51 protein-coding genes (1 of these 51 running past the window's edge) are annotated in these 57,554 nt (G+C 60.7%); 30 read left to right on the top strand and 21 right to left on the bottom strand.

Annotation, left to right across the window (positions count from 1 at the left end; genetic code table 11):
• The 3 genes from mgtA to HB680_RS13170 all read left to right on the top strand — a co-directional run.
• On the top strand, positions 1–1,043 hold the end of the coding sequence (mgtA, locus tag HB680_RS13180) for a magnesium-translocating P-type ATPase (protein ID WP_213939067.1). The gene continues 1,678 nt to the left of window position 1, outside the view; 1,043 of the gene's 2,721 nt are visible here — the last part of the coding sequence; the start codon falls outside the window, past its left edge; the stop codon is at positions 1,041–1,043.
• A gap of 145 nt (positions 1,044–1,188) precedes the next feature.
• Positions 1,189–2,838, top strand: coding sequence for a Na/Pi cotransporter family protein (locus HB680_RS13175; protein WP_213939066.1), 1,650 nt, complete (start codon positions 1,189–1,191; stop codon positions 2,836–2,838).
• Positions 2,826–3,179 (top strand): DUF2493 domain-containing protein, encoded by a 354-nt coding sequence (locus tag HB680_RS13170; protein WP_213939065.1) that lies wholly within the window; start codon positions 2,826–2,828, stop codon positions 3,177–3,179. The genes HB680_RS13175 and HB680_RS13170 overlap by 13 nt, the downstream gene beginning before the upstream one ends.
• A 297-nt stretch (positions 3,180–3,476) precedes the next feature.
• On the opposite strand, the gene HB680_RS13165 is transcribed toward HB680_RS13170, so the two are convergent.
• Complete coding sequence (locus HB680_RS13165) at positions 3,477–4,400, bottom strand: LysR family transcriptional regulator (RefSeq protein ID WP_213939064.1); 924 nt, start codon at positions 4,398–4,400, stop codon at positions 3,477–3,479.
• Between the two features lie 175 nt (positions 4,401–4,575).
• Between HB680_RS13165 and HB680_RS13160 the strand changes: the two genes are divergently transcribed.
• From HB680_RS13160 to HB680_RS13110, 11 genes are all read left to right on the top strand, one after another.
• Entirely contained in the window at positions 4,576–5,715 is a 1,140-nt protein-coding gene (locus tag HB680_RS13160) for an iron-containing alcohol dehydrogenase (protein ID WP_213939063.1), read from the top strand.
• 81 nt (positions 5,716–5,796) lie between these two features.
• Positions 5,797–6,576, top strand: a complete 780-nt coding sequence (locus HB680_RS13155; RefSeq protein ID WP_213939062.1) for an enoyl-CoA hydratase-related protein — start codon at positions 5,797–5,799, stop codon at positions 6,574–6,576.
• 1 nt (position 6,577) lies between these two features.
• Positions 6,578–7,783: a CoA transferase gene (locus HB680_RS13150; protein WP_213939061.1), complete on the top strand. Its 1,206-nt coding sequence runs from the start codon at positions 6,578–6,580 to the stop codon at positions 7,781–7,783.
• A 166-nt stretch (positions 7,784–7,949) separates the two neighbouring features.
• Positions 7,950–8,993: a TRAP transporter substrate-binding protein gene (locus HB680_RS13145; protein WP_054615211.1), complete on the top strand. Its 1,044-nt coding sequence runs from the start codon at positions 7,950–7,952 to the stop codon at positions 8,991–8,993.
• Positions 8,994–9,008: 15 nt separating this feature from the next.
• On the top strand, positions 9,009–10,907 hold the full coding sequence (locus HB680_RS13140) for a TRAP transporter large permease subunit (RefSeq protein ID WP_213939060.1): 1,899 nt from the start codon (positions 9,009–9,011) through the stop codon (positions 10,905–10,907).
• A 28-nt stretch (positions 10,908–10,935) separates the two neighbouring features.
• Positions 10,936–11,394, top strand: coding sequence for a thioesterase family protein (locus tag HB680_RS13135; RefSeq protein WP_213939059.1), 459 nt, complete (start codon positions 10,936–10,938; stop codon positions 11,392–11,394).
• A gap of 16 nt (positions 11,395–11,410) precedes the next feature.
• Complete coding sequence (locus HB680_RS13130) at positions 11,411–12,370, top strand: amidohydrolase family protein (RefSeq protein ID WP_213939058.1); 960 nt, start codon at positions 11,411–11,413, stop codon at positions 12,368–12,370.
• A complete protein-coding gene (locus HB680_RS13125; protein WP_213939057.1) occupies positions 12,363–13,307 on the top strand; it encodes an amidohydrolase family protein in 945 nt (314 codons plus the stop codon). Before HB680_RS13130 ends, HB680_RS13125 begins: the two co-directional genes overlap by 8 nt.
• Positions 13,308–13,340: 33 nt before the next feature.
• Positions 13,341–14,918 carry an aldehyde dehydrogenase (NADP(+)) gene (locus HB680_RS13120; protein WP_213939056.1) on the top strand — a complete coding sequence of 526 codons (1,578 nt, stop codon included), beginning with the start codon at positions 13,341–13,343 and terminating at the stop codon, positions 14,916–14,918.
• Between the two features lie 123 nt (positions 14,919–15,041).
• On the top strand, positions 15,042–15,614 hold the full coding sequence (locus tag HB680_RS13115) for a PPC domain-containing DNA-binding protein (RefSeq protein ID WP_213939055.1): 573 nt from the start codon (positions 15,042–15,044) through the stop codon (positions 15,612–15,614).
• A gap of 75 nt (positions 15,615–15,689) precedes the next feature.
• Complete coding sequence (locus HB680_RS13110) at positions 15,690–16,997, top strand: OprD family porin (protein ID WP_213939054.1); 1,308 nt, start codon at positions 15,690–15,692, stop codon at positions 16,995–16,997.
• Between the two features lie 432 nt (positions 16,998–17,429).
• Here the strand turns inward: HB680_RS13110 and HB680_RS13105 are convergent, their stop codons facing one another.
• Positions 17,430–18,221: an SDR family oxidoreductase gene (locus tag HB680_RS13105; RefSeq protein WP_213939053.1), complete on the bottom strand. Its 792-nt coding sequence runs from the start codon at positions 18,219–18,221 to the stop codon at positions 17,430–17,432.
• A gap of 126 nt (positions 18,222–18,347) precedes the next feature.
• Between HB680_RS13105 and HB680_RS13100 the strand changes: the two genes are divergently transcribed.
• Both HB680_RS13100 and HB680_RS13095 read left to right on the top strand, forming a co-directional pair.
• Positions 18,348–19,286: a GlxA family transcriptional regulator gene (locus HB680_RS13100; protein ID WP_213939052.1), complete on the top strand. Its 939-nt coding sequence runs from the start codon at positions 18,348–18,350 to the stop codon at positions 19,284–19,286.
• A 204-nt stretch (positions 19,287–19,490) separates the two neighbouring features.
• A complete protein-coding gene (locus HB680_RS13095; protein ID WP_213939051.1) occupies positions 19,491–20,150 on the top strand; it encodes an isoprenylcysteine carboxylmethyltransferase family protein in 660 nt (219 codons plus the stop codon).
• A 122-nt stretch (positions 20,151–20,272) separates the two neighbouring features.
• Here the strand turns inward: HB680_RS13095 and HB680_RS13090 are convergent, their stop codons facing one another.
• The 7 genes from HB680_RS13090 to HB680_RS13060 all read right to left on the bottom strand — a co-directional run bounded on the left by HB680_RS13090 (position 20,273) and on the right by HB680_RS13060 (position 28,706).
• Complete coding sequence (locus HB680_RS13090; protein ID WP_213939050.1) at positions 20,273–20,941, bottom strand: HAD-IA family hydrolase; 669 nt, start codon at positions 20,939–20,941, stop codon at positions 20,273–20,275.
• Positions 20,942–21,019: 78 nt separating this feature from the next.
• The gene (locus HB680_RS13085) at positions 21,020–21,427 is read right to left on the bottom strand and encodes a response regulator (protein WP_213939049.1); all 408 of its coding nucleotides are present in this window, start codon (positions 21,425–21,427) and stop codon (positions 21,020–21,022) included.
• 112 nt (positions 21,428–21,539) lie between these two features.
• Positions 21,540–23,147 carry a GMC family oxidoreductase N-terminal domain-containing protein gene (locus HB680_RS13080; RefSeq protein WP_213939048.1) on the bottom strand — a complete coding sequence of 536 codons (1,608 nt, stop codon included), beginning with the start codon at positions 23,145–23,147 and terminating at the stop codon, positions 21,540–21,542.
• A 166-nt stretch (positions 23,148–23,313) separates the two neighbouring features.
• Positions 23,314–24,531: a mandelate racemase/muconate lactonizing enzyme family protein gene (locus HB680_RS13075; protein WP_213939047.1), complete on the bottom strand. Its 1,218-nt coding sequence runs from the start codon at positions 24,529–24,531 to the stop codon at positions 23,314–23,316.
• A gap of 1 nt (position 24,532) precedes the next feature.
• The gene (locus tag HB680_RS13070) at positions 24,533–25,852 is read right to left on the bottom strand and encodes an MFS transporter (RefSeq protein WP_213939046.1); all 1,320 of its coding nucleotides are present in this window, start codon (positions 25,850–25,852) and stop codon (positions 24,533–24,535) included.
• A 193-nt stretch (positions 25,853–26,045) separates the two neighbouring features.
• Complete coding sequence (aldA, locus tag HB680_RS13065) at positions 26,046–27,470, bottom strand: aldehyde dehydrogenase (RefSeq protein WP_213939265.1); 1,425 nt, start codon at positions 27,468–27,470, stop codon at positions 26,046–26,048.
• Positions 27,471–27,764: 294 nt separating this feature from the next.
• Complete coding sequence (locus tag HB680_RS13060; protein ID WP_213939045.1) at positions 27,765–28,706, bottom strand: LysR substrate-binding domain-containing protein; 942 nt, start codon at positions 28,704–28,706, stop codon at positions 27,765–27,767.
• 431 nt (positions 28,707–29,137) lie between these two features.
• On the opposite strand from HB680_RS13060, the gene HB680_RS13055 reads away from it, so the two are divergent.
• Positions 29,138–30,373: an MFS transporter gene (locus HB680_RS13055; RefSeq protein ID WP_213939044.1), complete on the top strand. Its 1,236-nt coding sequence runs from the start codon at positions 29,138–29,140 to the stop codon at positions 30,371–30,373.
• Here HB680_RS13055 and HB680_RS13050 read toward each other — a convergent pair.
• Positions 30,311–31,225: a LysR substrate-binding domain-containing protein gene (locus HB680_RS13050; RefSeq protein ID WP_213939043.1), complete on the bottom strand. Its 915-nt coding sequence runs from the start codon at positions 31,223–31,225 to the stop codon at positions 30,311–30,313. The genes HB680_RS13055 and HB680_RS13050 overlap by 63 nt on opposite strands.
• A gap of 116 nt (positions 31,226–31,341) precedes the next feature.
• Here HB680_RS13050 and HB680_RS13045 point away from each other — a divergent pair, with 116 nt between their 5' ends.
• The 8 genes from HB680_RS13045 (at position 31,342) to HB680_RS13010 (ending at position 41,617) form a co-directional block, all read left to right on the top strand.
• A complete protein-coding gene (locus HB680_RS13045) occupies positions 31,342–32,223 on the top strand; it encodes a hypothetical protein (protein ID WP_213939042.1) in 882 nt (293 codons plus the stop codon).
• A 60-nt stretch (positions 32,224–32,283) separates the two neighbouring features.
• Positions 32,284–33,513 carry a Xaa-Pro peptidase family protein gene (locus tag HB680_RS13040; protein WP_213939041.1) on the top strand — a complete coding sequence of 410 codons (1,230 nt, stop codon included), beginning with the start codon at positions 32,284–32,286 and terminating at the stop codon, positions 33,511–33,513.
• 601 nt (positions 33,514–34,114) lie between these two features.
• A complete protein-coding gene (locus HB680_RS13035; RefSeq protein ID WP_213939040.1) occupies positions 34,115–35,749 on the top strand; it encodes an ABC transporter substrate-binding protein in 1,635 nt (544 codons plus the stop codon).
• 76 nt (positions 35,750–35,825) lie between these two features.
• Positions 35,826–36,779 (top strand): ABC transporter permease, encoded by a 954-nt coding sequence (locus tag HB680_RS13030; protein ID WP_213939039.1) that lies wholly within the window; start codon positions 35,826–35,828, stop codon positions 36,777–36,779.
• Positions 36,776–37,612 (top strand): ABC transporter permease, encoded by an 837-nt coding sequence (locus HB680_RS13025; protein ID WP_213939038.1) that lies wholly within the window; start codon positions 36,776–36,778, stop codon positions 37,610–37,612. The genes HB680_RS13030 and HB680_RS13025 overlap by 4 nt, the downstream gene beginning before the upstream one ends.
• A gap of 2 nt (positions 37,613–37,614) precedes the next feature.
• Positions 37,615–39,261, top strand: coding sequence for an ABC transporter ATP-binding protein (locus HB680_RS13020; protein ID WP_213939037.1), 1,647 nt, complete (start codon positions 37,615–37,617; stop codon positions 39,259–39,261).
• Positions 39,262–39,341: 80 nt separating this feature from the next.
• On the top strand, positions 39,342–40,529 hold the full coding sequence (locus HB680_RS13015) for a hypothetical protein (protein WP_213939036.1): 1,188 nt from the start codon (positions 39,342–39,344) through the stop codon (positions 40,527–40,529).
• A 212-nt stretch (positions 40,530–40,741) separates the two neighbouring features.
• A complete protein-coding gene (locus HB680_RS13010; RefSeq protein WP_213939035.1) occupies positions 40,742–41,617 on the top strand; it encodes a LysR substrate-binding domain-containing protein in 876 nt (291 codons plus the stop codon).
• A gap of 102 nt (positions 41,618–41,719) precedes the next feature.
• Here the strand turns inward: HB680_RS13010 and HB680_RS13005 are convergent, their stop codons facing one another.
• The 8 genes from HB680_RS13005 to HB680_RS12970 form a co-directional block, all read right to left on the bottom strand.
• Positions 41,720–43,261: a hypothetical protein gene (locus HB680_RS13005; protein ID WP_213939034.1), complete on the bottom strand. Its 1,542-nt coding sequence runs from the start codon at positions 43,259–43,261 to the stop codon at positions 41,720–41,722.
• A 165-nt stretch (positions 43,262–43,426) separates the two neighbouring features.
• Positions 43,427–44,791: an MFS transporter gene (locus tag HB680_RS13000; protein ID WP_213939033.1), complete on the bottom strand. Its 1,365-nt coding sequence runs from the start codon at positions 44,789–44,791 to the stop codon at positions 43,427–43,429.
• 179 nt (positions 44,792–44,970) lie between these two features.
• Positions 44,971–46,404 (bottom strand): NAD-dependent succinate-semialdehyde dehydrogenase, encoded by a 1,434-nt coding sequence (locus HB680_RS12995; RefSeq protein ID WP_213939032.1) that lies wholly within the window; start codon positions 46,402–46,404, stop codon positions 44,971–44,973.
• The gene (locus HB680_RS12990; RefSeq protein ID WP_213939031.1) at positions 46,401–47,435 is read right to left on the bottom strand and encodes an aldo/keto reductase; all 1,035 of its coding nucleotides are present in this window, start codon (positions 47,433–47,435) and stop codon (positions 46,401–46,403) included. The genes HB680_RS12995 and HB680_RS12990 overlap by 4 nt, the downstream gene beginning before the upstream one ends.
• Before the next feature lie 10 nt (positions 47,436–47,445).
• Positions 47,446–47,958, bottom strand: coding sequence for a formaldehyde-activating enzyme (gene fae, locus HB680_RS12985; protein ID WP_054615233.1), 513 nt, complete (start codon positions 47,956–47,958; stop codon positions 47,446–47,448).
• A 377-nt stretch (positions 47,959–48,335) separates the two neighbouring features.
• Entirely contained in the window at positions 48,336–48,632 is a 297-nt protein-coding gene (locus HB680_RS12980; RefSeq protein ID WP_213939030.1) for a pentapeptide MXKDX repeat protein, read from the bottom strand.
• A gap of 54 nt (positions 48,633–48,686) precedes the next feature.
• Complete coding sequence (locus tag HB680_RS12975; RefSeq protein ID WP_213939029.1) at positions 48,687–49,466, bottom strand: molybdopterin-dependent oxidoreductase; 780 nt, start codon at positions 49,464–49,466, stop codon at positions 48,687–48,689.
• Positions 49,463–50,080, bottom strand: coding sequence for a cytochrome b/b6 domain-containing protein (locus tag HB680_RS12970; protein ID WP_213939028.1), 618 nt, complete (start codon positions 50,078–50,080; stop codon positions 49,463–49,465). The genes HB680_RS12975 and HB680_RS12970 overlap by 4 nt, the downstream gene beginning before the upstream one ends.
• A gap of 158 nt (positions 50,081–50,238) precedes the next feature.
• Here HB680_RS12970 and HB680_RS12965 point away from each other — a divergent pair, with 158 nt between their 5' ends.
• The gene (locus HB680_RS12965) at positions 50,239–51,180 is read left to right on the top strand and encodes a class I SAM-dependent methyltransferase (protein ID WP_213939027.1); all 942 of its coding nucleotides are present in this window, start codon (positions 50,239–50,241) and stop codon (positions 51,178–51,180) included.
• A gap of 188 nt (positions 51,181–51,368) precedes the next feature.
• On the opposite strand, the gene HB680_RS12960 is transcribed toward HB680_RS12965, so the two are convergent.
• Complete coding sequence (locus tag HB680_RS12960) at positions 51,369–52,136, bottom strand: LuxR C-terminal-related transcriptional regulator (protein ID WP_213939026.1); 768 nt, start codon at positions 52,134–52,136, stop codon at positions 51,369–51,371.
• A gap of 111 nt (positions 52,137–52,247) precedes the next feature.
• On the opposite strand from HB680_RS12960, the gene HB680_RS12955 reads away from it, so the two are divergent.
• Complete coding sequence (locus HB680_RS12955; RefSeq protein WP_213939025.1) at positions 52,248–53,351, top strand: polyamine ABC transporter substrate-binding protein; 1,104 nt, start codon at positions 52,248–52,250, stop codon at positions 53,349–53,351.
• A 45-nt stretch (positions 53,352–53,396) separates the two neighbouring features.
• Complete coding sequence (locus HB680_RS12950; RefSeq protein ID WP_213939024.1) at positions 53,397–54,512, top strand: P1 family peptidase; 1,116 nt, start codon at positions 53,397–53,399, stop codon at positions 54,510–54,512.
• 120 nt (positions 54,513–54,632) lie between these two features.
• On the opposite strand, the gene HB680_RS12945 is transcribed toward HB680_RS12950, so the two are convergent.
• Positions 54,633–55,244 carry an NAD(P)H-dependent oxidoreductase gene (locus HB680_RS12945; protein WP_213939023.1) on the bottom strand — a complete coding sequence of 204 codons (612 nt, stop codon included), beginning with the start codon at positions 55,242–55,244 and terminating at the stop codon, positions 54,633–54,635.
• A gap of 85 nt (positions 55,245–55,329) precedes the next feature.
• Between HB680_RS12945 and HB680_RS12940 the strand changes: the two genes are divergently transcribed.
• Positions 55,330–55,956, top strand: coding sequence for a TetR/AcrR family transcriptional regulator (locus tag HB680_RS12940; RefSeq protein ID WP_213939022.1), 627 nt, complete (start codon positions 55,330–55,332; stop codon positions 55,954–55,956).
• A gap of 132 nt (positions 55,957–56,088) precedes the next feature.
• Here the strand turns inward: HB680_RS12940 and HB680_RS12935 are convergent, their stop codons facing one another.
• Positions 56,089–56,721, bottom strand: a complete 633-nt coding sequence (locus HB680_RS12935; protein ID WP_213939021.1) for a TetR/AcrR family transcriptional regulator — start codon at positions 56,719–56,721, stop codon at positions 56,089–56,091.
• 163 nt (positions 56,722–56,884) lie between these two features.
• On the opposite strand from HB680_RS12935, the gene HB680_RS12930 reads away from it, so the two are divergent.
• Entirely contained in the window at positions 56,885–57,325 is a 441-nt protein-coding gene (locus HB680_RS12930) for a hotdog fold domain-containing protein (protein WP_213939020.1), read from the top strand.
• The last annotated feature ends 229 nt before the right edge of the window (positions 57,326–57,554 follow it).

Below are 57,554 nucleotides of genomic sequence, written 5' to 3'. Positions count from 1 at the left end.
CGGCCATCGCCGCACTGCGGGACATGGGCGTGACGGTCAAGGTGCTGACCGGCGACAACGCCGTGGTCACCTGCAAGATCTGCCGCGAAGTCGGGCTCGACCCAGGCACGCCGCTGCTCGGCCAGGACATCGAGCACCTGGACGACACCACCCTCAAGCTGCGGGTCGAAGAACGCACGGTGTTTGCCAAGTTGACGCCGCTGCAGAAATCCCGAGTGCTCAAGGCCCTGCAAGCCAACGGTCACACCGTGGGTTTCCTTGGCGACGGCATCAACGATGCGCCGGCGCTGCGCGACGCTGACGTCGGGATTTCAGTGGACAGCGGCACGGACATCGCCAAGGAATCGGCGGACATCATCCTCCTGGAAAAGAGCCTGATGGTGCTCGAAGAAGGCGTGCTCAAGGGCCGGGAAACCTTCGGCAATATCATGAAGTACCTGAACATGACCGCCAGTTCCAACTTCGGCAACGTGTTCTCGGTGCTGGTGGCCAGTGCGTTCATTCCGTTCCTGCCGATGCTGTCGATCCACCTGCTGCTGCAAAACCTGATGTACGACGTCTCTCAGTTGGCGTTGCCGTGGGACAAGATGGACAAGGAGTTCCTGCGCAAACCGCGCAAGTGGGATGCGAAGAACATCGGCCGTTTCATGCTGTGGATCGGGCCGACCTCGTCGATCTTCGACATCACCACGTTTGCCCTGATGTGGTACGTGTTCGCCGCCAACAGCGTAGACATGCAGAGCCTGTTCCAGTCCGGCTGGTTTATCGAAGGGCTGCTGTCCCAGACGCTGGTGGTGCACATGTTGCGCACCCAGAAGATCCCGTTTTTCCAGAGCACCGCGGCGTTGCCGGTGATTCTGGCGACCGGGGTGGTGATCGGCCTGGGCATCTACATCCCGTTTTCGCCGCTGGGAACAATGGTCGGGCTGGTGCCGTTGCCATGGGAATACTTCCCTTGGCTGGTGGGCACCTTGCTCAGCTACTGCGTGGTGGCGCAGACCATGAAAACGATCTACATCCGCCGGTTCAAGCAGTGGTTCTGATCGCCTGAACACCATCGTCCCCTGTGGGAGCGGGCTTGCTCGCGAAGGCGTCGTGTCAGTCAACATCTGCGTGAACTGACACACCGCATTCGCGAGCAAGCCCGCTCCCACAGTTAAATGTCACGCTTAAAAAAGGAGAGTTCTCATGTCGGGAACGACTCTACTGATCAACCTCGCCGGCGCCATTGCACTGTTGCTGTGGGGCACGCACATGATTTCTTCGGCGCTGTTGCGCGGCTTCGGCACGCAATTGCGCCGCTGGATGGGCCAGCACCTGAATAACCGCTGGCTGGCCCTGCTCGCTGGCATCGGCATCACCGGCATCCTGCAAAGCAGCACCGCCGTCAGCCTGATGGCCACCTCGTTCACCGCCGCTGGCACTTTGGGCCTGGCCCCGGCGCTGGCGGTGATGCTCGGCGCCAATATCGGTTCGACGTTGGTGGTGCAACTGCTCAGCGCTGATATTTCGATCCTGACGCCGCTGGTGCTGCTGACCGGGCTGATCGTTTTCCGGTCGAGGGATGACTCGCGTTTCGAAAGCATCGGCTGTGCGCTGATCGGCCTGGGCTTGATGTTGATGGCCCTGCACCTGCTCGGTTCGACCCTGGCGGAGGTGGAAGGCACGCCGGTGTTCCAACTGATCATGCAAAGCCTCGACGGCGAACTGCTGATTGCGCTGCTGGTGGCGCTGGTCCTCACCTGGCTGTGCCATTCCAGCGTGGCGGTGGTGCTGCTGATCGTATCCCTGGCCGCCACCGGCCTGCTCTCGGCGACCATTATTGTCGCGCTGGTGCTTGGAGTGAACATTGGCGGTGCGTTGCCGTCGGTGATCAATGCCGGCTCCAACGTTGGCCGGCGCCTGCCTCTTGGCAATCTGCTCGTACGCACGCTAGGCGCGGCTGTGGTATTGCCGTTGGCCGGGTGGTTTGCTGCGTTGAAGCTTGATCCAGCAACGTTGGTGGTTTATCTGCACACCGGTTTCAACCTGCTACTGGCGCTAGTGTTTATCGGTGTCACTCAGCCGCTGGCCAGCTTGCTGACTCGCCTGTTGCCGGAGCCGCCACGGGATGTCGATCCGGGCATGCCGCGCTACCTCGACGAGGCGGGTCTGGAGGTGGCCAACATCGGCCTGTCCAATGCCGCCCGGGAAACGCTGCGCATCGCCGATATGCTCTCGGCCATGCTGGAGCGCACGCTGCAACTGTTCCATACCTCGGCGCCGATGTGTGCCGAAGAGGTGCGGCGCATCGATCAATCCCTGGACGTCCTCAGTGCGGCGATTCGTGCGTATCTGGCGGACATCGGCCAGGAAGGCATCAGCGACAGCGATGCCGATCGCGCCCAGGAAATTCTCACGTTCGTGATCAACCTGGAACACGCGGCGGACATTCTGTCCAGCAGCCTCACGCAACTGGCCATGCGTCGTTTACGACGCGGCGAACACTTCTCGGTGTTCGAACTGCGCAACATCGCGCCGCTGCATGAGGCGCTGCGGGAAAGCCTGAGCCTGGCAATCACCGTGTTCCTGCGCGAAGACATCGGCACCGCGCATCAACTGGTCCAGCGCAAGGAAACCGTGAGAAGGCTGGAAGCCGCAGCCAGCCGCGCGCACTTCCGTAAGCTGCAGGAGGACAAAAGTACCTGGGCCGAATCCGGTGACATTTTCCAGCGCGTGCTGCGCGATTACCGGCGGGTGCACCACCACATCGCCGCCCTCGCCTATCCGCTGCTGGAACGGGCCGGTGAGTCGCTGGGCGATGATCAGGTCAAGGAAACCTCGTCATGCGCGTCCTGATCTGTGCCGGCCGCCATTACACTGACTGCCGACAGTGCCGCCGGGTGCTCGACGCGTTCCAGCGCCTGCACCCGGTGCAAGTGCTGATCCATGGCGGCAATCAATACCTGGGCGCCGACATCGAGGAATGGGCCCGGGAGCACGGTGCCGACATCGTGCGCTACCCGCCCAACTGGCAACGCCACGGCAAATTGGCCGAACGCCTGCGCAACCACTTCATGCTGCACGACAGCCGCCCCGACGTGATCATCGCCCTGCCCGGCGGCGAAGACACCGAAGAACTGGTGACCCAGGCCCGGGCGGCGGGGTTGCAAACCCTATCCGTGGCGGATCGCGATTGATGGATGAGGACACAACTCCTGTGGGAGCGAGCCTGCTCGCGAAGGCGGCGGGTCAGTCAACTTCAATGCTGAATGGGCCGGCCTCTTCGCGGGCAAGCCTCGCTCCTACAGGGGATCAAGGTTGATCACAAATTCGCATCCACCAAAGATCCAATGTGGGAGCGGGCTTGCTCGCGAAGCGGCCATCACATTCACCATCATTGCTGCCTGACACTCCCACATTGCGCCTGGCTCAAATCACATTTGCCGCAATTGCACGAATGCGCGATTCCAAAGCCAGTCAGTATTCCGACAGCCTCACCTCGGGTTCAGCAACGCCTCGCGTAATAGCCGGGCGGCTGGCGAGTCGGGCACGTTTTTGCGCGACACCAGTTCATAGGGTTCGCTGCGCGAAGTGATGGGCAGCGGCAGCGTGGTGGTAAAGCCGTAGCCGGAGCAGAACTTGGCCACGTCGGTGGACACCAGCGCGACGAGGGTCGGGTTTTCCTGGAGCAACGACAACGTGGCGAAGGCCGAGGTGGTTTCCAGCAGGTGCACCGGAAAGCGCAGGTCGGCCTCGTGAAACTCGCGCTCCAGCAGCAAACGCATGGGCATGTTGGCGCGATAGACGACCCAGCGGTAATCCACCAGGTCCTTGAGCGAGAGTTGCCGGGCGTAGGCGAACGGATGTTGGGTGCTGGCGATCACCGCCAGGGTTTCTTCGACAAACGTCGAGCTCTCATATAAGTAGGGGGTGGTGCTGATGGTGGTACGGCAGATCGCGAGGTCCAGGCGACCGGCGTCGAGTTGGCTGAGCAACGCGGCGCTGGTGTCTTCGACGATCTCGATGGACAGCTTGGGGTTGTCGGCAATCACCCGGCTGATCGCGGTGGTCAGCAGCGGTACGGCGCCCATGATGGTGCCGACCGACACGCGCCCGCCCTCGCCGCTCATGATGCCGATGATCTCTTCGCGCAGGTGCGCGAGGTCGGTCTGGATCAACCGGGCGTAGCGAATCACCGAGCGCCCGGCGTCGTTCGGCTCAAGCCCACGGTTAGTGCGGGTGAACAGCGAGGTGCCGAAGGTGGTTTCAATTTCCTGCAGGGCTTTGCTGGCGCCGGGTTGGGTCAGCGCGACCTGTTTGGCCGCGCCCAGCAAGGAGCCGTGCTCATCCAGGGCGATCAACAAGCGCAGTTGCTTGATGTGCAGGCGGGACATGATTGAGTTGAGTGAGGGCGTCATCAGGGTTAACTAAAAGTTATAGAGGTATCGAAAGTTGTCAGTATCGAGGCACGCCAGGACGGCCCTATAGTCCACCCCACAACCAGGCAATGCAATGGGTTTGACCAGAGAGCACTAGCCCTCCTGCCCCGGACCGATTGCAACAATAACAATCCTGTATAACTTGTGGTGAATCATGTCCCTCATCAATTACGTCACCAAGATCCAGTTCGGCTACGACAGCCTGGAGCATCTGGCCGCCGAGGCCGAGCGCGCCGGCATCACCCGGCCACTGATCGTCACGGACATTGGCGTGCGCAATGCCGGCATCGTCGACAAAGTCATCGCCGCCCTCGGTGGTAGCCTCACGCCGACGATTTTCGACGCCACCCCACCCAATCCCAACGAACACGCCGTGCGCGAAGCCGTCGCGCAATACCGCTTCGGCGAGTGCAACGGCATCATTGCGGTCGGCGGCGGTTCTTCCATCGATCTGGCCAAAGGCGTCGCGGTCTGCGCGACCCACGACGGCCCGCTGCAAAGCTTTGCGGTGATCGAAGGCGGGCTGGATCGCATCACCTCGGCAACCGCGCCGTTGATCGCGATTCCGACCACCGCCGGCACCGGCAGCGAAGTCGGGCGCGGCGCCATCCTGATTCTCGACGACGGCCGCAAAGTCGGCGTCATCTCACCTTTTGTGGTGCCGCGCGTGGCCATCTGCGACCCGGAACTGACCTTGGGCCTGCCACCGATGCTCACCGCCGCCACCGGCATGGACGCCATCGCGCACTGCATCGAAACCTTCATGGCGCCGGCCTTCAACCCCGCCGCCGATGGCATTGCCCTTGATGGCCTGTGGCGTGCCTGGGAACACATCGAGCGCGCCACCACCGAGCCCGGTGACCGCGAAGCGCGGATGAACATGATGAGCGCGTCGATGCAAGGCGCCCTCGCGTTCCAGAAAGGCCTGGGCTGCGTGCACAGCCTGTCCCACGCCTTGGGCGGGATCAATCCGAAGCTGCACCACGGCACGTTGAACGCGATCTTTCTGCCGGCCGTCGTCGACTTCAATGCCAACGCCCCGACCGTGCGTGACGAGCGCAAACTCGAACGACTGCGCCACGCCATGGGCCTTGAGGCCGGTGCCGATATCGGCGTCGCCATCGAGGACATGACCCGCCGCCTCGGCCTGCCGACCCGCCTGAGCGAGATCGGGGTCGATGAGAGCCTGTTTGCCGGGATCATCGAAGGAGCCCTGCACGATCACAGCCACAAGACCAACCCCCGCGAAGCCTCTTCTGCGGACTACCGGTCGATGCTCGAACAATCGCTGTAAGCAGCCGCTATCCAACAACAATAAATCAGGAGGCAACCGCGGCGTCGAACTCCCCCGAGCATCGACGCCAGCGGAACAATCATGAAGCCCACCGTCCTTATCGAACGGCAAGCGTCCATTGCCATCGTCACCCTCAGCCACCCAGGGAAAATGAATGCCCTGACCCTGTCCATGTGGCAGGACCTGGGTGATGTCATGACCGAACTGTCCGCTGACACCTCCGTGCGCTGCGTAGTATTGCGCGGCGCTGGAGAACAGGCGTTTGCCGCCGGCGCGGATGTCAGCGAATTCCCGAGCGTGCGCGCCAATCAGGCCCAGGCCCGGCACTACGCCGAAATCACCTCGGCGGCGATGCGCGCCGTGGTGGAATGCCCGCACCCGGTGATCGCCATGATCCACGGCGTGTGCGTCGGCGGAGGCCTGGAAATCGCCGCGTTGTGCGACCTGCGCATCTGCGGCACCTCCAGCCGTTTCGGCGCGCCGGTCGGCAAGCTCGGGCTGGTCATGTCCTATGACGAGATGGCCGGTCTGGTGGCGCTGGCCGGACGTTCGACGACCCTGGAGATTCTGCTGGAAGGTCGCATTCTCGACGCCAACGACGCCTACGTGAAAAACCTCGTGACCCGGATTGTGCCGGATGCCGAGGTCGAGTCCGAAACCCTCGCCACCGCCAAACGCATCACCCAAGGCGCGCCGCTGGTCGCCCGCTGGCATCGTCAGGCTGCGCGGCAACTTGAAGCGGGCGTAGCCCCCACCGCCGAGCAGATCGACGCGAGTTATTCCTGCTACGACACCGACGATTTCCAGATCGGCCTGAACGCGTTCATCGCCAAAGCCAAACCACAATTCGAGGGCAAATAACATGGGACCGCTGACAGGCATGCGCGTTGTAGAACTGGCTCACATCATGTCCGGACCGGTGTGCGGAATGATGCTCGCCGACATGGGCGCGGACGTGGTGAAGGTCGAGAAAGTCCCGGACGGTGATGATTCGCGCCGCTTCTCGCCGATCATGGAAAGCGGTGAATCCGCCTCGTTCATGGTGGTCAACCGCAACAAGCGCGGTATTGGCCTGAACCTGAAAACCGACGGCGGCCGCGATGTGCTGCGTCGGCTGTTGCTGGATGCGGATGTGGTCACGGAAAACTACCGGGCCGGCACCATGGAGAAATTCGGCCTGGGCTATGAAGCGCTGAAGGAGATCAACCCAGGGCTGATTTACTGCGCGATCTCCGGCTACGGGCGCAGCGGGCCGTTCGGTGAAAAAGGTGGCTTCGACCTGATCGCCCAAGGCATGAGCGGCATGATGAGCATGACCGGTGAAGCCGGGCGTGAGCCGGTCAAGGCTGGCTCGCCAGTGGCCGACATCAACTCCGGCATTCTCGCCGCCCTCGGCATCTGCGCCGCTTACGCTGCCAAACAGAAAACCGGCCTCGGGCAAATGGTCGACACCTCGCTGTTCGAGGCCGGCCTGCAACAGATGTATTGGCCAGCAGCGGCCTACTTCGCCGACGGCACCATCCTGCCGAAAATGGGTTCGGCCAACTCCACCAGCGCGCCGTACCAGGTGTTCCGCACCGCCGATGGCTGGATCAACATCGGCGCCGCCAACCAGGCCAACTACGAACGCTTGGTCGAAGCCCTGGCCGTGCCGCAACTGAAAGCCGATCCACGTTTCGCCAGCAACGCTTTGCGCATGGAGCATCGCCTGGCGCTGGTGGACATCCTCAACGAAGTGCTGGTCGCGCGCACCACGGATGAATGGATGGTGTTGTTCGACAGCCTCGGCCTGCCTGCCGGGCCAGTCCTGGACATCGCCGCGGCGCTGGCCCATCCGCAAACCATCGCACGCGGCATGGTGGTCGAAACCGAACACCCTACCGAGGGCAAAGTGCGCGGCATGGGTCTGCCGATTCACTTCTCCGACATGGACAACGGCGCAGCGCCGGCCAGCCGCCATGCGCCGCTGCTCGGCGAACACACTCGCGAAGTGCTGAAGGAAAGCGGGTATGCGGACGATGAAATCGACGAGCTGATTAAAAGCAAAGCCGTGGTGGCATTGGCATAACCCACAACCCTGTGGGAGCGAGCTTGCTCGCGATGAGGCCGTGTCAGGCGACATAAGTATTGACTTATACGCCGCCATCGCGAGCAAGCTCGCTCCCACAAGGGGTAGTGGCGCTTAACCGATCCGCAGTTTTTTGAACAACTACAAAAACAATAAGGTGAACATCATGAGCCGTATCTTGACCGAGACTGTCAGCCGCCGATCATTCCTGGTATCGGCCGGCGTCACCGTGGGTGGCGCCTTCGCCGCCAACCTGCTGCCGTCCAGCGTCTTCGCCGCGACCAAACCGATTGTGTTGCGCTACACCAGCAGCCTGCCCGACACCCATCCGCTGAACAAACAGATGAAGGCGGCGTCCGAAGCGATCAAGGCTGAAACCAACGGTGCCGTGGACCTGCAGGTGTACGCCAACGGCGCCATGGGTGGCGACACGGACATGCTGTCCCAGGTGCGCGCCGGGGCCATCGATTTCATTCCCTTGCCGGGCGCGATTCTTTCCACCCTGGTGCCGGCCATGTCGATTGAAAGCATGCCGTTCGCGTTCAAGGACTACGAGAGTGTCTGGGCCGCGCTGGACGGCAAGCTCGGCGAGTACGTGCGCGCCAAGACCGAGAAGGTCGGCCTGATCCCGATGGAAAAAGTCTGGAACAACGGCTTCCGCCAGATCACCAGCTCGACGCGGCCGATCAACACGCCGCAAGACCTCGCCGGCTTCAAACTGCGCGTGCTGGTCAGCCCGTTGTGGACCTCGATGTTCAGCGCCCTCGGCGCCTCTCCGACCGGCATCAGCATCAACGAAACCTATTCGGCGTTGCAGACCAAAGTCGTCGACGGCCAGGAAAACCCGTTGGTGGTGGTCGAATCCGCACGCTTCTATGAAGTGCAGAAATACTGCTCCATGACCGACCACATCTGGGGCGGTTTCTGGATCGTCGCTTCGGGCAAGACCTTTCCCAAACTGCCCGCCGATATTCAGGAAATCGTCTCGCGCCAGATCAACGCCGCGGCACTCGTTCAGCGTCAACAAGTCATCGACCTCAACACCAGCCTGGAGCCGTCCCTGACCGCCCACGGCATTACGTTCAACAAAGTCGACCGCTCACTGTTCCGCGCCGACCTGCAATCGAAAGGCTTCTACACCCAATGGAAAGACAAGTACGGCCCGGAAGCCTGGAGCTTGCTCGAGCAGTACGCGGGTCAATTGTCCTAAGCCGGAGACCAGGTCATGAAAAACCAAATACCAATGACGGACGTTGCTCCCGCTGATGGACTCAGCCCGCGCCAAACCACTTTTCGTCTCGGTCGCGCCCTCGACACCGGGTTGCGCTGGCTGACCGAAGGCAGCGCGGCGTTGCTGGTGGTGGTCGAAGTCAGCCTGCTGTTCTGCAACGTGTTCTCGCGCTACGTGCTCAACCAGCCGATTGTCTGGGGTGACGAACTGGCCTCGCTGCTGTTTCTGTGGCTGGCGATGCTCGGCTCGGTGGTGGCGATGCGGCGCGGCGAGCACATGCGCCTCACCTCGTTTATTGGGCGCTTGCCGCTTGAGAAACGCGCCTTTATCGACACCTTGGGCGCGGTGATCGTCATCGCGTTTATCGGGCTGTTGTTCACCCCGGCCTGGGAGTACGTCAGCGACGAGTGGATCATCACCACCGCCGCGCTCGAAATCCCCAACGCGTTTCGCGTGTCCGCCATCGCCGTCGGCCTGAGCCTGATGTTGATGACCTGTGTCGCCCGCCTGCTGGTCAGCGCGCGGCTGATCGACTTCTCGGTGTCGGTGGCGATGCTGGGCTCCCTGGCGGCGCTGTTGTGGGTGGCGGAAGGCCCGCTGTTACTGATCGGCAACTGGAACCTGATCGTATTCTTCATGATTGGCGTGATGGCGATGATCGTCATCGGCGTACCGATAATGGTCGCGTTCGGCCTGGCCACCGTGGCGTATCTGTCGACCATGACCGCCACGCCGCTGACCCTGGTGGTCGGGCGCATGGACGAAGGCATGGCGAGCCTGATCCTGCTGGCCATTCCGCTGTTTGTGTTCCTCGGTGCCTTGATCGAAGCCATGGGCATGGCCCGGGCGATGATCCGTTTCCTGTGCTCGTTGATCGGTCATGTGCGCGGCGGTCTGTCGTATGTGCTGATCGGCGCTATTTATCTGATCTCGGGGATTTCCGGTTCGAAAGCGGCCGACATGGCCGCCATCGCCCCGGCGTTGTTTCCGGAAATGAAGAAACGCGGCGAGGATGAAAACGAACTGGTGGCGATGCTCAATGCGTCCGGTGCGATGTCGGAAACCATTCCGCCGAGCCTGGTGCTGATCACCATCGGTTCGGTGACCGGCGTGTCGATTTCGGCGCTGTTCACCGGAGGGTTCATGCCGGCGGTGGTGGGTGCAATCGCCATGGCGGTGGTGATCTGGTGGAAAAACCGCAAAGGCGAAGCCTCCACCGGCAAACGCGCCACGGGCAAGGAAATCGGCCACTCGTTGCTGGTGGCATTGCCGGCGCTGGCCCTGCCCTTCGTGATCCGCACCGCCGTGGTCGAAGGGGTCGCCACCGCCACCGAAGTCGCCGCCATTGGCGTGGCCTACACCTTTATCGTCGGGTTGCTGTGCTATCGCTGCTTTGACTGGCGCCGGCTCTATCCGATCCTGGTCAGCACCGCGTCGTTGTCCGGCGCGATTCTGATCATCATTGGCAGCGCAACGGCCATGGCCTGGGCGCTGACCCAGTCGGGCTTCTCCCATCAACTGGCGCTGGTAATGTCGACGGTGCCGGGCGGCGCCATGGGTTTCCTGATCATCTCGGCGGTGGCGTTCATTCTTCTCGGCAGTTTCCTCGAAGGTATTCCCGCCATTGTGCTGTTCGGGCCGCTGCTGTTTCCGATTGCCAAGACGATGGGCATCAACGACGTGCATTACGCCATGGTCGCGATCTTCGCCATGGGCCTGGGCTTGTTCGCGCCACCGTTTGGCGTGGGTTTCTACGCCGCGTGCGCCATCGCCAAGGTCGATCCCAGCGGCGCCATGCGCCGGGTCTGGCCGTACCTCGGCGCGCTCGTGGTGGCCCTGGGCGTGCTGATCGCCGTGCCATGGATTTCCATCGGTTTCCTGCCTAACGCCTGACTCATCCTTTGATATCCCGAGGTCTCTTATGAATTTCTCTACGCTGGAACCAGGCACCGCCACCGAACGCAAACTGCTCGTCGATCGGGAACGCACCATTTCGTTTTTGGGCGAGGACTTGCGCATCTACGCCACGCCGCGCCTGGTCGACGACATCGAACAGACCTGTCTCGACTATCTGCTGACCTTCCTCGATGAAGGCGAAAATACGGTCGGTGCGGCGGTCGATATCCGTCACGTCGGGGCCACGCTGTTGGGCATGTCGGTGAGCGTTGTCGCCACGGTCACGCGGATCGAGGGCCGCAGCGTCACCTTCAACATCGAAGTGCGCGACGACGTCGAGTTGGTGGCCACCGCCGCGCATACCCGGGTGGTGGTGAACGTCGCCAAATTGCGCAGCCGTGTCCTGGCCAAGGCTGAAGCCGCTGCCGCCGGAGAAGTCGAAGACGGCGTGCTCAGCCCTTCCCAATTCGCCGCCTCGCGCTAAGCCAAGGGACGCCCCCATGATCACGCTGCACGAACGCAATGGCTTGCCGAACCTTGCCGCTGAAGATGCGCTGCCGATTGTCGATGCTCACCATCACTTGTGGGACCTCGGCCAGGGTCGTTATCCGTGGTTGCAGGACGAGTATCACGAGGCGTTTTTTCTCGGCGACTATCACAGCCTGTGCCGTGATTTTTTGCCGGAGCACTTCCTCGCGCTGACCGAAAAGCAACGTTTGATCGGCACGGTACACGTCGAGGCCGAGCGGGCTCGCGATGAGCAAGTCGCCGAAACCCGCTGGCTGGAACAGGTGCACGCGCGCTACGGCTTCCCGAATGCCATCGTCGCCCACGCCTGGTTTGATCGCGAAGACAGCACCGAGATTCTCGCGGCCCAGGCTGCGCGTCCGCTGGTCAAAGGGATCCGCTCCAAACCGGTGACCTCGACCTCGCCGCTGGAGTCGGTTGCCGGGGCCAAGGGCACCATGCAGGACCCGAAATGGCTGGAAGGTTTCTCGCGGCTGGCTGAGCACGACCTGTCATGGGATCTGCGCGTGCCGCCGTGGCATCTGGCGGAAGCCGCCGAAGTGGCGGCGATGTTTCCGCAGATCCGCATCGCCCTGAACCACACCGGTTTCGCCTGGGATCGCAGCCCCTTGGGCATGGCGCGCTGGCGCGCAGGCCTGGAAGCGTTGGCGCTGCAGCCCAACGTGCATATCAAGCTGTCGGAGTTTGGCCTGAAGGATTCACCCTGGAACTACGACGACAATCGGGTAGTGGTGGTGACCGCGCTGGAGATCTTCGGCCCAGAGCGTTGCATGTTCGCCAGCAATTTCCCGGTCGCAGGGCTGCGCGCGTCCTACGACACGATTGCCAATGGCATGGCGGCGATGCTCGCGCCATTGGGCCGTAACGTGCAGGAAGCGGTGTTCGCCGGCAATGCCCAACGTTTTTATCGTCTGGAGCCACAGCATGGATGACTGGCGCGCACGCTTTCTGGCCAGCGGCGATGACGCGGACCTGCCCATCGTCGACGCCCATCAGCACTATTTCGATATCGAGGCCCATTACTACCCGTGGCTCAACGACCGGCCATTGCGCCCGTTTCGCTATGGCGATTACTCATCGATCTGTCGCACCTTTTTGCCCGAGGATTATCGTCGGCTGACCGGCCACCATCGCGTCGTGCAAACCGTGGTGATCGAGGGTGAATGGGACCCGGCAACCCCGGCCGACGAAGTGACGTTTGTCGAAGCGCTGGGGCAAAACGAACCCACTTTGGCAGCCATGGTCGGCCAGGTCTGGCTGGATCGCGAAGACGCACCCGAGCTTTTGCGCCTGTATGGCAATCACCCGCTGGTACGCGGCGTGCGCCACAAACCCACGGTCACTAGCCGTGAAGCCTGGCGCGAAGATTTCGTGGCGCCGGGCTCCATGCGCGATCCCCGTTGGCGCGAAGGCTATGCCCGATTGGCCGAAAACGGCCTGCACTTCGAGTTGCAGGCGCCGTGGTGGCATCTGCCGGAAGCCGCCGAACTGGCCAGGGACTTTCCCGACGTCACCCTCGTGGTCAATCACACCGCGCTGCCGGCGGATCGCTCGCCGGAAGGCTTGGCCGGTTGGCGCGACAACCTGGCGCTGCTGGCCCGCGAGCCGAACATCGCCCTGAAGATTTCCGGCATTTGCATCCCCGGCCAGGTGTGGCCCGTCGAAGCCAACCGCGTGGTGGTGAACGACGCGATTTCGATTGTCGGGGTCAGTCGCTGCGCCTTTGCCAGCAACTATCCGGTCGATGGCGTGGTGAACAGCCTGAGCGAAGTGTTCGACGGTTTCAAAACCATCGTCCGGGATCGCTCACGTGCGGATCGGCTCGCCCTGTTTCACGATAACGCCCGACGCATTTATCGGCTCATTTGATCCCCTGTTTTGAACAGCCCTTAAGGAGTTCCCATGTTTGAAGTTTCAGGCCACAACTACATCGCCGGCACTCGCTCGGCACAAGGTTCGAACACCGTGCAAAGCCACGACGCCAGCACCGGCGAAGCGCTGCCGTATCGGTTCCATCAGGCGACCGTGGAGGAAGTGAATGCGGCCGCCGAAGCGGCCGCCACGGCGTACCCGAACTTCCGTAACCTTTCAGCTGCCCGGCGTGCCGAGTTCCTTGAGGCCATCGCCACCGAACTCGACGCGCTGGATGACGTATTCATCGCCCTCGTGTGCCGGGAAACCGCCCTGCCCGCCGGGCGCATTCAAGGTGAACGGGCGCGCACCAGCGGCCAGATGCGCTTGTTCGCCACGGCGCTGCGTCGTGGTGATTTCTACGGTGCGCGCATCGACCGCGCACTGCCGAACCGGCAACCGTTGCCGCGTCCGGACTTGCGCCAGTACCGCACCGGCCTCGGTCCGGTTGCGGTGTTCGGTGCCAGCAACTTTCCGCTGGCCTTTTCCACCGCTGGCGGTGACACCGCGTCCGCCCTCGCCGCCGGTTGCCCGGTAGTGTTCAAGGCGCATAGCGGGCACATGGCTACCGCCGATTACGTTGCCGACACAATTACCCGCGCCGCACGCAAAACCGGTATGCCCGAGGGCGTGTTCAGCCTGCTTTACGGCAGCGTCGGCGAGGCGTTGGTCAAGCATCCGGCGATTCAGGCCGTAGGCTTTACCGGGTCGTTGCGCGGTGGCCGAGCCTTGTGCGACATGGCGGCGGCACGACCGCAGCCGATTCCGGTGTTCGCCGAGATGAGCAGCATCAACCCGGTGTTGCTGATGCCCGATGCGCTCAAGGCCCGGGGTGAAAAAATCGCCACTGAACTGGCGGCGTCCGTGGTCCTTGGCGCCGGCCAGTTCTGCACCAATCCCGGTTTGGTGCTGGGCATTCGTTCGCCGGAGTTCAGTGCTTTCCTCGAACGTTTTAGCGCGCTGATGGGCGAGCAAAACGCGCAGACGATGCTCAACACCGGCGCGTTGAAAAGCTATTGCCACGGTTTGGACAACCTTCATGCGCACGCCGGTATCACGCACTTGGCCGGTGCCGCGCAACAGGGCAATCAGGCGCGGCCGCAGTTGTTCAAGGCCGATGTCAGCCTGCTGGTTAACGGTGATGAGTTGCTGCAGGAAGAAGTCTTCGGTCCGACTACCATCGTGGTGGAAGTTGCCGATCACGCTGAATTACTTCAGGCGCTGCACGGTCTGCGCGGCCAGTTGACCGCGACCCTGATTGTCGAGGATTCGGAACTCACTACCCTGAGCGAAGTGCTGGCCCTGCTGGAACAGAAAGTCGGGCGTGTGCTGTTCAACGGTTATCCCACTGGCGTGGAAGTGTGCGATGCCATGGTGCACGGCGGGCCGTATCCGGCGACGTCGGATGCGCGCGGCACTTCGGTCGGGACATTGGCGATCGATCGTTTCCTGCGGCCGGTGTGCTACCAGAACTGCCCGGATGCTTTGTTGCCGGACGCACTGAAAAATGCGAACCCGCTGGGCATTGCCCGACTGGTTGACGGTGCCAGCAGTCGCGCTGCGCTGTAAGGCATTCAGATCAAGTAACCACTAACAACCCAGAGCAACTCCAGCGCCTGTTGAAAAACAGGCGTCGGACACGCTCGCCCAAAAAACCGCTGTAGCCATAAAAACAACAACAGAGGAACACCAATGAAAGTTCAACTTCACCCGACACTGCGCTTGTCCAAATTGATGTTGGCGCTCACCGCAGCCGTGCTGATCAACACAAGCATTTCCCAACTTGCGGTTGCCGAAACCGCCCCCACCGCGACGGCCGCGCCCATGCAATGTGCAACTGAAGCCACACCGCGCTACACCAAAACCCCCACCGGTTACCTCATGGTCCTGCGCATGGGCGACAACGCCTTCAAGGAACTGACCAAACTCGCCATCGCGGAAAAGATCCCGAGTGCGTCCATCAGCGGTATCGGCTTTGGCAACGTGAAGTTCGGTTTCTGGAACAAGGATAAAAAGGACTTCGACGCCAAAGTCTTCAGCAACGTCGAGATGGCCAGCATTACCGGTTCCGTGGCCTGGAAGAACGACCAGCCTTCGATCCATATGCACGGCGTCGCCGGTGACGCGACCTTTCAAGCCTATGGCGGCCACATCCTCGATTTCGACGTGACCACCGGTTCGATGGAAATCACTGTGATCGTGCACCCGCGACGTCTCGAACGCGGGATTGATCCGTGCATTGGCGCCAACGTCCTGGGTATCTGACTCCAGTTTCACGCTCCCGCAGGCTGCGGGAGCCACCCTCCTGAATTCGAATTACAAAAAAATAGGGGCGATTAGATGAGCAACAAAAGCACGGCTGTAACCCTCGCGTTGAGCGCCATTGCACTCAGCACCCAGGCACACGCGGATTTCCTGAGTGACAGCAAAGCCACGTTGGGGATGCGCAACTTCTACTTCAATAACGACAACCGCGATGGCACCGCCACACCGTCGAAAACCGAAGAGTGGGCGCAGGGTTTCATGCTCGATTACAAGTCGGGTTACACCGATGGCGTGGTGGGTTTTGGCGTGGATGCGCTGGGCCTGATGGGCGTTACGCTGGACAGCGGCAAGGGCCGGCACGTGGGCAGTTCGATGATTCCATCGGATACGGATAACAGCGCTGTCGATCAGTGGAGCCGGCTGGGCTTGACTGGCAAGGTCAAGGTCTCGAAAACCGAACTGCGCCTGGGCACGCTGATGCCCAAGTTGCCAATCCTGGTGTCCAACGACGGTCGCCTGCTGCCGCAAACCTTTGAAGGCGGGCAGATCACGTCGGGCGAGTTCAAGGAGCTGACCCTCACGGGCGGTCGAATCGAACACGCGACAGGCCGGGGCTCCAGCGACCAGACCGGGCTGGCGGCCACGGGCGGTACGCGGGAAAGCAATGCGTTCGACTTTGCGGGTGGCGACTGGAAAGTCACCAAGGACCTGACCGCGCAGTATTACTACGCCAACCTCGACAACTACTACACCCAACAGTTTTTTGGCCTGATCCACACCCTGGCGATTTCGGACGGTCAATCCCTCAAAACAGACCTGCGTTACTTCAAGACCGATTCGTCCGGGGCCAACGGTTCGGGCACTTCGGGCTACAAAATCAGTGGCTACACCGAGGGCGGTGATGGCGAGATCGACAACAAAACCTGGAGCGCCGCGCTGATCTACAGCCTCGGCGGCCATGGGATTACCGCTGGTTATCAAAGCGTGTCGAGTGGCAGTGGCTTCACCCAGCTCAATCAAGGCACCCTGCCGGACAAAGGTGCTGCCGGGGTCAGTCTGTATTTGTATACCGATCGCCTGATCCAGACGTTCACCCGCGCGGGCGAGCGCACGTCGTTCGGTCAGTACGCGTATGACTTTGCGGCACTGGGTGTGCCGGGGCTTAAAGCGTCGGTGATGTACCTGAGCGGCGACAACATCAAGACAATTTCTGGCGATAACCAGAAGGAATGGGAACGGGATATCAGCCTGGATTACGTCCTGCAGTCCGGCGCGCTGAAAGGGATCGGGTTTGGCTGGCGTAACGGCAAATCGAACAGCGAAGCCTCCCGCAACCAGGACCAGAACCGGCTGATCGTGAGCTACAGCATCCCGCTGCTGTAGGAGCAAGGCTTGCTCGCGAAGGTGTCTGTACATCCAAAATCAATGTGACTGACCCACCGCCTTCGCGAGCAAGCCCGCTCCCACATTGGATCTAGGGTGGACGCAGGATTTGTGATCACCCTCATCCCCTGTAGGAGCAAGGCTTGCCCGCGATAGCGTCCGCACATCCAAAATCAATGTGTCTGACCCACCGCCTTCGCGAGCAAGCTCGCTCCCACATTGGAGCTCGTGTGGATGCAAAACGTGTGATCACCCTCATCCCCTGTAGGAGCAAGGCTTGCCCGCGATAGCATCCGCACATTCAAAATCAATGTGACTGACCCACCGCCTTCGCGAGCAAGCTCGCTCCCACATTTAATTTCGGGTGGACGCAGGACTTGTGATCAGCCCCAGTCTCCTGTGGGAGCGGGCCCCTGCCCTGCACCGACCGTTTCAGCGATAACGTGCGGCTGCCGTGGAATGACCGAACGAACCACTCAACACCTGACGCTGTGCTTCGTATGCATCCCACTTCTCACCTTCATGCAAACCGGGAATGGTCACCACTTCGCCCTGCGCCAACCCGGCCAGCGCGGCATCGACCATGTCTTGGGCCGACATCACGATCTCTTGCGGCAGGTTTTCCACCGGGTTGCCGGCCTCGCTCCAGAAGTCAGTCGCGGTGGCGCCGGGCAATACCGCCTGGATGCGAATGCCCTTGTCGGCCAGTTCGTGGTGCATGGACTGGCTCAAGCCCAGTACAAAGGCCTTGGTCCCGCCGTACACGCCGTTAAGGATTTCCGGGGCGATGGCAACAATTGAGGAAATGTTGATCACGGTCCCGGCGCCACGGGCCACGAAACCCGGTACCACGGCGTAGGCCAGACGCATCAGCGCGGTGACGTTGAGGGTGATCATGTCTTCCATGTCGTCCACCGGGCTGCCCAGCAGCGGCATGACCCCACCGACCCCGGCGTTGTTGACCAGTAAGGTGATGCTGGCGTCGGTGCGCAGGATGTTTTCCACCCGCAGCAGGTCGGTTTTGTCTTTCAGGTCGGCGGCGACCACTTCCACGGCGCGCCCGGTTTCATTGCTCAAATGGTTGGCCAGGGCGTTTAATTTACTTTGGCTGCGGGCGACCAGAATCAGGTCGTAGCCTTGCCGGGCGAGACGGTCGGCGTAGACCGCGCCGATGCCGGAAGAAGCGCCAGTAATCAGGGCGGTGCCTTTGGATGAAAGTGCCATGTCGCGTTTCCTTCACAGTGAGGGCGATAAGCTCGCCGGGTGTGAACAGTTATAAAGGGAATGACACACGTCTCAAATGACGTTTAAAGTACGTTTTCAGGACATGACCTTTTTGAGGACCTTTCGATGACTTCCGTGGCGTTTGTGGTGTTCGAAGGCTTCCAGTCCATGGCGCTGGCGGCCATGCCGGTGTTTGAGTACGCCAATTTCAGTGCCGGTGAAACCTTGTATGAAGTCAGCGTATTGTCCGAAGATGGCCGCACGTTGCGCGCGTCCGGTGGATTGAGCGTCGGCACGGAAGCGTTCGATGAGCGGGTGTTCGACACCGTGATTGTGGTGGGTGGCGATGCCATCCTCGAGCAGGCACCCGATGCGGTGCTGACGTATGTGCGCGACAGCCTGAAAACCGCGCGGCGCACGGCGTCGATTTGCTCCGGGGCGTTCGTGCTGGCCCAGGCCGGATTGCTTGAGGGCCGCCGCGCCACCACCCATTGGGCGTATGCCCGGGAGTTGCAAGCGCGGTTTCCGACGATCAAGGTCGAGGAAGACCGGATCTTTGTCATCGACGGCTCGATCTGGACTTCGGCGGGCATGACCGCCGGTATCGACCTGGCGCTGGCCATGGTCGAAAAGGACCACGGCGCCGAACTGGCCAGGTCCGTGGCGCAGAAACTGGTGATGTACCACCGCCGCGCAGGCGGTCAGTCGCAGCATTCGGCGTTGCTGGAACTGGAGCCGAAATCCGACCGCATCCAGACCGTGCTCGGTTATGCCCGGGAACACCTGGCGTCAGCGCTGTCGGTAGAACAACTGGCGGATGTCGCACGGCTCAGTCCACGGCAATTCAGCCGGGCGTTTCGTGCCGAAACCGGGCAATCGCCGGCCAAAGCCATTGAAAACCTGCGCCTGGAAGCGGCGCGGCAGATGCTGGAACGGGGACGATTGACGCTGGATCAGATTGCCGAGGAAAGCGGTTTCAGTGATCGGCGACGGATGCGGGAAGCGTTTTTGCGCGCGTTTGGGCAACCGCCGCAAGTCATCAGGCGCAATGCCAGATCGGCGTAATCACGGCGCCCCACATTTTGTGGCGAGCGAGAACCCTGTGGGAGCGGGCTTGCTCGCGAAGGCGTCGTGTCAGATAACATCTCCATCAACTGACACACCGCTTTCGCGAGCAAGCCCGCTCCCACAGGGTTCTCGCTCGCCACAAGTGGATCATCGACTCAATACGGTATCTACACTGGATATAAGCACTGTGTGGAGCTAGCCATGAACATCTCACCCAAACTGGCATTTTTCGCCGTCGTGTCCACCCTCGCCTACCTTGGCCTGGCGGTATGGGGGTTGGGCGGGCTTGCGGCGTTCTTTGCCCATGGCTCGCTGGTGGTGGTGGCGTTGGCGACCGTGGTGATGGCAATTGCCTCGCTGTTTACCGAGGTCAACCTGAGTTCCGGTGAACGGGAAGACCGGGCCAATCGCTGGGTGCTGCCAGTGTTCGGGATCATCGGACTGCTCAGCGGGTATTTGCCAGCCTACTCCGACCGCATCGACTTCTGGACCTTTGGCGGCGAAGGCATGCGCTGGCTCGGCGCGTTGCTGTTCATCCTCGGCGGTGCCTTGCGATTGTGGCCGGTGTTCGTGCTGGGCAAGCGCTTCAGTGGGCTGGTGGCGATTCAGCCGGGGCACACGCTGGTGACCGACGGGATTTACCGCACCTTGCGCAATCCCAGTTACCTGGGGCTGATGGTCATTGGCATTGGCTGGGCGCTGGCGTTTCGTTCGGGGGTGGGGCTGATTCTGGCGGCGTTGACGTTAATTCCGTTGATTGCGCGGATTCGTTCGGAAGAGGCGCTGTTGCGGACGCAGTTTGGCCAGGAATATGAGGACTATTGCGGCAAGACCTGGCGGCTTATCCCCGGAATCTACTGACTCACCATCAATCAATGTGGGAGCGGGCTTGCTCGCGAAGGCGTCGTGCCAGTCACCATTGATAGTGGCTGACCCTCCGCCTTCGCGAGCAAGCCCGCTCCCACAGGGGGGATTGGGGTTAATCAGAGGGAATGCAGGCGGATCCGGTTGTCGGGATCTACTCGGACTTCGACCAAATCGTAGTCTGCCAATGTGTCGTGCGGCGTCTCGATCGGATGATCATGGGTCGACGTAATCACAAGCAAATCAGCCTCCGCCGCTTCCGCCGCTTGAATCCCCACGGTGGCGTCTTCAAAAATCAGGCACTCCGTCACTTCAAAGCCCAGCCGACGGGCAGCCAGTCGATAGCCGGCCGGGTCCGGTTTACCGGCCGTGACTTCTTCGGCCGTCACCATCACCGCAGGCTCGGGAATCCCCGCCGCCGCCATGCGCCGCAACGCCAAAGCCCGCGGCGCCGACGTGACAATCGCCCAGCGGTCAGCCGGCAGCGACTTCAAGAATTGCGCCGCGCCGACGACCTCGACAATCCCTTCCACATCCTCGATTTCCGCCTCGGTGATAAACGCCGCTTCCGCCTCGGCATCTATGCCCGGCAAGCCTTGGCGATTGATCGTGTCAATGGCTCGAGCGCCATGGATAGTCGGCAGGAATTTCGCCACATCAATCCCGTGGCGCAGGGCCCAGGCGGTCCAGATGCGCTCGGCGGCGGCGATGGAGTTGAGGACGGTGCCGTCCATGTCGAACAGAAAGGCGCGGTATGGCGCGTTGAAAACGGATTTTTGAGCAGGCAAAAGACAGCTTCCTATCGCAAGGGGCCAGGCGGGTACGTCGGGCAATGTAGCATTTGCGCAGCGTTGAGCGCAGCGGCCTCAATCAGCCGCTTTCGACTTCAGGGCCCCTTCCACGCAATCCAGCAACTGCCCCAACGCCCAGGGTTTCTTGATAAAGGAAACCGCATGCCGCACCCCGGCGCTTTCCGGGGTTTCGAAGCCCGACATGATCATGATCGGCTTGTCAGGCCAGCGATCACCGAACTCGTTGGCCAAGTCCGCGCCGTTGCGTTTGCCGGGCATGGTGATGTCCGTGAGCAACAGCCGGACCTTGCCCGCGTGTTCTTCCAGGTAAAGCGTTGCCGCATCGGCGCTGATTTGCGGCTGCACGACAAAACCTTCTTCCTGAAGAATTTCGCAGAGAAACTCCAGAATCAGCGGGTCGTCCTCCACCACCAGAATCAAGCCGCCAGGTAACGACTTGCCCGCCATTGTTATTGGATTCATGACCCGACCACTCCCTGATTGCATAAATGATTTTGCAGCTCAAATCCGCCACCTATCAGGTATGAGCGACTGACCGGGCCAAAATTCATTTTTGATACAACCAGAGTTGAAATCAGGCGTCCTGCAGGATCAGATCCGCGCCCTTCTCGGCCACCATCAACACAGCGGCGTGGGTATTGCCGCTGGTCACGTTGGGGAAAATCGACGCATCGACAATGCGCAATCCATCAATTCCGTGAACCTTCAACCGCTTGTCGACCACCGAGCGCTGGTCATCCGCGCCCATCGCGCAGGAACCGCACAGGTGATAGATCGAACCGCTGTTTTCGCGAAAGTACTGCAACATCTGTTCGTCGCTTTCGACCACGGGGCCCGGCAACACCTCGGCGACGGTGATGCCCTTGAGCGCCGGGGCCTGCATGATCTTGCGCATCAGCCGACTGCCCTGGATCACCTCGTCGATGTCCTTTTGCGTGCTCAGGTAGTTCGGGTCGATCAACGCCGCGTCCCGGGGGTCTTTCGAGGCAATCTCGATATGCCCGCGACTGGTGGGCCGGCACGGGTTGAAGCACAGCAGGAAGCCTGAATACGGCTCGGGCTTGAGGCTGGCCTTATTGTTCTTCGGGATCTGGTACGACAGCGGGTTGAAGTACAACTGCAAGTTCGGATTGGCCTGGGTGTCATCACCGCGAAAGAAACCGCCGGCCTGGTTGACGCTCATGGCCAGCGCGCCTTTGCGGGTCAGCAGGTATTTGAGGCCGAGCTTGAACTGGCCGAACAGCGAACCGAGCTGATCGTTGAGGGTCGGGATGTTGGCCTTGTAGTAATAACTGGCGCACAGGTGATCCTGCAGATTCTGCCCCACCGCCGGCAGGTGTTTAACCAGCGGGATCTGGTGCCTGGCCAGCAACGCCTGATCGGCGACGCCGGACAATTGCAGAATCTTCGGCGTGTCCACGGCCCCGGCGCAGAGGATCACTTCCTTCTTCGCGGTGAAGGTGCGGACCACGCCGTGCTGGGTGACAGAAATCCCGGTCGCACGGTCGTTATCGAACAAGATGCGGTCTACCAGGGCGTAATGCTCCACCGTCAGGTTCGGCCGACTCAGGGCCGGGTGCAGATGCGCGAAGCTGCTGGAACTGCGCTGGCCGTCCTTGGTGTTGACGTCGTAGATGCCCGAGCCTTCGAATTTCGGGCCGTTGAAGTCGTCGCTGTGGGGATAGCCGAGTTCGTCGCAGCCCTTGAGGAACACGTCGCAGATCGGGTGAGTCTGGCCTTTCATCGGGGTGATGCTGATCGGTCCGCTGCCGCCATGGTATTCGCTGTCGCCCAGCGGATGGTTTTCCAGTTTGCGGAAGTACGGCAGCACGTCCTTGAAGCCCCAGCCGTCGTTACCGCTGGCGGCCCAATCGTCGAAGTCATGGGCCTGGCCACGCACGTAGACCATGGCGTTGATCGACCCCGATCCGCCCTGGACTTTGCCGCGCGGGGCATAGATTTCCCGGTTGTTGAGCTGCTTTTGCGGCTGGCTGTAGTACATCCAGTTGAAGGTCGGGTTGTAATACATTTTGGCGAAGCCGACCGGGATCTTGAACCACAGGGAACTGTCCTTGCCGCCCGCTTCCAGCAGCAACACCGAGTACTTGCCCGAGGCCGTGAGGCGATTGGCGAGGATGCAGCCGGCGGCGCCTGCGCCAGCGATGATGTAGTCGTATGTCATGCACGGTTACCGCGTAAGTCGTTATCCAAAAAACTGCGCGCCTCCCCCCGTAGGAGCTGTCGAGTGCAACGAGGCTGCGATCTTTTGATCTTGCTTTTTAAAAAATCAAAAGATCGCAGCCTCGTTGCACTCGACAGCTCCTACGGGGGGATGGCGCCCTCTCCCGTCAGCCCCTGGCCGGCGATGTGTCTTTGACGTCGGCCGGGGTCGGCGCCATTTGCAGGTGCAGACGCTCACCGGTGTACGGCGAATGCTTGCGCACCACGTCCATGTTCAGCTCCACCCCCAGGCCCGGCTCGGTGGACGGGATGATGTAGCCGTCCTCCCATTGCAGCGGCTTTGTCAGGACTTCGGCGTGAAAACCGCCCCAGGTCATGATGCTTTCCTGGATCAGGAAGTTCGGCGTGCAGGTCGCCAACTGGAAACTCGCCGCCGCGCCAATCGGCCCGTTGTAGAGGTGCGGCGCGATCTGCGCGTAATAGGCCTCGGCCATGCTCGCGATTTTCTTGGCTTCCAGCAGGCCGCCGCAGCGAGCGACGTTCATTTGCAGGATGGACGCACCGCCGGCCTGCAACAGCTTGAAGAATTCGTACTTGGTGGTCAGCCGTTCGCCGGTGGCAATCGGGATCGTGGTCTTGGCCGCGACCTGCGCCATGGCGTCCTCCTGACCCGGCGGCACCGGTTCTTCGAACCACAGCGGATCGTATTTCTCCAGGCGCTTGGCCAGGCGAATTGCCGACGACGGGACCATTTGGCCGTGGGTGCCGAACAGCAGGTCGCACTTGTCGCCCACCGCTTCGCGGATCTTGCGGCAGAAGGTTTCGCAGCGCTCCAGCACTTCCAGGGAAATCTGGTGCCCGGAGTACGCGGTGTACGGCCCGGCCGGGTCGAACTTCACGGCGGTAAAGCCTTTGTTCATGTTTTCGATAGCACACTCGGCAGCTAGGTCCGGGTCGTCGTAGTCGTACTCACCCTGGCTGTTGACCGGGTACAAGTAAGTGTAGGAACGCAGGCGCTCGTTGACCTTGCCGCCCAACAATTCGTAGACCGGTTTGTTCGCCGCTTTGCCGATGATGTCCCAGCAGGCCATCTCCAGGCCGCTGACCACCCCCATCATGGTCAGGTCCGGACGCTGGGTGAAACCGCTGGAATAGGCCTGGCGGAAAAAGCGCTCGATGTGGTGCGGGTCGTGGTTGAGCAGGTAGCGTTCGAACACGTCTTCGATGATCGGCAGCATGGCTTTGGGGCCGAAGGTCGCGGCGTAGATTTCGCCCACGCCTTCGATGCCGCAATCGGTCTTGAGCTTGACGAACAGCCAGTACATGCCGCCGATGTGCGGTGGCGGTACGGCAACGATATGGGTTTCAAGGGCGACGATTTTCATCTCAGGCACCTGCTTTGTTCAAAGATTGACGATTGACACGCGCGCGCAGGGTCAGGGCCGCGAGGGTCCCGAGCAGGCCGACGAAGGCGATGTAGCCGAAATACAGCTTGTAACCAAAGGCACCGGGGAAATGTTCGGTGAGGTAGCCGTTGATCAAGGGAATAAAGGCGTCCGGCAGGTAACCGACCACCGAGACAATGCCGATGGCCAGGCCGGTGATGCGCAGCGGAATGTTGCAGGTGTCGAGGATCGCCCAGTACAGACCGCGAATCGCGTAGGTCATCAGGCCGATGAAAATCACCGTGCCAATCAGCAAGCCCATGCTGTTGAGCGCCGGGAACACGATCAGGCCGACCATCGCCAACGTCGCGCAGAACAACGCCACGATCAGCACCGAGATGTTCGAGAACTTGTCACCGAGCCAGCCACCGCCGATCCCGCCAATCGGGCGCATCCACAACTTGATGGTGGTGATGGTGCCGGCCATGACCGCTGTCATGCCACCGCCCTGCAGGTAATCGGAGAAACTGTAGGTGGCCCAGAAGATGTGGTAACCGCAGAACACGATGGCCGTCACCAGCCACAGCTCAGGGATTTTCACCAGGGTCGTCAGGTCCGTGAGCAGGTTGTACTTGCCCTTCTCCACCGCCGCCGTGTCTTCCATCGACTTCGGGTCCTTGATCAGCACCAGCACGCAGCCGATGGCAATACAGGTGAAGGCGTAGAGGTAAACCACGTGCTTGAAACCTTCAGCGGCGGACTCGCCACGGGTTTCGGTGGCAAAGGCAAACAGCCCCAGCGCCACCGTGGCCAGCAAGGCTTCCACCAGGCCACGACCGCCGTCGAGGATGCCGAAGAACCGGCCTTGTTCCGTGTGATGGGCAATCATCTTCACCCGCTTGAGCACCGAGGCCCAGAACGTCAGGCCGGTGGTCAGGCCCCAGCAACCGAAGATGATCATCAGACCGGTCATCGATGGCGCCGTGGAGTACCAAAGCCCCAGGGCTCCGGTGGCCACCAGCGAAAAGAAAATCAGAAAGCGTGGCGCAATCCGGTCCGCCAGCCAGCCGCTCGGCAAGTAGCTGAGCAGGAAAATCGTCCCGAGCATCGAGTACAGATAACCCAGCTCGCTGTGGTTGATCTGGAACACTTCGAGCATGGTGGTCTGGTAGACCTGACGCAGGTACAGGATCGGGTAGATCGCCCCGGCGGCCAGCACCAGCAGCATCAGTTGGAAATAGCGACTTCCCTTGTCACTGTGGCTTGTTGAACCCGCGTTCGAACCCTGAACAGCGGCAACAGTGGTTGCAGGCTTGGACATCTAAGTGACCTCGGGCAACCCGGTGGTCCGGGTGCCCCAATAATTATTTTTATATAACTCAGGTGTACTCAGGCAAATGTGGGAGCGGGCTTGCTCGCGAAAGCGGTGTGTCAGGCCATTGATGTGTCGACTGACACACCGTCTTCGTGAGCAAGCCCGCTCCCACATAAGCGGGAGGCGTGTTCCGGATGAATCAGTACTTCATCACCACCAATCGCGTCTGGGTGAATTCGAGCATGCCGTGCTTGCCGTCATCGCCGCCCAGACCGGAGCGTTTCCACCCGGCGTGGAAGCCCTGGTACGGGTCGGCCGGGGTGCGATTGACGTACAACTCGCCGGCCTCGATGGCGTTGGCGACTTTCATGGTGGTGCGGTAGTTCTCGGTGTACAGCACCGAGGACAAGCCGAACTGGTGATCGTTGGCCATGGCCAGCGCTTCGTCGATGTCGCGGTACTTGAGCACCGGCAACACCGGGCCGAAGATTTCTTCCTGGATGATTTCCATGTCCTGGCGGCAGCCGCTGAGCAGGGTCGGCGGATAGAAATGACCGTGGCCTTCGGGGATAAAACCGCCTGTTTCCAGTACAGCACCGTCGGCGACGGCGCGCTCGACCATGGCGTGGATGTTCTGCCGGGAACTGGCGTTGACCAACGGGCCCATCACGCTGGCATCGGTGGCGCGGTCGCCAAACTGCACGGCGCTGATTTTCGATTTCAACAATGCGAGGAACTGCTCGTAGACGCTTTCCTGCACGTAGACCCGCTCCACCGCCGTGCACAACTGGCCGCAGTGGGTGGTCTTGGAAGCCACGATGGCGCTGGCGGCGGCTTCAAGGTCGGCGTCGGCTTCGATGATCGCCGGGGTCTTGCCACCCAGTTCCAGGGACGGCTTGGCGATGTTGGCCTTGCAGTAATCGAGCACGATGCGCCCGGCGTTGACGCTGCCGGTCAGGGTGATCAGACCGACTGCTTTATGGGTGCACACCGCCGCCGCGGTCGCGTGGTCCATGGTCAGGATGTTCACCACACCGGCGGGCATTCCCGATTGCTGTACAGCCTTGGCGATTTCGAAGGCCGAGGTCGGGGTGTTGTTGCTCGGGCGCACCACCACGGTGTTGCCGGCAATCAGCGCCGGGGCGATTTTGCGCAGCAAGGTGTAGACCGGGTAGTTGAACGGAATCAGGCAGGCGACCACGCCAATCGGCTCGCGGTGCAGAAAGAGGTTTTCGTTGGGGCTGTCGCTGGGAATGATCTCGCCTTCGATCCGCCGCGCCCACTCGGCGTGGTAACGGGTGATCTGCGCGCCATAACGGGCTTCGTTGCTGGCGTCGGCAACGCTTTTGCCGGATTCGGCGGCCAGGGCTGCACCGATGTTTTCGGCGCAGGCTTCAAGGGCATCGGCGAATGCGCGCAGGTGCTCGGCGCGTTCGATGCTGGTGAGCTTGCCCCAGACCTTCTGCGCAGCGGCGGCAGCATCGACAGCGGCAGTGGCTTCAGCGCCGGTGGCCGCCGAGACATGGCCGACCAAGGCTTCGGTCGCCGGGTTGTAGACTGCAATCAGCGCGTCGCTGGCAGGCTCAATGAAGTGACCGTTTACAAAGTTTCGCTCGAGTCGCATGTGCATCGCCCATCGTTGTTTTTATCCAGTTCATGCAGTCTTGGCATCCGGGACGGGTTGAACAAACGATTTATTGAGCGGGGGAACATTCGAAAAATGCAGGTTAGTGAGATCGCCCCCTCACCCCAGCCCTCTCCTCAGAGGGGAGAGGGGAAAGGGAGCCGATCTTCATGCTGTTCAAACCCGAGTTCGGCGAGACATTTCAGGTCGATGTAACGTGTCCAAACAACTCGGTCGGCCCCCCTCTCCCCTCTGGGGAGAGGGCTGGGGTGCGGGGTGGTTCTAAAGGCAAACTCAACTTCCAGAAGACGCCGCCGTAGAAGGTTCCAGCTGCCTTTGCGCCAACCAGATTTCTTCCTGCAACCATTGGCTGAACACCTGCAATTGCGGCATTTCGGTCTGCTCCGGGCGGGTTACCAGCCAGTAGGATTGATGCCCTTCCACGTGCACGTTCAGCACTTGGGTCAACTGCCCGCTGGCCAGCTCCGGGGCGACCATGTGCCAGTCGGCAATGGTGATGCCCAAGCCGTCGGTGGCGGCGCGAATCGCCAGGTCCAGCAGGTCGAATTCATAGCCGCCCTGGGTGTCGACGCCGCTGATTTTCGCCGCGTCCAGCCAGTGTTTCCAGGTCAAGTAGCGCTGGTCTTCCCGGGCCAGCACATGCAGCAGCGTCAGGCGATTGAGGTCGATGCCGCCCTCGCTCCACTCCCGCGCATACAAGGACGGCGCGCACACCGCGATGTGCCGCTCCTGGATCAAAAGCGAGCTGTCCAAACCATCCCATTCGCCATCGCCAAAACGGATTGCACAGTCTAGAGTGCTGGTTTCCGCGAGGCTGTCCTGCAGGCGGGTGGTGATACTCAACTCCAGTTCCGGGTGCTTCTCCCGCAGGCGTCCCAGGCGTGGCATCAACCAGCGGCTGGTGAAGGTTGGCGGCGCGTTGATGTGCAGGCGATTGGCGTGGGATTTCTGCTGGATGCTGCGCACCGTCAGCTCAATCTTGTCGAAAGACTGGTGCAGTGCCCGCAGCAACACCCGGCCGGCGCTGGTCAGTTCGAGGTGATGATGCCGGCGCTCCAGCAGGTTCTCGCCCAGCTGTTCTTCGAGCTGGCGCACCTGTCGGCTGACCGCACTCTGGGTGACGTTGAGCAACTCCGCCGCCCGGGTAAAGCTGCCGGTGCTGCCGGCCACTTCGAAGGCTTTGAGCGCATTGAGCGCGGGCATTTTGCGTTTCATGAACAGGACTCGCGCAAGGGCTGACGAGCGCCAAGCATCCCACGGCTTGTGGGAAATTTCCTGAGTAACATGCATTTTTGTGTTGTGCGGGGTGATTTGAAGCGGATGCTTTGTGTGGGAGCGGGCTTGCTCGCGAAAGCGGTGTATCAGGCAACCTTGTTTTGGCTGACACACCGCTTTCGCGAGCAAGCCCGCTCCCACATTTGATCTGCGTTGTATCAGCGGGGGTCGTTTTTTGATTGGGAAACTGTCGCTGACGTATAAATAGCATGAGTATTTCGCCGCACACTCATGACTATTAAGCACTGGCCGTTTTATTTATATAAACGCTAGTCTGACTCCCATTAAATCCCGCCATGCACTAATGCACTTACATAGGGCGAACCCTGCAACTTCGCTCCATCCTGTTGCAATTAATCCGAGCCAAATACATGCCATCTGTTATTAAGTCACCCGCTAGAAGTATTGGCCTGTTGGCGCTTATCTTCACGGCCTGTAACGCCACTACCCACGGTTTCAGCATCTTTCTGTATTCGGCGTTATTGCCCGAGATCCGTCAGTCATTTGGACTGAGCTACAGCCAGGCCGCGCTCATCGCGGCGCTGTTGCAGCTGTTCTATATGGGCACGTCGATTGTCAGCGGGATCGCGGCGGCGTGGATCAGCCCGCGCAACATGGTGCGCCTGACGATGGCCTTGAGCCCGTTGCTGTTGGCATTGGCCGTCGCCACGCCGTGGGTGCTGCCATTTGCGCTATGCCTGGCGCTGGTCTCGGCCTGCGCGGTGTCGAACTGGAACGCTATCGCGGCGCTGACCGGCGAGGTGATCTCGGCCTCCCACCGCAGCCGCGTGCTGGGGCTGGCATCGTCGGGGGCGGCGTTTGCGATTTGCCTCAACGGTGTGCTGATCGCTTTATTGCACGGCATCTCCCTGCGGCACTTCTGGCTGATCTGCGCCGGTTTGACGCTGATCGTCACCCTGCTGACCTTCTGGGCCCTGGCCCCGCTCGCAGCGCAACAACACCACACATCCAGCAGCGCGCCGTCGCTGCGCCGAGTCCTCAGGCAATGGCTGCACCTGTGCCTCGAGCACCCGGTGGCGCTGCACATTCTGCTGCTCAGTGCTTTTATCGGCGCCATCAGCGGACCGTTCCTGAACTTCCTCTCGGCGTTTGCCAGCGCACGCCTGGGGGCCAACGCGCAGATCACCGGATCGCTGTGGACGCTGATCGGCATCGGCGGCGTCGTCGGTGGTTTGCTACTCGGTTCATTGGCGGATCGCTGGGGCGCGCTGCGGGTAATGGCGTTGAGTATCAGCGCTTTCGGCCTGGCGATGCTGGCCCTGCTCTGGCAGCCGACCCTGGGCCTGACCTGGCTGGCGGCCGGGCTGTTCGCACTGTTTTACTTCCCGGTCTGGGGCTTGATGGCCGCCTACCTCAGCGCACGATTGAGCCCGGTGCACAGCCTGCAAGTGGTGAGCCTGAGCATGGTCGGCTACGGCCTGGGCAGCGCCACCGCCAACTGGCTCTGCGGCTGGCTGCTGCAAGCCACCGGGCAATTTGCTCTGGTGCATGGCTGGATCATCTGCTGGGTGGCGGCCAGCCTGTTATTGCTGCGGTTGATGGCCCGTCGTCAACGCCGCGAGCCCGCGTTGGGCCAACAGGTCTGAACGGCCCAGCTCACGGCAGAGAATGTCCACCAGCGCCTCGACCGGCAACGCCTGAGACTGAGTCGAACGCCAGACCATCAACCGCGCCGGGTCGATCGGTGGAAAGCCCTGGGCCTCATCGAGCACCTGCCACCCCGGCGGCACCAAGCGGCGCGCGGTGACGCCCACCGACTGCCCCTGTTCAATCGCAATCCCGATGCCGCGCGGACTCTGGCTGGTGTAAACCACATGCCACGGCCGCCCGGCCTCGGCCAGCGCCCGCACCGCGTTAGCGCGGAAGGCGCAGCCCTCGGCATACACCGCCAACGGCACCGATTCGTGCTTGCCGGCGCGCCACCCTTCAGCGGCCACCCACACCAGCGGCTCGTCGCACAGGTATTCCCCCGGCTGCAGATTGGCGTGCTGCACACCCAGCACCAGATCCAGTTCGCCGCGCTGCAAGCGGCTGACCAACGCGGTCGACATCTCGCAACAAATGTCCGGCCGCACCTGGGGAAACTGCGCCTGGAAGTCCCGCAAGACCCCGGCCAGGCAGAACTGCGCATAGTCCTCGGGCATGCCGACGTGAATGCACACCTGCTCGTCGGGCAACTGCACGGCGTTGATCGCATCGGCGTGCAGCTTGAGGATCTGCCGGGCGTAGATCAAAAAGGTTTCGCCGCCGGGGGTCAGGCCCACCGAACGACTGGTGCGTTGTACCAGTGGCGTTCCGACGATCTCTTCCAGCCGCTGCAAACTCTGGCTGACGGTCGATTGGGTTTTATGCAGGCGTTCGGCGGCCGCGGAAAACCCGTGGCACTCGATAATCGCGACAAAGACTTTAAGTAAGGTCCCATCCAGTTCGCCCGACATAACTATCGCCCCTGCCGATGGATTCGATCACAACTTGTAATTTCCACTTCGCACCTCTTTAAGCAACTATCGATTCAACGCCAAACACTGTTAATTGATAGTTCCAGGAGACTTGCATGAGCCTTCAACTTGCCGACGCCGAAGTGGGCGATATCAGCGACATCATTAATACCGAGTTGTACCCCATACATGATTCGGGCCATGTCCAATTACAGGCACTGATCGAACACGCTCGCGCCGAACTGGCCGAGGACGGCTGCTGCCTGCTGAAGAATTTCCTGCGGCCCGAGGCGCTGGAACAGGCCCGCGCCGAAGGCCAGGCGCTGTCGGGCAAGACGTTTTACTCGGTGCGCAAGGTCAACGCCTACTTCACCGAAGACGACCCCACCCTGCCCCAGGATGACCCGCGCCGCACATTCATGGAGCGCACCAGTGGCTTTGTGACCCGGGACATGATCGCCCCGGACGCGATCATTCATCGGCTGTACGTCTCGCCGATGATGAAACGCTTTATCGGCGCCTGCCTCAACGAACCGGAGATTTTCGAATACGCCGACCCGTTCGCCGGCCTGGTGATCAACGTCATGCCCGAGGGCACGGAGCAGCCCTGGCACTTCGACACCAACGAATTCATCGTCAGCATGATGACCCAGAAGCCTGAGGCCGGCGGTCTGTTCGAGTACGCGCCCATGATCCGTACCCGCACCCAGGAAAATCTCGGCGCGGTGGGCAACGTCGTGCGCGGCGACGATCGCAGCCGCGTGCAGGAACTGGAACTCAACCCCGGCGACTTGCAGATCTTCAAGGGCCGCTTTTCGGTACACCGGGTGACCCGCGTCGAAGGCGCCACCGAGCGCAACACCGCGATCTTCGCCTACTCCGAAAAGCCCGGAATCATCGGCCGCGCCCAACGCACCAAACAGCTTTACGGACGCCTGTCCGAAGCCCATCTGCAAGCCGAACGCAACCTGGTGCGCAGCGACCGGTTGCTCGACTGATCCGCCCTCAAAAAAATTCTTGGAAAAAACCAACCGTATTTGCCCTGCGAGGAACACCCCATGAGTCTGTCCGGCCCCAACCGCAACCCCGCCGACTGCGAACCGACCTACGACGAAATCCAGCAAATCCAGCTCGACCGCTTGCAACGGGTGCGCAACGAACTGAAAAAACGCGACTACGCCGCTTGCGTGCTGTTCGACCCAACCCACATGCGCTACGCCACCGGCTCGCGCAACATGCAGGTGTACTCGGCGCGCAACCCCGCGCGCTATGCCTTTATCCCGGCGGAAGGCCCAGTGGTGATCTTCGAATTCGGCGGCTGCCTGCACCTGGCGGAAAAGCTCAACACCGTCGATGAAGTGCGTCCGGCCAAAGCCATTTCCTATTACTTCTGCGACAGCTTCCTGAGCAACGTCACCGCCGAATGGGCGGCCGAAATCGATGAACTGGTGCGCAAATGCAGCGGTGGCAACAAGCGCATCGCCATCGAAAGCGCGACCTCGGCCGCCGCGTTCGAACTGCAAAAACTCGGCTATCAGATTTTCGACGCCCAGGAACCGCTGGAACGGGCGCGCTGCATCAAGGTGCCGAACGAGCTGAAGATGATCCGCGCCAGCCTGCGCGCCACCGAGGCCGGGGTGCGCTTGATGGAAAGCAAACTCGTGCCGGGCATCAGCGAAAACGAACTGTGGTCGCACCTGCACCAGCACGTGATCGCCACCGACGGCGACTACGTGGAAACCCGGCTGTTGTCCTCCGGCCCGCGCACCAACCCGTGGTTCCAGGAATGCAGCACGCGGCCGATCGAGGCCGGTGACCTGGTGGCGCTGGACACCGACGTGGTCGGGCGTTTCGGTTACTACGCCGACTTCTCGCGGACCTTCCTCTGCGGCGAGCAAGCCGCGACCGCCAAGCAACAGGAACTGTACAAACTAGCCTACGAACAAGTGCAAACTAACATGGAAATGCTCAAGGCCGGGCGCAGCTTCAAGGAATACGCCGAGCTGGCATGGAAGATCCCGGACAACTACAAGGCCAACCGTTACTTCGCCCTGGTGCATGGGGTTGGCATGACCGGTGAATACCCGTACGTGGTGCATCGCGAGGACATTGATTCGCTGGGCTACGACGGTGTGTTCGAAGCGGGCATGACCATCTGCGTGGAAAGCTACATCGGTCACGATGAAGGCGGCGAAGGGGTCAAGCTCGAAGAGCAGATCTACATCCACGAAAACGGTGTCGAATTGCTCTCCGACTATCCGTTCGATCCGCGCCTGATGCCGCGTTGATTCCAACGCATGAAGGACCCCACGCGGGTCCCCCTGAAAACGCGACCCTCTGTAGCAGCTGCCGAAGGCTGCGTTCGGCTGCGAAGCAGTCGTCATCCAGCCAATGCGGGGCAGCAGGAAGAATGTGGTCGCACCGTTTTGCGACTGCTTCGCAGCCGAACGCAGCCTTCGGCAACTGCTACAGGAGCGTTCGGCGGCGGCTACAGAAGACGTGCATAGCGGTCGCAAACACGCGCGGTAAACGGCCGCATTCAATTTTCCGGGCGCAACGCTTTCGAAGCGGCGTCTTCCTTACGGTCAGTAACATGCATTTATCGAACGTTTCACCGTTGAATTTATCGTTTGTCGATCTTTGCCCAGATGACAAAACTGCGGGCATCTCTAATAAAAACAACATGAGAGCAGCCCTATGTCCTACCCCATTTCCGACCTCCTGAGTTCGTTGCGCCTTGTTCTTCTGCCGGCTTCACGCCTGTCTTGCCTGCGCCTTCGCGGCGCCTGCCACTGACAGTTTCGGTTCATCGAAAACCGACCGCGTCCGCCGCTCGCCCCCTCTGCGGCCAGTCGAAAAACGCATCTTTGCAACGTATCGGAGAGGCATATGAAAGAGTTAATGACACTGGACGGCGCCCTGCCGCATCCAGCGGTAAACGACCTGTGCACCCAAGTCAAAACTGGCGAAATCAATCGCCGCCAGTTCCTGCGCACCGCTGCACTGCTGGGCATCACCGCCGCCAGCGCCAGCACCTTCCTCGGTTCCGCCCTGCTGGGTAATTCGGCCCGCGCCGCCGAGGCCGTGCCACCGCGCCAGGGCGGCACGCTGCGGTTTGCCTGCGCCATCCAGGAAATCCAGGACCCGATGCTGATCACCTGGATCGAAGCCTCGAACCTGCTGCGCAACTCACTGGAATTCCTGACCTGGGTCGACGCGGACAACATCACTCACCCGTACCTGGCCGAGAGCTGGAGCCCGTCCGACGACCTCAAGACCTGGACCTTCAACCTGCGCCAGGACGTGAAGTGGAGCAACGGCGACACCTTCAACGTCGAGGACGTGCAGCACAACATCGAGCGCTGGATTGCCGCCGACTCGAAGTCGGTCAACCGCACCGCGTTCCAGGACATCAGTGCCTTCGAAAAACTCGGCGACTTCCAGTTCCGCCTGGTGCTCAAGCGGCCGATGCTGGCAATTCCGGAAATGCTCAACGCCTTCACCTGCGCCATCGTCCACCGCAGCTTCAAGGCCGGTGACGATTGGGCGAAAAATCCGCTAGGCACCGGGCCGTTCAAACTGGTGTCGTTTGCGGTCAACAAGCAGGCGACTTTTGCCAAGCGTGCCGATTACTGGCGCAAACCGGCCAACCTCGACGAGTTGCGCTACGTCGACATGGGCACCGACATTTCGACGCATCTCGCGGCACTGCAGGCCGGGCAAGTAGACGTGCTGTACCGGGTGACCGTGGCCGAGCTGGACCTGGCCAAACGCTTGCCGGGTGCGCAATTGCTGACCTGCAAATCGGCGCAAACCGTGGTCATGCGCATGGCCTGCGACCAGAAGCCGTTCGATGATGTGCGGATTCGCAAAGCCGTCGTCCTGTGCGCCGACAACGCGCAAATGCTCAAGATCGCCTATCGCGGCATGGGCACCCTGGGCGAAGACCATCACGTCGCGCCGTCCCACCCGGAATATTTCCCGCTGCCCAAACGTGCGCGGGATGTGGTGGGGGCGAAGAAACTCCTCGCCGAAGCCGGCCACCCGAACGGCATCGACATCGACCTGATCGTCGGCAACACCCAGGGTCGCTATGAACAGGACTGCGCGCAGATCCTGCAACAGAACTGCGCCGAAGCCGGCATCCGCATCAACCTCAAAGTGATCCCGGCCACCCAGTACTGGCCGATCTGGGACAAAGCCGCGTTCAGCCTCACCTACTGGGCGCATCGCCCATTGGGCGTGATGTCCCTGGAACTGGCCTACCGCAGCGGCGCAGCCTGGAACGAAAGCCACTACAGCGACCCGGCGTTCGACGCTGCACTCGATAAAGCCATGGGCATCATCGACCCAAAACAACGTGCTGCCGCGATGCAAAGCGTCGAGCAAATCCTGCAGGACGCCTGCGTCATGGTGCAGCCGTTCTGGGGCGATAAATTCACCGCCGCGAGCAAGAAAGTCCAGGGATTCCAGGTTCACCCATCGGACTTCTACCCAATGGATGAAGTCTGGTTGAGCGCCTGATTCAAGCGCCCCTCATGCGGCTCGCCCACCTCGGTGGGTTGGGCCGCCATCCCTTGATTAGCCGGAGCGTGCGAGCATGGCTGAATTTCTAATGCGCAAGTTATTGGCGCTGGCGGCAACCTTGTTGTCGGTGTCAGTGATCGTGTTCCTGGCCCTGGAACTGAACATCGAGGACGTCGCAATCAACGTCCTCGGCCCCTACTCCGCCGCCGACCAGCGCGCCGCGTGGCTGGTGGAACACGGTTACAACCAACCCTTCATCTGGCGCTACCTGGTGTGGCTGAAGGATTTCCTCAGCGGCGACTGGGGCACGTCGGTGCACTTTCGGGAGCCGGTGATTGACCTGTTGCTGCCCAACCTCGGACAAACCTTGATTCTGGCGGGCCTGGCATTGGCGGTGATGGTACCCGTGGCGTTGACCCTCGGGATTCTGGCGGGCATTCGCCAGGGTTCGGCGGTGGATCGGCTGGTGTCATTCCTGTCGATCGTCACCACCTCGATTCCGGACTTTGCCAGCGCGGTGTTCGTCTCGGCGATCTTCGTGTTCTGGCTCAACTGGCTGCCGGGCGTTAGCAGCATGAGCGACGGCTTCAACGCCGTGGAACTGGCGCTGCCGCTGATGGTGCTGTGCCTGTTCGGCATCGGCTATCTGGCGCGGATCACTCGGGCCTCGATGGTCGAAGTGATGCAGGCACCGTACATCCGCACCGCCCGCCTCAAAGGCGCGTCCACCTCGCGCATCGTGTTGCGCCATGCCTTGCGCAACGTGCTGATCGCACCGATCACGGTGATCATGTTGTACATCCCATGGCTGCTGTCGAACGTGATCGTGGTCGAGGTGTTCTTCGCCTACAAAGGCTTCGGTTCACTGCTGTACACCGCGTCGCTGAACCATGACGTGTACCTGATCGAAGCCTGCGCGATGATCAGCGGCATCGTGGTCGGCGCGACCAAAATCTTCTCGGACCTGGCCTACACCTGGCTCAACCCGCGCATCACCTTGCGCAGTCTTGGCGGAGGTGGCCAATGAACTTCCTCAACTCGTTCAAACATCCGTTGGCGTTGCTCGGTTTGCTGCTGGTTGGCGGCTGGGTGTTGATGGCAATTTTTGCGCCGTGGCTGGCGCCCCATGATCCGCTGGAAAGTTTCACCCCGCTGCTGACGCCGATGACGCCGGATGGCGACGGGCTGCGCTTCCTGCTGGGCACCGACATGATCGGCCGGGACATTCTGTCGCGACTGATCTGGGGCACCCGCACCGTGTTGTTCTGGTCGATCCTCGCGACCCTGACCGCGTTTGCCGTGGGCATCGCCATGGGCCTGTGTGCCGGTTACTTCAATGGCTGGGTTGATGCTTTGCTGTCGTATGTCGCGGACACCGTGCTGTCGTTCCCGGTGCTGGTGCTGTACATCGTGATCATCATCGCCCTCGGCGCCTCGGCGCTGAATATCCTGATTGCGGTGACCTTCACCAGCGCCCCGGCGATCTTCCGCATCATGCGCGCGCTGACCATCGACATCCGCTCCCGGGACTACGTGCTCAGCGCCATCACCCAGGGCGAAGGCTCGCTGCGGATCATGCTGGTGGAAATCCTGCCGAACTGCGGCGGGCCGTTGATCGTCGATTTCTGCCTGCGCATCGGCTACACCGCGATCATGATCGGCGCCCTCGGCTTCCTCGGCCTCGGCCTGCCGCCGCCCACACCGGACTGGGGCGGCATGATCAACGAAGGCCGCAGCATGGCCATCGCCTTCCCGCACCTGGTGATCTTCCCGTGCATTGCCATCTCCACCCTGATGCTGGGCCTGAGCCTGTTGGCGGACGGTCTGGACGAACACGCCCAGAAAGGCACAAGGAGTTGAGCATGAGCCAACAACAAGTCTTAAAGGTTGAGAACCTGTCCATCGAACTGCCCGCCGGCGCCGACCGTAGCCATGCGGTCAAAGGCATCAGCCTCGACGTGCGAAAAGGCGAAATCCTCTGCGTGATCGGCGAGTCCGGCTCCGGCAAATCGGTGCTCTCGGCGGCGATCATGGGCGACTACGCCAAGGGCCTGCGCCACAGCGAAGGGGTGATCGACTTTCTCGGCGACGACATCTGCCGCATGGACGAACCCTCGTTGCGCCGCTTGCGCGGTAACCGCATCGCGATGATTTTCCAGGAGCCGATGGCGGCGCTGAACCCGGCGATTCGCATCGGTCAACAAGTCGAAGAAATCTTCGATATTCACGCACCGAGCATGCCTGCCGCCGAGCGCCGCGAACGCATGCTCGCCCTGCTCGACTCCACCCAACTGCCCGACCCGCCACGGATCGCCAACAGCTTCCCGCATCAACTCTCCGGCGGCCAATGCCAACGGGTGGTGATTGCCATGGCGTTGGCGATGAACCCGGACTTGTTGATCGCCGACGAACCGACCACGGCGCTGGACGTCACCACTCAGGCCCAGGTGTTGAAACTGGTGCGTGACCTGCGCGGTCGCGGTCAGCACGGCATTTTGTTCATCACCCACGACTTTGGCGTGGTCGCGGAAATCGCCGACCGCATCGCCGTGATGGAGGGTGGCGTGCTGGTGGAAATCGGTGAGCGCGATCAAGTGCTCAACGCACCAAGACATCCGTACACCCGCAAGCTGATCGCCGCCGTGCCGGCGCTGCACCCCGAGTTGCATGTGCCGTGCGCCGACGGTGAGTTGGCGCTGCGCATTGAGCACCTGACCAAGACTTACAACGTCGGCGGTCGTTTGGTGCCGGCGCTGAAGGATGTGTCGCTGCAATTGCCACGGGGCAAGACCCTGGCAATTGTCGGCGAGTCCGGCTCGGGCAAGAGCACGTTGGTGAAAGCAGCGATTCGGCTGGTGGACAGCGACAGCGGTCATGTGTGGGTCGGTGACACGGATTTCCTCGCGCTGCGCGGCTCGGCCCTGGCGGCCAACCGGCGGCGAATCCAGATGATTTTCCAGGACCCCTACGGCTCGCTGAATCCACGGCATCGGGTCGGCGACATCATCGCCCGCGCCGCCCAACTGCGGGGACTGTCAGCGAAAGATGCGTGGGTCGAGGCCGGGGATTTGCTGGAACAGGTCGGCCTTAAACGCGATGCGCTCAAACGCAAACCACGGCAGTTCTCCGGTGGCCAGCGCCAGCGCATCGGCATCGCCCGGGCCCTGGCGATGCGCCCGGAAGTGTTGATCGCCGATGAAAGCGTTTCGGCGCTGGATGTCTCGGTGCAAAAACAGGTGCTGGAGCTGCTCGCCGAGCTGCAACAGCGCCTGAACCTGAGCATTTTGTTCATCACCCACGACCTGCGGGTGGCGGCGCAGATCAGCGATTACATCGCGGTGATGCGCCAGGGCGAGGTGGTGGAATACGGCACGGCGCAACAGGTGTTGCTGCGACCGCAAAACGCCTACACCCAGACCTTGCTGGCGGCGGCACCCGGTGCGTCGGCGATACCGATGGTGCCCGTCGCTGAACCACCGCTGAGGCTGATCCGCCCTCAGGCCAACTGAATCAATAACCCTTTCCCCAGGTCGCAGCGTTCGCTGCGGCATGGGTTGCTGTTGCCAACGATAACTAAAAAATCAGGAGTATGACTGTGCGCACAACCTCCCCTCTTGCGGTCCGTTCCATCGTTCTGATACCGCTGCTCGGCGCCTTCGCGGCCCCGGCCATGGCGGTTCAAGTGACCGACAACCTCGACCTCGGCGGCGCCATTCGGGCCCGTTGGGACTATGACCCGGACCGCGACATTCAGAAGTTCGGTCTGGACACGGTGTTCCTCAGCGCCAAGTACAACTCCGACACCTGGATCGGTGAGGCCCAGTACCGTTTCTACGGCCGCTCTTATCCGTACCAGTACACCAAGAACTACGGCGACATCCAGTTCGCCAAATTCGCCTGGGCCGGCTACAAATTCAACCCCGACCAGCAAGTGCAGGTGGGCCTGAACACGATTCCATTCGGCTTGCAGCCGTACTTCGGCAGCACCTTCTACGAAACCCTCGGCAACGTCATCGGCCTGGAAGATGTGCAACAGGTCGGCGCCAAGTACATCCAGCAAAGCGGCGATTGGAACATCCAGGCCGGCTACTACCTGCGCCCGGCGTGGCAAGGCAAAGGCACCAGCAAAGGCGTGACCTATTCCAGCGTGGTGTCCGGGGCCGACAGCTACGTAGGCGATGGTAGCGACAACCAGGAACGCAACACCGTGGTGCTGCGGGTGGCCAAGGCCCTGGACCTGGGGCCGTGGAAATCCGAAGTTGGTATCTCCGGCCTGACCTCGACCCTGGAGAACAAGGACACCGACAACGACGGCCGCCGTAACGCCGTGGCCGTGCACTACCTCGGCAAGAACGGCCCGTGGGGCGTGCAACTGCAAGCGGCGCGGCAGCAGATGTCGCCGCGCAACGCGGGCACCGACGAAGTGGTGACCCTCGGTGGTTACGACGGCACGTACAACGTCGCCAGTCGCGGCAATCTGTACGTGGCGGATTTGAGCTACGACGTGGGCGGCAAGTACCTGTTCGACATGGTCAGCGGCGTGAAGCTGTATGCCAACTACAGTGCCTTCGATAAAGATGCCAGCGAGTTCAAGACTTCGCAGCGGATGATCCTGGGCACCTCGTTTTCCTTCAGCAAACTGTGGATCGCGACCGAGTGGCTGTATGGCAAGAATGACCCGTATATCGGCGGTAGCAGCTACACCCAGAGTTTGGGGGCCGGGGGGACTGATCAGTGGGAGAACCAGTTGTATATGAACATTGGGTATTACTTCTGATCCGGATTGTTTGGCGTTCGTGAGGACGCCTTCGCGAGCAAGCCCGCTCCCACAGGTTTAGCGCATAACCTGTGGGGGCGGGCTTGCTCGCGAATCGCCCAAACACCACTTGCATCAGCCCATACAGGAGGAGTCAGATACGCCCTACAAAACCATCACCCAAAAACAATAAACCTGTCCCACATCGGCGTCAGGTGCGGAGTCACCCTTTCATGCGTCAACTGCCCTCGCTCAACATGCTGCGCGTCTTTGAAGAAGTCGCCCGGCATCGCAGTTTCAGCCAGGCGGCCCTGGGTTTGAACGTCACCCAAGGCGCGGTCAGCCGTCAGATCAAGCAGCTCGAAGACTACCTCGGCGTGGCCCTGTTCATCCGCACGCCGCAAGGCCTGTCGCTGACCGAAACCGGCATCGCCCTCTCCCCGCATTTAAGCGACGCCTTCGACCACATCGAACGCGCCTTGCAAGCGGTGCGCGTGCCCAACCTGCGCCAGCGCCTGCGCATCGTCGCGCCGCCAACCTGGGCCACGCGCTGGCTGTCGGCGCACTTGCGTGCATTCTGCCAGCGCTACCCGGACATCAGCCTGAGCGTCACCCACCAGACCGGCCACGACAACCTCGCGGAAATCGACTGCCATATCCGCTTCGGCCTCGAAGCCGACAGCCATGGCAGCAGCCAGTTGCTGGTGATGGAGCGGCACATGGCCGCGGCCAGCCCGGAATTATTCGTCAACGGCCAGCCACCGGACCTGCGGCAATTTCCCTTGCTGCACATCCTGCACGACGGCAAGCGTTTGAAGGTGTGGGAGAACTGGCTGGCGGCGATGGGCCGTGACGATATCGATGCGGGACAAGGGCTGGAATTCAGCACCCTCGACCAAGTGATCCACACGGCGCTGGCCGGTGGCGGGTTGGCGGTGATTGATCGGCAGATGATCGAGAAGGAACTGGCCAACAGCAGTTTGCTGCCGATCACCCCGGTGGAAGTGGTCGGGCCGTATGGGTATTGGCTGGATGTGGCGAATGACAAATTGGGGTTGTCGAAGGTGCGGTTGTTTACGGAGTGGTTGGGGTTGGTGAGTAATCCCTGAGGCGACGATCAGTATTGTCTGTGGCGGGGGCACTTGCCCCCGTTGGGCTGCGAAGGTAGAAACCGGGGACATCCTTTACGTTTTAAACGCGCTGACTACCGATTACTCCTCTCGCGGTAATTGCAACTGAAGGTACTCCAGCTTCAATCGAAACTCACTGGCCATCCTCTTCAGGAATTGCTCGGTAACGGAGTCGAGCGGAGGTTCGGCGACAATGAACAGCTTTTCCGGCTCAAAGCCAGTAGGACGATATGCATATTCAAGTAACTGTCCCAGTGCTTCTCTAACGGCACCAGCGGCAGTCTCGGACACCTTTATTTCATACAAAAAGCAGCGATCTTTACTCAGTCGAACCAGCGCATCTGCATAACCTCCCGAGCCTGTTGGATGCTCGGTTTTCACATGGTTCTCACCATACTGGCTGCATAACAAATGATACAAACAGGTTTGTAATTTGTTGTGCTGCAATAACACCTCTCGTTGTGTTGCCGGTAAGTCGACATAAGCCGCTGGAGGACGCTCTTTATGGCCGGGTGTGAACGGAACCAGTTGATCTTCGCCCCTCAAATGTTCGAACACAAACCAAGGAAACATATTGCGGACGATATCTCCATCGTCAAAGACTTCCATAGCACTCAAATGTTTTGCCAACGCTTTCGATTTATGTGCCCAATTGCCCACAGGAATAGAAAAACCGGTGTGACTGCAAAACCAGGGCAGAACCCTATCTTGTTTTTCCTCCACAACCAGCGTGTGATAAATGACCGGATGAATTGCGGCGAACGCACGGCCAATCAACAATCTTGGTAGCTTTTTTATCCGCCCCTCATCGCGCCACTCCTCCAACCGAAGCACGATTTGTTGATACTTCTCAGGACTCTCGTCGGCAGCGATCTCATGAGTCAACGCCTCGAATTCTTCTCGAAGAGAGCCGATAGCGGAAAGCCCTAATACGCCCTGCCCTGCATTACTCACGCCGTTATCTTGGTCGCTCCAAATCAAATCAACGATATCGCCCACGCGATCGTCGTCTATTGCGTTTCGTATCGCATTGATCGTTGCTCTGTAATGCGGTTTCCATGAGCTTTGGAAGCGATTTTCGGGCTCTTTGAATCGTTGAATTAGCAGTAATGCCTCAGCGTCAAGAACAGGTACATCAGCAGACGATGGGTTAGAATCAGTCCCCGCCATCAAAATGGCAGGTTTAGTTTTAATACCTGTAAGTCGAGCTCGTGCAGCAAGAACAGCTTGCTCTGAAAACTCCTCCGGATACCGATCGATAATGGCCTCAAAGCTATGCGCCCCTAGACCCGCCTCTGCCAATACGGTGTATCCCTGAGTTGGTCGAGGATTAATAACCATCCGCTCCGCCGCCAACAAGGCACCATGCTCACGCAACATTTTGCGTGTCCGACTAGCTCGATATACTCGACCAAAAGCCTTCCCTTGCTCAGATTCATAAGCATATAGAGCCTTGGCAATTGCAATCTGTGCCTGCGTAACAAACCCCTCCTCCCGCGCCTGGAGATCTAATGCTCGCTCCAGTGCCTTGGCTTCAGCGTCGAAGTTCCCTCGACGCTTCGCATTCTGCGCAAAAATCCTTGCGTCTTTTGCGGTTTTGATTCGAGCGATGATTTCGTCCACGACATGACTCCATTCACTGACAGGCAGATGAAACTGGATGGTTACATTACGCCACTAATAAGCACATTGCAGGTGAATTCCCCCCGCACTCTCTCCAAGCAGGGTTCCCTCCCCCTAAGTTGACCTTACCTTCCCACAAATGAAACACCACACCCGCGACACGAACTAGATCGGGGCTGCGACTTTGACGGCCACCGGCGCTCCACTCTCCACCGGACTCTGCGCCTTGCACGCCTGACTCAGTGTCAGGGACTTCGTCTCCGGTGCCCAGGCCCAGGAAATTATCGCGCCCAGTGCCAGAATCGCCGCGAGTATGCCCATGGTCGGGCTCAACCCGATCCCCGCCACACTCACCGGCAGCAGAAACGTACTGACCGCCGAGCCCAAACGACTCACCGCTGTCGCCAGGCCAATCCCGCTGGCCCGTACTTCGGTCGGGAAGCTTTCGGCCGGGAACACGCCCACCAGGTTACTCACCGCCGACAACACCAGGGTGAAGATGCCGAACACCAACACCATCAAAAACGCCGCACTGCCCGGCAACGCGGCCAACAGAAACAACGCCACCGCCAGGATGATGAACGAGTTGATCAAGAAGCCCCGGCGCGAGAATTTCACCGTGCACCCGATCCCGATCAACGCGCCGAGGATCAGCAGCATGTTCAGCATCAGCTCGGTGCCAAAGCCTTCCGCCAGGCCCATCTTCTGCAGAATCGACGGCAGGAAGGTGTAGATCGCGAAGTACGGCATCACGATGCACACGAAGAACAGGCAGTTGAACGCCGTACGCTTGCGGTATTCACGGCTGAACAGTACCGCGTAGCCGGAACGGGTTTCGGTGGAGCGGGTTTCGTCGAGTTCGACGTTGTCGCCCAGATGCTTTTTGACGATGGCCCGGGCTTCGGCGATGCGACCCTGATTGACCAGCCAACGCGGCGATTCCGGGGTGCCGATCCGGGCGATCAGGATCAACGCTGCCGGAATAGCCGACGAGGCCAACATCCAGCGCCAGGCGTCATCACCGAGGTTGAGCATGGCCGTACCGACGAAGGTCGCGGCGACGTAGCCGAAGGTCCAGATCACGCTGAACGAGCCGAGCAACACGCCCCGGTGTTTCTTCGGCGAGAACTCGGCGAGCATGGCGTGACCAACGCTGAAATCACCGCCCAGGCCAATGCCGATCAGCACCCGGCAGAGGAACAATTGCATGGCAGTTTCGGCGTAGAACTGCATCACCGAGGCAATCGTGATCAGCACAAAACTGACCAGGAAGATTTTCTGCCGGCCGACCTTGTCGGAGATCCAACCGAAGAACAGGCTGCCGAGGAACAGACCGATCAGCGCCGAGGCACCGATCAGACCCTGCCAGAATGCGTCGAGGTGCATTTGCGGACTGAGCAGGGTGAAGGCGATCCCGATCAGGCCGAGGATGTAGCCGTCGGTGAAATGCGCGCCGAAGGTTAACCCGGCGATTTTGAGATGGAAGCGCCCGATGGGCAGGTCATCGATCTTTATCGATTGAGCGGACATGTTCGTCTCCAGTTGTTGTTATTGACGGAGAAATGAAACCGATCTTTTTTACCTGTGGAGCCTATGGAACCTGTGGGAGCGGGCTTGCTCGCGAAAGCGGTGTGTCAGGCACTATCAATGCCGACTGATACACCGCCTTCGCGAGCAAGCCCGCTCCCACATTGGTTATGCGGTGTGTATTAGAGTCCACCCATCAACAGGTATTTGATTTCCAGGTAGTCTTCCAGGCCGTATTTGGAGCCCTCGCGACCGAGGCCCGACTCCTTGATGCCGCCGAACGGCGCGACTTCCGTGGAGATGATCCCTTCGTTGATCCCGACCATGCCCGCTTCCAGGCCCTCGGCCATGCGCCAGACACGGCCGATGTCGCGGCTGTAGAAATACGCCGACAACCCGTATGGCGTGTCGTTGGCCCGTTGCAGCACTTCGGCTTCGTCCTTGAAGCGGAAGCACGCGGCCACCGGGCCGAAGGTTTCGTCCTGGGCGATTAGCATGTCGCTGTTGGCTTCGGTGAGGATGGTCGGTTCGTAGAACGTGCCGCCGAGCGCATGGCGACGACCGCCGCACAACAGTTGGGCGCCCTTCTCCAAGGCATCGCCGACATGCAGTTCAACCTTGGCCAGCGCGGCGGCGTTGATCAGCGGGCCTTGCTCGGTGTCACCCTCCAAGGCGCTACCGACCCGCATTGCCGCGACCGCTTCGGCGAGTTTGCCGGTGAAGGCTTCGTAGACGCCGTCCTGAATAAAGAAGCGGTTCACGCAAACGCAGGTCTGCCCGGTGTTGCGAAATTTCGACGCCATCGCGCCTTTGACGGCGGCGTCCAGATCAGCGTCGTCGAACACAATGAACGGCGCGTTGCCGCCCAGTTCCAGCGAGACTTTTTTCAGGGTTTCCGAAGCTTGGCGCATCAGCAGTTTGCCGGTGCGGGTGGAGCCGGTGAACGACAGTTTGCGCACGATGCTGGAGGCTTGCAGTGCCCCGCCAATCGCCACCGCATCGCCAGAAACGATGTTGAACACCCCGGCCGGAATCCCTGCCTGCTCGGCCAGCACCGCCAGGGCGAAGGCTGACAGCGGGGTTTCTTCCGACGGCTTGAGAATCATCGTGCACCCCGCCGCCAATGCCGGGCCGACCTTGCGGGTGACCATCGCCAGCGGGAAGTTCCACGGCGTGATCGCCGCCACCACGCCGATGGCTTCCTTGACCACGATGATTCGCGCGTCAGCCTTGTGGCTGGGGATCACGTCGCCGTAAGCGCGCTTGGCTTCTTCAGCGAACCATTCCAGAAAGCTTGCGGCGTAGACCACTTCGCCCATGGCTTCGGCCAACGGCTTGCCCTGCTCGCGACTGAGCAACGTCGCCAGGTCCTTTTGGTTGCTCAGCATCAGCTCGCTCCAGCGCTTGAGCTTCTGGCTGCGTTCCTTGGCAGTGAGTTTGCGCCAGGCTGGCAGGGCGCGGTGGGCGGCGGCGATGGCGAGGTTGGTTGCTTGCGCGCCGGCCTTCTGTACCTCGGCGATCAGTTCGCCGTTGGCCGGGTTCAACACCGGGTACGTGGGACCACCGCTGGACCATTGGCCATCGATGAAATTGCCATTACGGATCAGCGCGCTCATGCCACGGCCTCGGTCAGAGTGAAGCGTTCCAGCGCAGGACGGGCCGAGCGCAGGATGCGTTTGCCGGCGGTGTAATCGTTGATCACGTCGCACGGCGTGTAGTTGCGCTCCAGCTCATGCAGCTCTTCGGCGTCGAGCCTGGTTTCCAGCGCCGCCAGCGCACTGTCGAACTGCGCGGTGGTGTCGGCACCCACCAGCATGCAATCGACACCCGGATGGTTGGCGACCCAAGCCTGGGCGATCTGCGCGTTCGACACGCCACGGGCACGGGCCACCCGTTGTACCGAGTGAGCAATCTCGAAGGAGGCTTCGTCGCTATACATTTGTTGGGTGAAAAAGTCGGTCTGGTTGCGGGTCGATTGCACGTCGCCGGTCAGCAGGCCACGGGCCAGCGGACTGAACACCGAAACACCGAGGCCCTGATCGCGGCAAAACGGAATCATCTCGCGCTCTTCTTCGCGGTAGGCGCAGTTCAATTGCAGTTGCATGTTGATCGGCTTGACCCAGCCATTGCGTTCGCAGGCCATGAGGATCTTCGCCAGTTGCCCGGTGAGCATGGTCGAGACGCCGATGTAACGGGCCTTGCCGGAGCGCACGATGTCATTCATGGCACTCATGGTTTCTTCAACCGGGGTGTTCACGTCGAAGTAATGCAGCATGAACACATCGACGTATTCCATGTTCAGGCGTTTCAGCGAGGCATCGATGCTGTCCATGATGTGCTTGCGCGAATGGCCGCTGGCATTAATGCCGTTGCGGGTGCCGTAGCCGACTTTGGTGGTGATCACCAGGTCGTCGCGACGGGCCAGGCGCTTGACGATGCGCCCCACTACTTCCTCACCGACGCCAGCGGAATAGAAGTCCGCGAGGTCGATGAAATTCACCCCGTTGTCGAGGGCGTGGGCGACGATCGGCTCGCTCTGCTTCTCATCGAAAATCCACGGCTTCCAGTCCGGGGTGCCCATGTTCATGGTGCCCAGGCACAGGCGGGAGACTTGCAGGCCGGAGTTGCCCAAACGAATGTATTGCATGGCGCGGACCTCAGGCTTTTGGCGTGTAGAAAGGGTTGCTGATGTGATCGACCACATCCGCCAGTTGCGCGGTTTCCGGCTTGCCGGTCAGGGCGGCGCGGATCGCGGTGCGGCAGGCGTTGTAGTTGTTCAGGTACACCGCATCCAGGTCATCGCAGGCCGGGTTGACCCAGTTGGCCGTCACAATCGCCCACTCGTCTTCGGCTTCCGGCGGCAGGGTGCCGTCCAGCAAAGCTTCCAAAACAGCCTTGGCGATCCCGGCCTGGGACGCACCCCATGTAGCGTTGCCATGCAGGTCGCTGCTAATCGCGGCTTTGTTGACGTAAAGGGTCATCGGCTTGACTGGAATGTTTGGCTGGGCGATCACCATGAACGGGCAATGGCCCTGGCTTGGCGACGCCAGGCTGTTGGCAAACGCCTGCCCCGCCGGACCGTTGCGCGGCCCGATCAGGATGTTGATGTGCGCGGCGTTCACGCCTGGGCCTTCGAAACCTTCACCGATGTACAGGTCGAGTTCTTTCATGGGGCAATACTCTTTTTGGATTTTTTGGGTGATCAGAAGCGCACGCAGATCGTGAAGATCGCGGGGCAAATGTCGGGGTTCGAAGAGCGCAGCGTGGGGCTGGCGGGGACGCGGCAGTGAGGCTTGGTCATGGTTGCAAACGCTCTTTTTTGTTGTTGATGAGCTGGTTTGCGATTTTTTAACACTGGGGAATGGCGGGGTTGTAACCATTAAAAGTCATGGGGGTATGAGGTTAGGTAATACCCTATGTGACCTGCACAAAAACTTGTGGGAGCGGGCTTGCTCGCGAAGGCGTCGTGTCAGGCAACCATTGCGTTGACTGGACTGACGCTTTCGCGAGCAAGCCCGCTCCCACAGGGGATTGGGGGTGGCTTGGGTTATTGCGACATCGCGTCTTTTTTCATGGTGTCTTTGCTCATGCTGTCCTTGGACATGTTGTCTTTCTTCATCGTGTCCTTGCTCATGGCGTCTTTGGACATGCTGTCTTTTTTCATGGTGTCCTTGGCCATGTTGTCCTTTTTCATCGTGTCTTTCTTCATCGTGTCTTTGGACATGGCGTCTTTGGACATCGAGTCCTTGCTCATGCTGTCGTTGCTCATGGTGTCGGCGGCGTAGACGCTGGCGACGCCCATGGCCAGGAACAGGGACAGAGCGGCGGTGGCGAGCTTTTTCATGATGGTGTTCCTTCTAGAGTTGAGGGTGCTTGCGGTGAAGTGTTTGGGCATTTGTCAGCTACCGCCGAACCAGTTGTAGCCCTGGTCTTCCCAGTAGCCGCCCGGGTAGGTGTTGGTGACGAAAATCGCCTGGATGTGTTTCGGGTTCTTGTAGCCGAGCTTGGTAGGCATGCGCAGCTTCATCGGGAAGCCGTATTCGCGGGGCAGCACGGCGCCGTCGTAGGTCAGCGTGAGCAAGGTTTGCGCATGCAGCGCGGTGGCCATGTCGATGCTGGTGTAGTAGTCGTCGGCGCATTTGAAGCCGATGTACTTCGCACTGGTATCGGCGCCGACGCGTTTGAGGAAATCACTGAAGCGCACCCCGCCCCAACGGCCGATGGCACTCCAGCCTTCGACACAGATGTGGCGGGTGATCTGGTCGGTCTGGGCCATGGCGCGCAGTTCTTCAAGCTTCCAGCTGCGTTTGTCGGCGACCATGCCGGTGACTTCCAGCCGATAGCTTTCTTCCTCGACCGTTGGCGCGTCGTCGATGCCGTAGAAGGCATTGAAGGGAAATGGCCGGGTGATCATCGACTCGGGATAGGTCGGGGCCATGGCGTTGGGGTTGAACAACCAGCCTTGCACCCGATCATTGAAGCGGGACATCGAGGACAGCGCGGTTTCAACGCTGTCGTTGTCGGTGATGTTGCAGCCCGACAACATTGCCACGCCGCCGAGGGTCAGGCCGCGCAACAGGAACGAGCGCCGGGAGCGGTCTTCGATTTGCGGCGCGAGGACCTTCCGGGCTTCGCTGAGGATGGACGACTCGTCGAGCCCCTGGATGCGCTTTTTCATACGGACTCCTTGCGGCCGACGATCATGTACCACAACGTTTTGGGCACCAGCAGCACCATCACCAAGTGCACCGCGATGAACGCCACCAGCAGCGACATCGCAATGAAATGTACCTGCCGCGCCCCTTCGTAACCGCCCAGCAATTCACGCAACAACGGGAACTGCACGGACTTCCACAGCACCAGCCCGGACACCACCATCATCGTGATGTCGAGCATCACGAACAGGTAGGCAAACCGCTGAACCTGGTTGTAATGACTCAGGTCGGCATGCCCCAGCCGCCCTCTCAGCGCCGCCCACAGGTCATGCAGAATCCCTTTGGGCGACACCGGGAAAAAACGTCGAAACAGACGACCGCTGAAGAGGTTGATGATCAGGTAGATAAGGCCGTTGATCGCGAGGAACCACATCGCCGCGAAATGCCACTGCAACGCGCCACCAAGCCAGCCGCCGAGGGTCAGCGCTTTGGGGAAACTGAAGTCATAAAGCGGCGAGGCGTTATAGATGCGCCAGCCGCTGGCGATCATGACCACCACCGCCAGGGCGTTGAGCCAATGGGTCAGGCGCAGCCAGCGGGGGTGGCTGGCCTTGGAGGAAGCAGTTGGCTGCGACATGTCCGGCTCCTTGTTTGTTATTCGATGGGGCCAAGTATGGGAGCCGGAAGATCGCCAAATCCTCACGTAAAGTTAAATTAATCGTGATAACTATCCGGGCGTTGTCGGGGTGCTTTTGTGGTTAAAATGCCGCCCACTCACATTGCCGACGTTGCCTGATGAACCCTGACGCCCTTTCCACGCTGAACACCCACTTGCTGACCGCCCTGGCCACCGCGCCGGCCGAAACCCGTCGCCTGTTCCACGGGCGCGGGCGTTGCTGGCCGGGGCTGGAGCAGTTGACCGTGGACTGGTTGCAAGGTGTGGTGCTGGTGTCGTTGTTCAAAGAGCCGGAAGCGCAGCAGTTGGAAGACTTGAAGCGGTTGCTGATGGGCATCACTCAGTCGCCCGAGTGGCAACAATCCGGTGCGCACACGTTGCTGCTGCAACACCGCTATCTGCTGCAAAGCACCACCGAATGGCTGCTGGGGAACGCGCTTGAGGAAATGACCATCACCGAGGGCGGCCTGAAGTATCGGGTGGACCTGGGCCGCAAACAGAATGCCGGCCTGTTCCTCGACATGCGCTACGGCCGCGATTGGGTGCGGGCCAATGCCGAGGGCAAACGGGTGTTGAACCTGTTCGCCTACACCTGCGGATTTTCGGTGACCGCCATCGAGGGCGGCGCGGCGCAAGTGGTCAATCTGGACATGTCCAGCTCCGCGCTGAGCCGTGGCCGTGACAATCACCGGCTCAACGGCCACGACTTGAGCAAGGTAACGTTCCTCGGCCACGACCTGTTCAAGTCCTGGGGCAAGGTGATCGGCAAGGGGCCGTATGACCTGGTGATCATTGATCCGCCCTCGTTTCAGAAAGGCAGTTTTTTGCTGACCAAGGATTACCAGCGGGTGTTGCGGCGGTTGCCGGAACTTCTGACTGAACAAGGCACGGTGTTAGCGTGCATGAACGACCCGGCGTTGGGTTCGGACTTCCTGATTGATGGCGTTACGCGTGAGGCGCCGAGCTTGCGTTTTGTGGAGCGGCTGGAGAATCCGCCGGAGTTTCCGGATGCGGATAAGGAATGCGGGTTGAAGGCGCTGGTGTTTCGGCAGGGGGATTAAGGCGCGGCTTTCGCGAGCAGGCTCGCTCCCACAATGGATCGTTGTCGTACACACATTCTGTGTTCAATGAAGGTCAAGTGTGGGAGCGGGCTCGCTCGCGAAGGCGTCGTGTCAGTCGACATCTGTATTGACTGACCCACCGCTTTCGCGAGCAAGCCCGCTCCCACAGGGTTCTTCAGTGAAGCGGGTTATTTCGGTTGCAGCACCAGCGCAAACAACTCGCCATGCCCGCTGACGTTGAGCTTGTGGTAAAGGTTGCGCCGATGCACCTTCACCGTTTCCGGTGAGATGTTCAGTTGCTGGGCGATGGCCTTGCTGGAGAAGCCCTGGAGGATCAGGCGCGCGGTTTCGACTTCACGCACCGTCAGGCGCGCGTCGAAGCGATCGAGCAAGGTCGCCAGATCCCCGGCCACCGTCGTCGGGCCTTCCGGTGGCACGAGTTGCAGGTGTCGACCCATCGCGGCCAGCACCCAGTCGCGCGCGCACAGCAAGCGGCCCTGCTCTTCAAGGGTGAATTGCGCAGCACGCCCAAGGGACAAACCAAGCACAGCACCGTCCACGTTGATCATGAACTGCAACTCATCGCCGCCCACCACCGAGCGGAAATAACTCTGGTAGTACTCGCTCTGCTGAAACTGGTCCGGAGCCACTGAGTCGAGGCTGTGCAAGCCGTCGCGGATGCCAGCGCAAACCGCCTGGTAGAAAGGATCGAGCAAGTACATACCGGCACTGTAGCGGGCCAGTTCTTCTTGCTCGGGGGCGCTGGCCCGGGAGTCGAAATCGATCAACAACCGCGGCACCCGCCCCGCCCGCATCACCGCGACCAAAGCGTTATCCAGCGGCACCAGCAACCGCAAGGTGTCCACCAGCGCCCGCCAGAATCCATCCTGGCCCAGAGTGCCGAACACCCGCGCCAACCCTTGATGCACGGGTAACTCCTTCAGCAACGCCTCCACGTTCTACCCCTTTTGTGTAACCCATGATGGGAATGGGTGACGACCACCCCGATCGATACGCTGCAGACTCTTATCTACCAACGGCCTGACGCAGGCCAGGAGTGCCGCATCATGAGTCGTCACCGCACGTATTTCAATCTGGGACTGGGCGCCTGTCTGTCGACCTGGATAGCGGTTGCAACGGCGGATGAGCCCACCGTTCACGTCTACAACTGGTTTGACTACATTGGTCCGACCACGCTGAAGGATTTCCAGCGCGACACCGGGATCAAACCCGTCTATGACACCTTCGACAGTGGCGAAGTGCTGGAAGCCAAGCTGATGACAGGTCACAGCGGTTACGACGTGGTGGTGGCCAGTAACTTCATCCTGCCGGCCCTCATCAAGGCCGGCGCCTTGCAGAAGCTGGACCATAGCCAATTGAGCAATCTGCAACACATTGACCCGGTGTTGCTGGAAAAGCTGCGCGCGAACGACCCTGACAACCAATACGCCGTTCCTTACCTGTGGGGCACCGATGGCATTGGCTACAACGTTGACAAGGTCCGCGCGGCCCTTGGCGATCAGGCGCCGGTGAACTCCTGGGACCTGCTGTTCAAAGAAGAAAACCTGGCCAAGCTCAGCCAATGTGGCGTGGGGGTTCTGGATGCCCCCGCAGAGATTATCCCGATCGCCCTGCACTATCTCGGCCTGCCGCCCAACAGCAGTAACCCCGCCGATTACAAAAAAGCTGAAGCACTGCTGCTCAAGTTGCGCCCCTACATCACCTACTTTAATTCGTCGAAGATCCAGACCGACCTGGCCAACGGCGATATCTGCGTTGCCTTGACGTGGTCCGGCACAGTGTTTGGCGCCATGCAAGCCGCCAATGAAGCCGCGAAGGGTGTAAAAATCGAATACAGCATCCCGGTAGAAGGTGCGCCGCTGTGGTCCGACAACCTGGTCATGGTCAAGGACGGCAGCAATCCAAAACAGGGGTTGGCTTTTATCAACTACCTGCTCCTGCCCGAAGTGATCGCACCCGCCACCAACCTGGCGCTCACCGCCAATGCCAACAAAGACGCGACCGCGTTGCTCTCGGACGAGGTGCGCGAGTTCAGCAACATCTACCCCTCGGCCGAGGTGATCGCCAAGGCATTCACCCTGCAGCCGCAGCCCCATGAGATCGAACGTGTCCGCACGCGCTCCTGGAGCAACATCAAGAACGGCAACTGAGCCTGCCTCCACCCACTCCTGTTTAACTTGCCTGAGAGTTCCTGCATGAAACCACGTGCCCGCGATTTGAATATCCAGTTCGGTCAACTGCAACCCGGCCCGCTCAATGCCATCACCGACGTGCCCGGCGTGCGGGTCGGCCACAGTGATGTGCGGGGCCGCACCGCCCAGGGCCGCGACATCCTGACGGGTGTTACAGTGATCGAACCGCGCCTCGGTTCCACCAGCCAACAACCATGTTTTGCCGGGGTCCATGTGCTCAACGGCAATGGCGATGCGACCGGGCTGGAATGGATTCGCGAGGCCGGGCTGTTGACCAGTCCGATCGCTTTCACCAACACCCACAGCCTGGGCGTGGTGCGCGATGCGCTGATTGTGCTGGACCGCGAGCAGCAACCGGACGACGGGCGTCTTTACTGGAACATGCCGGTGGTGCTGGAGACGTTCGACGGTTTGCTCAACGACATCAATGGCTTTCATGTGAAACCCGAACACGTGGCCGAAGCCCTGCGCTCGGCGGTCGGCGGGCCGGTCAGCGAGGGTAACGTCGGTGGCGGCAGCGGCATGATCTGCCATGAATTCAAGGGCGGCATCGGCACCGCGTCACGCCGATTGAGCAGCGCCCAGGGTGGCTGGACGGTGGGCGCCATCGTCCAGGCCAACCACGGCATTCGCAACGAATTGCGAGTCGATGGTTACCCCGTCGGGCGCTATATGGAAAAGGTCGACTCACCGTTTCTCAAGGCGTCATTGCCACACCCTGGCATGGGCTCGATTGTCGTCTGCCTCGCCACCGACGCGCCATTGCTGCCGCACCAATGCACCCGCCTCGCGCAACGTGCCAGCCTGGGCCTGGCCCGCACAGGCGGTGGTAATGAAGACCACAGCGGTGACATCTTCATTGCCTTCGCCACCGGCAACGACGTGCCACCCGCGGCGTATGAAAGCAAGAAAGCACCGACCTGCGACAACCTGCGCATGGTCAACAATGATCACATCAGCGAACTGTTTTTGGCCGCCACCGAAGCGGTGGAAGAAGCGATCATCAATGCGTTGTTGGCGGGTGAAACGGCTGAAGGCAATGGACATGCTGTGCCAGGGATGGATGCCGGGACGTTACTGAAAGCATTGCGTCAGGCGGGTTGGCCGGGGGCTGTGTAACCATCACAAATCCCCTGTGGGAGCGGGCTTGCTCGCGAAGGCGTCGTGTCAGGCAACCTTTTTGTCGACTGAACTGACGCCTTCGCGAGCAAGCCCGCTCCCACAGGTAGACCGAGGTGTTCACGCCGGCTCGGTCACTTCAGATGATTTGAAAAGCTTTCGGCCCAGGGTCCGTGCAGTCTTCAAGTGAATCTGCGGCGCCTGGGTTTCCGAGTTCAGAAACAATTCGGACGTCACCACGCGCGCACCGCAGTATTCGAAGATGCCATGGTCGATCTGGGTCTTCATTGCCTCGTCATAACCATGTCGCGTAAAAGACCCGGCATCGGCGCCGCCCACACCGACCAGATGCACCCGCAAGTGACTCAGTTTCTGCACAAAGGGGCTGTCCAGACTGAAGTCGAACGCCCAGCCATTCGAGAACACGCGGTCAATCCAGCCTTTGAGCAGTGCCGGCATCGACCACCAGTAAACCGGATAGACCAGCACCAACGCATCGGCGCGATCAATGCGTGCCTGTTCGGCGAGGACATCGGCGGGTGGCGGCGCTTCGCGATGATGAACCGCCATGTCCGCCAGGCCGAACCGTGGATCAAAGCCTTGGGCCGAGAGGTCGGCGATTTCATAGGTGTTGCTGGAATCGGCGGAGGTCAGGCCTTCGGCGATTTGCCGGGCGAGGCTGAGGGTGAGCGATTGGGGATTAGGATGAGCCACTACGATAAGTGCGTGCATGCTGAAACTCCTGATTGAGAGCACAGGGCGGACCTTATATACTCTTGGTAAGTTACGATCAGTAAGTTACTTTTGGTACATAGCCATGTCAAGCACCGAAACCACCGAGCGGGACTCCACACCACAACCCCGTCGCCGCCTGTCCCGGGAGGACCGCCAACGCCAATTGCTGGACGTTGCCTGGCAGATGGTCCGGGAGGAAGGCACCGATGCGCTGACCCTCGGACGCCTCGCCGAACTGGCGGGCGTGACCAAACCGGTGGTCTATGACCACTTCACCACGCGCTCGGGTTTGCTGGCGGCGTTGTACCAGGACTTCGACGCCCGGCAGACCGCAATCATGGACGCCGCGCTGCTGACCTGCGAACCAACCCTGGACAGCACGGCCGGGATTATTGCGTCGTCGTATGTAGCGTGTGTGCTGACCCAGGGCAACGAGATCTCCGGCGTGATTGCAGCGTTGGCGAGCTCGCCGGAACTGGAGAAGATCAAGCGCGAGTACGAAGCGATTTTCCTCAACAAATGCCAAGACGTGCTGCAGCCCTTCGCTGGGGCAGGCACGATCAAACCTGCGAGTTTGCGGGCGATGCTCGGCGCGGCGGAGGCGTTGTCGAATGCGGCGGCGACGGGGGAAATTACTGCCGGGCAGGCAGAGGACGAACTGTTTGAAACGATCAAGGCGATGGTGGAAAGAACGGTGCGAAATATCTGAAACAACCACTATCCCCTGTGGGAGCGGGCTTGCTCGCGAAGGCGTCGTGTCAGTCGACTTCTATATTGACTGACCCATCGCTTTCGCGAGCAAGCCCGCTCCCACAGGAGATCTTCCACAGTCGGGAGATCTTCATTGATCGCAGGCTTCATCCGCACAAATCGAGCGCCACGCCGCTTCCGCCAGCAAGTCCCGGTAAACCATCGGGCGGCCCTTCACCCGCCCCGACAACCACGTCCGGCAATAGCTTTCCGCCTGGCCGATGATCAGCGACAACATCAACTCGGCCGGCACACCTTTCAACTCCTCGCCCCGGTCCGGGGCTGAAAGCCACTCCCACAGCGTGCGGTTGCGGGTTTTGTTGCGGGTGGCCAGTTCGTCCTTGAACGGGCCTTTGGTCACGGCAAAACGCGCGTGGTACTGGAATCGCGCCCACTCGGGTTGGCTGTCGACCCAGTCCACATAGCTGTGTACCAGCGCGTAAATCCCTTGTTGCGTGGTTTCGGCGTCGGCCAGGTATTGGTCACGAAGCTGCGCCTGGTCATCCAGCGCGGCGAAAAACAACGCGGCCACCAGGCCTTCCTTGTTGCCGAAATGGTGGTAGATCGCGCCCACGCTGGTATCGCATTCGGCGCGGATCATCTCGATGGTGGTGGCCTCGATCCCCTGTTCGTTAAACAAACGCAGGGCTTTTCTGAATATATCGCGCTTGAGTTCGGCTCTACGTCCGGGGTAGCAGCGCTCGAGTAAATCTGCGGTTTCCATGCTGAACACAGGCCTAAAAAGTCAACGATGAGGCAGACGGCTGCCCATGGATAAGTCGCGCTAGGTTGACAGATTTCCTTTCGACAGAATACTGTTCCGTTACAGAATATTATTCTGTTACGGAACATCATTCTGTAAAACCACCTTTCGAAGAGGCTTCAACATGAATAAATTCCTCAGCATGTTCACCAGCGCCGGCCCCGAAGCATTTAGCCAAATGGCGTGCAAGGTGGCGCCCTACTTCAGCACCATCAACCCGCTGGTGTCGGAACTGCGTCCAGGCTACGCGGCCGTGCAGGTGCCGTTTTCCCGGGAGATCACCAACCATTTGGGCACCGTCCACGCGATTGCCATGTGCAATGCAGCGGAACTGGCCGCCGGGACGATGACCGACGTTTCGATTCCCGAAGGCGCGCGCTGGATTCCAAAAGGGATGACGGTCGAATACCTGGCCAAGGCCAAGACGGATGTGACGGCGGTGGCGAATGGGGAGGCGGTTGACTGGCTGACGGGCGGCGACAAGATCGTGCCGGTGGATGTTCACGATGCCGAGGGCAAGAAGGTGTTCACGGCGCGAATTACCATGAATGTGAAGCTTTCATAAGCCCTGTGAGGCGTTCAACTGTAGGAGCAAAGCTTGCTCGCGATAGCGGCTGTCCATCCAACATTGATGTTGACTGACCCACCGACTTCGCGAGCAAGCCCGCTCCCACATTTGATCCAAGGTGGCTACTAATCCTGTGCCGGACGCAAATCCACTGTGTGCGAGCCTGCTCGCGAAGACGTTGTGTCAGGCAACATTTTTTCGACTGAACTGACGCCTTCGCGAGCAG

The sequence above is a fragment of the Pseudomonas sp. dw_612 genome (genome assembly GCF_018449725.1).
Lineage (GTDB): Bacteria > Pseudomonadota > Gammaproteobacteria > Pseudomonadales > Pseudomonadaceae > Aquipseudomonas.
Note: the sequence above shows the minus strand (reverse complement) of the source record. Positions and strands in the feature narration are given on the sequence as shown.

Excerpts from the sequence above, each read along its gene's own strand:
- HB680_RS13175 (WP_213939066.1), top strand. The coding sequence starts at position 1,189 with ATGTCGGGAACGACTCTACTGATCAACCTCGCCGGCGCCATTGCACTG.
- HB680_RS13170 (WP_213939065.1), top strand. The coding sequence starts at position 2,826 with ATGCGCGTCCTGATCTGTGCCGGCCGCCATTACACTGACTGCCGACAG.
- HB680_RS13165 (WP_213939064.1), bottom strand. The coding sequence starts at position 4,400 with ATGACGCCCTCACTCAACTCAATCATGTCCCGCCTGCACATCAAGCAA.
- HB680_RS13160 (WP_213939063.1), top strand. The coding sequence starts at position 4,576 with ATGTCCCTCATCAATTACGTCACCAAGATCCAGTTCGGCTACGACAGC.
- HB680_RS13155 (WP_213939062.1), top strand. The coding sequence starts at position 5,797 with ATGAAGCCCACCGTCCTTATCGAACGGCAAGCGTCCATTGCCATCGTC.
- HB680_RS13150 (WP_213939061.1), top strand. The coding sequence starts at position 6,578 with ATGGGACCGCTGACAGGCATGCGCGTTGTAGAACTGGCTCACATCATG.
- HB680_RS13145 (WP_054615211.1), top strand. The coding sequence starts at position 7,950 with ATGAGCCGTATCTTGACCGAGACTGTCAGCCGCCGATCATTCCTGGTA.
- HB680_RS13140 (WP_213939060.1), top strand. The coding sequence starts at position 9,009 with ATGAAAAACCAAATACCAATGACGGACGTTGCTCCCGCTGATGGACTC.
- HB680_RS13135 (WP_213939059.1), top strand. The coding sequence starts at position 10,936 with ATGAATTTCTCTACGCTGGAACCAGGCACCGCCACCGAACGCAAACTG.
- HB680_RS13130 (WP_213939058.1), top strand. The coding sequence starts at position 11,411 with ATGATCACGCTGCACGAACGCAATGGCTTGCCGAACCTTGCCGCTGAA.
- HB680_RS13125 (WP_213939057.1), top strand. The coding sequence starts at position 12,363 with ATGGATGACTGGCGCGCACGCTTTCTGGCCAGCGGCGATGACGCGGAC.
- HB680_RS13120 (WP_213939056.1), top strand. The coding sequence starts at position 13,341 with ATGTTTGAAGTTTCAGGCCACAACTACATCGCCGGCACTCGCTCGGCA.
- HB680_RS13115 (WP_213939055.1), top strand. The coding sequence starts at position 15,042 with ATGAAAGTTCAACTTCACCCGACACTGCGCTTGTCCAAATTGATGTTG.
- HB680_RS13110 (WP_213939054.1), top strand. The coding sequence starts at position 15,690 with ATGAGCAACAAAAGCACGGCTGTAACCCTCGCGTTGAGCGCCATTGCA.
- HB680_RS13105 (WP_213939053.1), bottom strand. The coding sequence starts at position 18,221 with ATGGCACTTTCATCCAAAGGCACCGCCCTGATTACTGGCGCTTCTTCC.
- HB680_RS13100 (WP_213939052.1), top strand. The coding sequence starts at position 18,348 with ATGACTTCCGTGGCGTTTGTGGTGTTCGAAGGCTTCCAGTCCATGGCG.
- HB680_RS13095 (WP_213939051.1), top strand. The coding sequence starts at position 19,491 with ATGAACATCTCACCCAAACTGGCATTTTTCGCCGTCGTGTCCACCCTC.
- HB680_RS13085 (WP_213939049.1), bottom strand. The coding sequence starts at position 21,427 with ATGAATCCAATAACAATGGCGGGCAAGTCGTTACCTGGCGGCTTGATT.
- HB680_RS13080 (WP_213939048.1), bottom strand. The coding sequence starts at position 23,147 with ATGACATACGACTACATCATCGCTGGCGCAGGCGCCGCCGGCTGCATC.
- HB680_RS13075 (WP_213939047.1), bottom strand. The coding sequence starts at position 24,531 with ATGAAAATCGTCGCCCTTGAAACCCATATCGTTGCCGTACCGCCACCG.
- HB680_RS13070 (WP_213939046.1), bottom strand. The coding sequence starts at position 25,852 with ATGTCCAAGCCTGCAACCACTGTTGCCGCTGTTCAGGGTTCGAACGCG.
- aldA (WP_213939265.1), bottom strand. The coding sequence starts at position 27,470 with ATGCGACTCGAGCGAAACTTTGTAAACGGTCACTTCATTGAGCCTGCC.
- HB680_RS13060 (WP_213939045.1), bottom strand. The coding sequence starts at position 28,706 with ATGAAACGCAAAATGCCCGCGCTCAATGCGCTCAAAGCCTTCGAAGTG.
- HB680_RS13055 (WP_213939044.1), top strand. The coding sequence starts at position 29,138 with ATGCCATCTGTTATTAAGTCACCCGCTAGAAGTATTGGCCTGTTGGCG.
- HB680_RS13050 (WP_213939043.1), bottom strand. The coding sequence starts at position 31,225 with ATGTCGGGCGAACTGGATGGGACCTTACTTAAAGTCTTTGTCGCGATT.
- HB680_RS13045 (WP_213939042.1), top strand. The coding sequence starts at position 31,342 with ATGAGCCTTCAACTTGCCGACGCCGAAGTGGGCGATATCAGCGACATC.
- HB680_RS13040 (WP_213939041.1), top strand. The coding sequence starts at position 32,284 with ATGAGTCTGTCCGGCCCCAACCGCAACCCCGCCGACTGCGAACCGACC.
- HB680_RS13035 (WP_213939040.1), top strand. The coding sequence starts at position 34,115 with ATGAAAGAGTTAATGACACTGGACGGCGCCCTGCCGCATCCAGCGGTA.
- HB680_RS13030 (WP_213939039.1), top strand. The coding sequence starts at position 35,826 with ATGGCTGAATTTCTAATGCGCAAGTTATTGGCGCTGGCGGCAACCTTG.
- HB680_RS13025 (WP_213939038.1), top strand. The coding sequence starts at position 36,776 with ATGAACTTCCTCAACTCGTTCAAACATCCGTTGGCGTTGCTCGGTTTG.
- HB680_RS13020 (WP_213939037.1), top strand. The coding sequence starts at position 37,615 with ATGAGCCAACAACAAGTCTTAAAGGTTGAGAACCTGTCCATCGAACTG.
- HB680_RS13015 (WP_213939036.1), top strand. The coding sequence starts at position 39,342 with ATGACTGTGCGCACAACCTCCCCTCTTGCGGTCCGTTCCATCGTTCTG.
- HB680_RS13010 (WP_213939035.1), top strand. The coding sequence starts at position 40,742 with ATGCGTCAACTGCCCTCGCTCAACATGCTGCGCGTCTTTGAAGAAGTC.
- HB680_RS13000 (WP_213939033.1), bottom strand. The coding sequence starts at position 44,791 with ATGTCCGCTCAATCGATAAAGATCGATGACCTGCCCATCGGGCGCTTC.
- HB680_RS12995 (WP_213939032.1), bottom strand. The coding sequence starts at position 46,404 with ATGAGCGCGCTGATCCGTAATGGCAATTTCATCGATGGCCAATGGTCC.
- HB680_RS12990 (WP_213939031.1), bottom strand. The coding sequence starts at position 47,435 with ATGCAATACATTCGTTTGGGCAACTCCGGCCTGCAAGTCTCCCGCCTG.
- fae (WP_054615233.1), bottom strand. The coding sequence starts at position 47,958 with ATGAAAGAACTCGACCTGTACATCGGTGAAGGTTTCGAAGGCCCAGGC.
- HB680_RS12980 (WP_213939030.1), bottom strand. The coding sequence starts at position 48,632 with ATGAAAAAGCTCGCCACCGCCGCTCTGTCCCTGTTCCTGGCCATGGGC.
- HB680_RS12975 (WP_213939029.1), bottom strand. The coding sequence starts at position 49,466 with ATGAAAAAGCGCATCCAGGGGCTCGACGAGTCGTCCATCCTCAGCGAA.
- HB680_RS12970 (WP_213939028.1), bottom strand. The coding sequence starts at position 50,080 with ATGTCGCAGCCAACTGCTTCCTCCAAGGCCAGCCACCCCCGCTGGCTG.
- HB680_RS12965 (WP_213939027.1), top strand. The coding sequence starts at position 50,239 with ATGAACCCTGACGCCCTTTCCACGCTGAACACCCACTTGCTGACCGCC.
- HB680_RS12955 (WP_213939025.1), top strand. The coding sequence starts at position 52,248 with ATGAGTCGTCACCGCACGTATTTCAATCTGGGACTGGGCGCCTGTCTG.
- HB680_RS12950 (WP_213939024.1), top strand. The coding sequence starts at position 53,397 with ATGAAACCACGTGCCCGCGATTTGAATATCCAGTTCGGTCAACTGCAA.
- HB680_RS12945 (WP_213939023.1), bottom strand. The coding sequence starts at position 55,244 with ATGCACGCACTTATCGTAGTGGCTCATCCTAATCCCCAATCGCTCACC.
- HB680_RS12940 (WP_213939022.1), top strand. The coding sequence starts at position 55,330 with ATGTCAAGCACCGAAACCACCGAGCGGGACTCCACACCACAACCCCGT.
- HB680_RS12935 (WP_213939021.1), bottom strand. The coding sequence starts at position 56,721 with ATGGAAACCGCAGATTTACTCGAGCGCTGCTACCCCGGACGTAGAGCC.
- HB680_RS12930 (WP_213939020.1), top strand. The coding sequence starts at position 56,885 with ATGAATAAATTCCTCAGCATGTTCACCAGCGCCGGCCCCGAAGCATTT.